We start from the raw sequence: 42,748 nt of genomic DNA, 5'->3' as shown, positions 1-42,748 counted from the left end.
CTAAAAATTTAAGAACTAACCGAGTTCAAACTATTTTTTTGCCTTCTAAACGGCTGAAAAAAATAGATTGAACGTGTCGAAAATCATCAAAAAAAGGTCAACCTATTTCAGTATAATACAAAATTCTTTTTTTCAATGGTTTTTTTTCAATTTATTAATGCAATCAACTTTTATTGCTATCTTTTAGTAATTACTTTTGAGTAACTACTTTTTATAATCGATTAGAAAAGGTATTTTAAAATTTGATAGAGAACTACACCTCCTCCTAAAACAAGTGTATAATTTATTAGTAAAATGTATTTTCTTAAGCACTTTACTATGTCAATCGTGACTTTATCAATTTGAAAATAATTCTGAATATACTAAAACGTATTCCTTATTAAACAAGGAGTATAAGATTGTTAGTATTTAAAATTTATTGGTGCAATGTTAAAAACAATTTCCACAAAACACCAAATTTAAATTTTAGTATTCGAATGATGCAACTCTTAAATTTATTCAAACAATAAATTAGGTTTTGTAAAATTAATAACTAATCAAAATCAAATAAAAATGAAAAAATTATTTATAATACTAATAGGCCTTTTATTATGGTCAAACACTTATGGTCAAGATCCATTATGGCGGTTTTCGATAACGTCTAACGATATTGATTTTATTAAAAGTGATGATCCTGACGACTTTCAAAGTGTATCTTATTTAGGAACTAGAGATAACGTGGAAATGCCGAGTAAAGAAAAACGAGGTCTATTTGAAGATGGGGTTCATATTTTTGAAGCCACATTTGCTACAGGAAAAGTACTACCAATATGGGTTAGCGGCGATCTGGGCAATGCAACACAAGCAAGAACTTGGGTAGACAAATTAACCCCTAGATTAGGTAAGTTGCCTGTACAAAACAGGCAAAACCTAGATCATATTAATATACACTGGGGAGGACCTAACACTACTGCGAATGCAGAGAACAAAGGAAGATTCTTTAATTTATATTCTCAAAATATGGATGTTCGTATCAGCAATAACGATTTAGAAGAAACCGTGTTTCATGAGTCAGTTCATGCCGGATATCAAGAAGATTATCAAGAAACAGCTGCATGGCAAAACGCAGTAAGTAGTGACAACGCATACATTACTGAATATGCAAGAGATTTTACTTTAGATGATGGTACAAAAATAGAAGATATGCCAGAACACGCCATTTTTTGTTACACATACCTAAAATACCCAGGAAGATTACCTGCTAATGTAGAAAATTTTGTAATCAATTATTTACAAAATAGAACCGCTTTTTTTAGAGATATAATTGGATACCCTGATAATACTGGTGGAAATAATACTGGAGGCAATAACAATGGTGGTAACAACAATGGCGGATCAAATAACGAAAATTTAATTGGTTTTGACAATTTAGGAGACCGAACAACCACTTCTGCTAATCGTAGAGCTATGCCTGTGGTAATGCCTGAAGATGGAACTATTACAAGTATTGCTATGTACCATGAAGCAGGGCAAGGTGATATGAGGTTAGCTATTTATAGTGGAAGTGGAACAAACCCCAATAATAGAATTGCTGTAACAGATGTTACTACTGTAAGCTCTCAAACAGGTTGGCAAACTATCCAACTACAGCAACCAGTTCAGGTCAATGCTAATGAAACTTTATTTTTAGCTTGGGTATATGAAAACAATCCAGGTATACGATATAGACAGGGAAGCCCAGGTAGAATAGATGCTGGTAGTGGTTGGTCTAGTGGTATGCCAAGTAGCTGGGGAAGCACTGCTAACCAATCTAATTGGATCTATTACATCTATGCAAACTACACCCCTTCATCTGGTTCTGACAATAATGGAGGATCATCAACTACTACAAGAGTTGGTTATAAAAACTTAGGAGACCTTGTTTCTGCAGCAGCATCTAACAGAAGAGCAATGCCGATTGACATGCCTAGTGATGGACAAATTACCAGTATTTCCATGTACCATGAAGGTGGTAGCAATGACATGACATTAGCCGTTTATGATGGTAGTGGTACCACACCTCAAAACAGGTTAGGCATTACACCTATTACACCAGTTAATAATTCTGCAGGCTGGCAAACTATTAACTTAGAACAACCTGTATCTGTTAGTGCTAACCAAAGGCTTTTTTTAGCATGGGTGTACGAAGATAGTGTAGAAGTAAGGTACTATTCAGGAACTCCTGGTAGAATAAATTCTAATCAAGGATGGTCTGATGGTATTATGCCTAGTTTTTGGCAGGGTAATACTGCTCAATCTAATTGGGTTTATAATATTTATGCAAATTATACGACCACTAGCTTTAAGTCTTCTACTAAAAAAGGTGTAAATGATAACGAAAGTATTATTGATACGAGTTTAAAAAATAATATTACTTTAAAATCCTCGCTTGTAAAAAACGATTTGACCTTTGTAAATAATAATAGCATAACAGTAAGTAAAATTAGTATTTATGATATTACTGGTAAAGTTGTAGGTTTGATAAACGCACCACAATCTAATAAATTGATAAATATTGATGTTAGTAATTTAGACAGTGGTATTTACTTCGTAAATCTTAGTTCGTCAAATAATAACTTAAACTTTAAATGGTTGAAAAATTAACCTAATAAAACCATCTATATATTTTTTAAAAGTCCAAGATTTTTTTCTTGGGCTTTTTTTAAGAATTTAAAAATAACTTCAAAACAGGTTAGTTATTTTAACTGAGTTCGATATAAGAAAATTTAAATTAAAGCAGAAAATTAAGGTTCTGGTATCCAATTAACTAAAAATATTCTGCTTATGATTTATGACATTGAAATTATTGATTTTTTTTGTAATCTAGACAATTTTATGAAAGAATTTGATACTGTTTTGGTAAATAACATCATGATTTAGTTACCTTTTTTACTAAAAATTTACTTGTTTTATTATTGTATAAATTTTATCCAATCTAATTGTAAAACACTATTCTCTGTAGACTTAAAAACTACATATACATCTTCTTTAGAAATACCATGATCTATCTTAAGTTCTCTTTTTTGAAAAACTTTAGATTGATTTTTAGCTGTTAATTCTAGTTTTCCAATACACTTTCCTTTTGGACTTTTAGTTCGTATTTCTAAAGTTCCTTTTTTACCTTTAAAAGAACTATTTACTATTAGTTTTTGATATGCTTTATCAAAAGTTAAATTCGCAAATCTTACCCAATCTTTATCTTTAATATTTGACAGTACAAATCCATCTTTTTCACTCCCTATTTTTTCTATTGTTGATGATTTTTCATAAAACCATTCTGCTTCAATTTTTTCCCAAGAGGCATTGTATTGCCCTACTCCGTTACTAAAATGTTGATCTAAAAAGTTCGTGTCTGTTACAATTTTTCCACTATCATCGATATGGCAATAGGTTATAATAGACTCTCTAAACTTATAGCCTTTATTGATATAATAACACCAAATATGATAAAACTGACCTTTCCATTTGAAAAAACTTCCATGAGCAAATTCATTTAAATTATAACCTTTACCAACCCCTCCAAAACATTGGTATGGACCATAAATATTTTTAGAAACAGCATAATCTCTTCCCCAACTTAAATAATACCAATCTTTATGTTTAAAGAGATAATTCTTATCCATCCAATGTGGTGCATTTTCCCAAGCTTCTCCATTAATTTGAATTGGTTTTGGGGTCTCTGCAATAGAAATCATATCATCATTTAATTTTGTAATATGAAATCCTCCTCCTTCTTTATCTCCGTATATTAAATAGGGTGTTTTTTCTACATCATCATCAATTAAAATTGTTGGGTCGTGCATTGGCGCCACCAAAGGTTTTCCTAAAGCATCTTTAAAATTCCCTGTAGGAGATGAAGCAGACATTACTCCAACACCCCTTTTTCTATCTGAAAAATAAAAATAGTACTTCCCATTTCTTGTTGCAGCGTCACTCGCCCAACAATCTGTACTATTATCATCCATGTAGTTGTCTTTGGGGCTTATAGTACCCTGTAAAGACCAATGGCGTAAATCTGTTGACGAAAACACACGCCAGTCTTTCATTACCCAAGTTTTATCTTTTGGATTAGCATCATGGCCAGAGTATAAGTAAATTGTATCCTGAAAAACCCTTACATGAGGATCTGAAACACCAAGACCTTTTAAAATTGGATTTTGAGCAAAAGCAATACTGCAAAAAAACATGTAAAAAATAGCAACACTTGTTTTAATGAAATTGGTTTTATAAATGACCATTTATCTATCTGCTCCAATTACTTCTAAAGGTTGTTTTTCTGCTCCATTAATACGTTTTTTTTGATTTACAAAATAAGGTTGAAACGTGTAATTTGACTTTTCATCCCATTTTGAATTTTCTTTTGGTAAAAACGCTTTTAAAGTTGCTAACTTACTTTTATATTTAGGATTACTAGCTTCATTATACCATTCATTCGGGTCTTTACTATGATCATAAAACTCTTCTGTACCATCTTCATAGCGTATGTACCTGTAACCATCTTTTTTTATAGCATGGTTATTCATCGCAAAAGTAGTTAAGGCATAAGCATCTTGTAACCCCTCATCTTTTTGCATCATCGTTACTAAACTTTTTCCTTCATTTCTTTTATATGCAGGTAATCCACTTAATTCTAACAAGGTTGGATAAACAGACAACATTTCTACAGGTGCAGTAATTTTCTTTCCTTTCGGTAAATTGGGACCAGCAAATAGTAATGGTGCTTTGGTAGCTGTTTCCCAAAGTGCGTGTTTTGCAAACGTACCTTTTTCCCCTAAACGATATCCATGATCGGACCACAAAACAATAATGGTATTGTCTGCATGCTTACTACTTTCTAAAGCATCTAAAACACGACCTAACTCATAATCAACATAACTGACACATGCCAAATAGGCTTGCACAATTTTTTTCCACTCTCCACTTTCCTTTGCCCATTCTGTGGATGGCATCATTGGTAAATCGTTAATTTGTAAACCAATATTTGGAATATCATTTAAGTCATCAGATTTGTATGGAGGTGTTTCAATTTTATCCAAAGGATACAAATCGAACCATTTTTGAGGCACATACAAAGGTACATGAACACGTAAAAATCCTAAGCCCATAAAAAAAGGCTTTTCATAACTTTTCTGTAAACGTTCTTTAACCCAATTTACAGATTGATGATCTGGCATTAACGTATCGTTTTCTGGAAAAGCTCCCCAGTCTGTACTTGTTCTTCCGTGTTTTCCCTTAATTCCTTTTCCAAAACCATTCCAAACAAAACGTTCTTTAGGGTAAGGTCCAAAACCTTTTACACGTCCTCCAGATTCTTGAAATACATTTTTAGGAGCGTGAATGTGAAACAGCTTTCCAATACCCATTGTATGATACCCATTTTGCTGAAAATACTCTGGTAAAAACGTAATATCTTTAGTTGCAGGATTTCCCTCTCTTCTAATTTCGTTATCAGGTGTCATTCCATAAATTCCCGTTGTAGAAGGCCGTAAACCTGTCATTATAGAGGCTCTCGAAGGACCACAAAGTGGTGCTTGTACATGGGCATTGGTAAAGGTTACTCCCATTTTTGCTAATCGATCAAAATTTGGTGTTTTGATATTTGAAAAATTATCAATAGGACCTATCATATTGTTTAAATCATCAACAGCGATAAACAATACGTTTGGTTTTTTAACCTTTACTTTTTTACTTTCAGACGAACAAGCACCTAAAAATAGCGCTCCTATTAACAGCAAGAAATACGTTTTTTTCATCACAATTTATTTAGACCTAAACTCTTTAATTCTATTTTTTAGTTGTTCTACCACTTCTGGATTTTGATCTGCAATATTATTTTTCTCTAATGGGTCTTCATTAATATTGAACAACTGTACTTTTTCTTTCTTTTTTCTTATTGGATCTGGAACGATAATTTTGTAAGGAGGAAAAATAGCCATATTGTAAAACATACTCTTTTCTATAGATTCGAAATCATGCGCGTATACTTCTCCAAAAATTCCTTCTCGTTTATCCAATGTTTCTTTATTTAAAACACTAATTCCAGGTAAGTTTTCAGGTTTTTCTATACCTAAAACAGCTAAAACTGTTGGTACCATATCTATACTACTTACAACAGTTTCTGTATCCATTTTGGGCTTTATTTTACCTGCCCATTTGTACATAATTGGAGTGCGTATTCCTAAATCGTATGGTGCACGTTTAGATACTTTCATATAACCGCTTTTATTAGGATCTTGTTTCCATCCATTGTCGCATACATACACAAATAACGTATTTTCGGTTAAGCCTTTATCTTCAATTAAATCGAATAATTGTCCACAAGTTTCATCAAACCACTCTATCATCGCCCAGTATTTTGCCAAGTGCTCTGAGTCTGTTTTCTTTTTATATTTTTCGAATAAACGTTGTGGAGGATTATGAGGTCTGTGCGGTAAAAATGGTGCATACCATAAAAAGAAAGGTTTCTTTTCTTTTATTGCCAAGTCTACATAATTATTAATCGTATCTAAACCTTTTCTACCAATTTCTAAACCATAATCCCCATGACGACCACCTCGTTTCGGGTCTCCATGTGTCATACCATAATCAAAACCTCCAATTTTGTGGTTACCATGCCACCATTTTCCTGTTTGAAAAGACAAATAACCTTTTTCTTTCAACATGTCTGGAAGTGTCGTTTGCTTTTCAAAAGCAGCAATGACAGGTTTATAAGCTTCTGCTCTATTTTTTTGAGTTGCTTTACGGTCTCCTTTTACACGTTTATAAACGTAATCATTCCCTAAAATTCCGTGATTTTTAGGATACAAACCTGTAATTATAGTTGCCAATGAAGGAGAACACAAAGGAGTAGGTACATAACCTTTAGTAAAAGTTAAACTTTCTTTTGCAAATTGATCTATCCTTGGAGTTTCTATATTTTCATCTCCCATGAAACTATAATCTGTCCACGACTGGTCATCTGATAATATAAATACAATGTTTGGTGGCGTTTGAGCTTCTGCTGTATTTTCACTTTTACTTGTATTCTCTTTTTTCTTATTTCCACAAGATAAAAGCGAGCTTATAATTAAGGTATTAAAGAGTAGTAGTTTTATTATTTTCATTTTTAGTTGATTTTAAGTATCTTATTTTTATTTAAAATTTGAGTTTCTTTTTCAAAACGTTTTATAGGGCCGTTATCACCCAAAAGATACATTTTTCTGTAATTTGTACCTTCTTCTTTTTCTCCTACAATAATTCTAGCATCTGGATGTGGATTATCAATAAGTGAAGATATAACAAATGATGCATTTTTTCTTTGTAAAAAAACAGCTTCTTTTTTAAAAGACTTTCCACTGTTATAACTATCCCATCTGCTTACTTCTCCAACATCGTCATTTGTTTCATTTTCCAAATAAATACTAACTTCTTTCGATGATGTTACTTCCAAATCTCCATTTCCTCTGGGAAGATCAGTATTCTTGCTTTTTAGCCACTCTTGTCCGTCCCACCTATAATGCTGTATGCGTTTGGGTCCGCTTCTTTTTGCACCAATATCTGGTCCAACCAGTACAATAACTTGCGGATTTCCATTAGAATCTACATCGGTTACACCTTGAAAAGTCCAATCATTAACTATTTCTCTTACCAAGGTTTTTTTATCTGCTATTTCTTTAGTTAAAGGCATTTCTAAAGGTTCATTTTTAACATTTTTCCATTTTCTGGTTTTCGTATTAAAAACCATATAATACAAATTATGTCTTTCTGGAATGTGTCCTCTTGCATCTTGACTATTTTTATTATCTCTACAAATATGGTAATCGAAAGCCACAATAATATCATCTCCATTACCTTTGCTTACCCAAGGATACCAAGAATCTTCGGCTTCAATATCAGTTCTCCTTTTATGCTTTAAAAAGGAAACTGGTTCTTCAAATGTTTTACCATTATCAGTTGATTTTTGATATACCCAGTTACTCCTATGAGCTCCATGACGATAAAACAAGTACATATCGCCATTATTCATTTTTACAAACTGACTGTAGGTTCCAAACAATGAAATATTATCTAATGTCTCCCATTCAGAGATATCTAAAGGTTTTTTAGAAACTGCATGTAAATTCTTTCCATAATGATGATTTCCTAATGGATTTTCACCGTCTTCAGGTGTTCCTCCATGACCTCCAAAAGCAATGTGAATATATCCTGCATCATCAATAAGAATTGCAGGCTTACCATGATTGTCTATTTTTTTCTTTCGATTAGGATCTTTCCCCATTTGACTAACACCTGCTTTAAAAGGACCTTTCCATTCTTTTGTAGTATGATTATAGGACGCTACATAAGGATCTTCTAATTCCCCTTGATAACAGACATAAGTAATTCCTTTATGATAGACTCCTGCAGGATGTTGCACCACAGCAACTGCATTTCCAAAACCATTGTCTGCAAAATAATCGACCGTTTTATGTGATTTTGTGGTTTTGGAAGTATCTTTCTGTGTTGATGCACATCCTAAAAAGCAAAAACAAATGCATAGTATTTTAAAAACATGTGAATTGAATATCATAGTTATAGCGTTGTTTTTTTATAAAATTGAAGTTTCACGGGCCCTAATAAACCAGACATTTTTAATTCATCATCTTTTTTCCAATGTTTCCAAGAGGAAAAGGTTTGTCTTTTGGAATCACGAGATTCTGGATGTGACAACCAACTAGGAAGTGCCTTGGTTTTATTACCTTGGCGCTGGTAATCTAAAGGTTCTTTTTCGTCGCCAATTAAGCGGTTTACCCATAAATTGGTAATTTTTATTTTTAAAGTATTGTTGCCTTTTTTCACATAATCATCAATAGTGACTCTAAAAGGTGCTTTCCATAAGGTACTTACCTTTTTATCGTTTATAAACACTTCGGCTACAATAGCTACACTTCCTAAATCCAATTCAAAAGCATTCTCTTTACATAACTGTTTTTTAGATAGGGTGAATTCTTTTTCATAAATGGCAGTACCTGAAAAATGCTGAATTTCTTCTTCAGTTGCTTCCGACCAAGATGATAATTTTTTAAAATGCTTCTTTAGTACTGGACCGTTTTTTAAAGGAAATGTAACGTCCCAATTTTTAGATAGGTCTATTGGTTGTGGAACCTTGACCTTTATTTCTTTAGATTTTCCTGATGCCTTTGTATACGACAAACTTCCAGAAAAAGGTGTTTTCCAAATGGTATTGCCTTTTATTTTATAAATTTCTGATGAAGGTATAGACCTACTTAAATTCAAAAATTCGCCTTCTGGAATTATAGTGGTTCTTGAATTCCCATCGGTTTCAAATGTAATTTTTAGAAAATTAGTAGCATTTTTTAATGCTTTTCCATTTACCAATTCATCTGAAACTTTGATATTCAATTTTCCAGAAGTTACTTGTTTTTCGATGTCTTTAGTGATATCAAAAGCTTCAAAGTTTTTAGGCACACCTTTGGTTTCTGCTTTAAATTTGCCAAATACCGCAGAAATTATTTTGAGGGGTTGATTGCCTGCATCAATTTTAACAAACTCTCGTTCTTCGGCATGAATGTGTTCTACTTTATCTCCAATTTGATATTCCATTCGAAACTCTTTGACATAGCCCATTGCTGGATCACAATCGCAAAAGGCTCTAGACATCTGAAAATTTAATGTTTCACCATTTACCTTTGCAGCTACTTTATCCGTAATATCTACTAAACCTTCTTGTAAAAAATTACCATATTCTGCTTTTATGATTTTTAAGTTAGATAGTGGTGTTGGTGTTGGTTTTTCTAATTTTACTTCAGCTTCAACAATGTAATTTTTATCTACTGAATTTTCTTTAAACACTATAAAAACAGCCTGTTCACTATCTAAAGCAATTGGAATGTTTACAGTACCATCGTTATTACTTTTCCAAACGGCTACTTTTTTCATGTCTCCAGTTTCTGCATTCCAAATTTCAGGTAATTTGTTTGCGACTTTAAAGCGTCCCGTAAATGCTACTTTTTCCTTTTTGGCATTGGCTATAAAATAGATATCAGCCTCCTTTGTTTTTCTGTGAATAAACCCAATGCCTTCCCTATTCGCCTCGGCAATAGAAAAATCTGGAACAATCTTCTTTTCATTTAAAAATTCAGCAATTGAAATAGTTTTTATCAAACCTTTATCCCAAAGTGCATTGGCTGTTGTTTTTACATAAACATCACTTTCTGGGTAATTGCTCAAACTTGGCGAACGCTTTGGTTTATTACCAATAATTTTTGCGCCGTTTTTAACTAGAGCATCTATTATCTTTAGTGTTTTAGGCGTTATCCAATCGCTTTCTGGTAAACTTAATACTTCGTATGCTACTCCATATTTCGTAACAATTTTTCCATTTTTCACAGATAATTCTGCCAATTTATTAGCTCCAATTAAATCATAATCATAACCAGATTTCTTTAGTTCAGGTAATAAAAATGCGGTGTTTGGAGACGAATCTCCAGTAAATATCAAAACATCTGCCACATTAGTACCTTGTTGTAATAAATATTGCGATTTGGCGATATAATCTAAATACGATTTGCTTTGTGTCCACCAAGTATTCAAACGGTTAAAATCGAAACCGTGGTAACTTAAAGCCATACCTGGTCCAACATCCCAAGGTTGATGCACATAGGTGTGAAATATAAAACGGGTAATGCCTTCTGCCCAAGCTTTATCTCCAATAGATTTAATAGTTGCAGGGTGTTTGTCCCAACCCCCAATACCGGTAAAAGATTCTGCTCCAACAATGCTGCTTCCGTTTAAATGAGCTATAGAAGATACAAATTTTGATGAATCAAAAAAGGGGTATCCGCCACTCCAAAACTCACACATCACAATATCTCCTTTGGCGCCAACTTGCATATTATCAAAAGGTCCCCAATAAGGTTCTATAGAAAATTTTAATTTGTTTTTATGGCATAGTTCTGCAAAATGGCCATAGTAATTTTCAGCAATTAAATCGCCTATAGTTCTTCTAAAATCCCATTGAAAACGCTCAGTAATTTCGCCACTTTCTACATAATAGCCAGCTAAAGTTGGTAAATACAGTGTTAAATCATAACCTCGTAATTTTTTAAATTGATGCTCAAAACCAGTAGTCCAATTTTGCGAACCTACCTCATAACTATCAATCAAACAATTATTTACAGTTTCTCCAACTAAATCTCCTAATTTATTTAAAATTGGCTGTACACCTTTGTTCCAATAATCATCTAAAGCAGCTGCAGACATTTTATCGACCTCTAAACCGTGGCCACCATCAACAGCAGGCCTATTTTTAGCTCCATTAGGCGAATGCCCAATTCGTAAAATAACCCATTCTCCTTTTGGAACGTTCCATTCTAAAATACCATTTTCAGAAAATTTAGATGTAATGTTAATGATACTTTCTTTTTTTACAATGGCTGCATTTGGAATTTCTTTGGTATCTGGCAACAAATGATTTCTGATTCTATCTGATAATATTTTATAATCTAATCCATCAATTTTCACAGACGTCTTAGGCTTTGGAAATGCTAATACAGCAATGTCTTTATAATAACTAAATTTGGTTTTTGGCTTAGGAATTTTACTTTTAAATACTTGTTCTCCATCAACAATAAACTCGCTAAAAACTACAGTTTGCATAGCATTTTCTTCGGTAACCCAGGGACCGCCAGAAGAAGACCAACCAGCACTATTATGAAATGCCAAGTCTAAATCTAATCGTTTTGCTTCTGAAGCTGCAAAGTGAAATAAATCTAGCCATTCTTCACTTAAATAAGTAATGCTACCCTTTGGAAAACCCAAGTGCACATTAAACAATTGTGCTTCTTGAATGCCCACTTGTTTCATGGCTTCTAAGTCTTTTGTGATTCCTGATTTAGAAACATTTCCGCTAATCCAATGCCACCAAGTTCTGGCTTTAGCTTGGTTTGGTGGGGTTATAAATCCAGATTCTAAATCTGAACCCACTTCTTGTGCAAAAAGTGTTATAAAACAAAATAAGACCGTGAATAATGTGCTTACTGTTTTCTTCATTTTTATTTTTTTGTAATTAATTTTGATGTTGTAATTGTAATTGGCCCTAACAAACCTGATGGCAATAATTTATCTGTTGCTTTTTGAAATGAATAAGCGCTAAAGGTTTTTCTAGGTCCTTCCGGAAGTGGTTCATTATTTCTAAACCACTCTGGCATTTTCATCATATCACCTCTAAAATTAGAAGGTCCAAAACCCAATTTATTTCTCCTTACGTCGTACCCAGTTTGGTTGGGTAGTTTTTCATCACCAATTAAACGGTTTGTCCATTGGTTGGTTACTTCAACAACCAACTCATTTTCACCTTCTTTTAAGGCTGAAGTTACGTCGAAACTGTATGGTGCTAACCAACTTACGCCAATCTCTTTTCCGTTAAGCATTACTTTTGCAATAACATGAACGTCTCCAAGGTTTAACGTAAACACCCTATCTTCTTGTAAAAATCCTTTTTGAATATTGAACGTTGTTTGATAAATAGCTGTACCTGAATAATGCTTAATACCTTCATCTTTATGGGTTGTCCAATCAAATAACGTATTGGTTTTTATTTGTGCTTTGTGATGATCTTGTTCACGGAAATCGATAGTCAATGCATTGGCAATTGCAACAGGATTAGGAATATCGGTAACGTTTATATTCCATTTTTCAGTATTGTTAATTAAGCTTGAATAGTTTCCGTTTTCGAAAACTTCCATCTTCAATTTTTGACCGTTTTGATTTACTGAAAACAAAGGTTTTTTTGAAGCATTTGTTTCAATAGCAGTAATTTTAGTCGCTTTTTTTGAAGACTTTTGAAACACGACAAACACCGATTCTTGTGGTTTTAAATCAATCGACACATTTGTTCTTCCATCTTTATGAGAATAAGCTGCCAATTCAACAATTTCTCCACTAGTACTTTTCCATAATTCTGGCACTTTTCCATCAATTAAAAAACTACACTCTAAAGTTTCAGATTCCGTTAAATTATGATTGTAGATAAAATAAATATCTTCGTTTTCGGTTCTTCTATGGTAATAGTTAAAATCGGGTTGACCTTTAACAATAAGATCTTTTTGGATGTTATTTGTTTTGAAAATGTTTTCCCATTCAAAAGCAGTATATGTTTTTTTGCTTGACCAAATCGCTTCGATTAATTCGTTAAACGTTTCTTGATTTTCCTGTGATTTTTGATAACCTCCTAAACGTTTCGGCTTTTTCCCGATAATAATTGCGCCTTGTTTACTTAATTCCCAGATACCTTTTACAGTTGCTAAAGTCATTACATCGGTATTAGGCAAAACCAAAGCATTGTACGTAATCCCATTAGGTAATTTCAATTTTCCGTTTTCTACCGTTAATCGTTTTACAATAACTTCAGCATTTACACAATCGTATTTATAAGCTTTAGGCAATTGTGGTTTAACTTGTTTACGATGTATCACATGATTTGGAGCTCTATCTCCAACAAAAAACAACAGATCTACCACTGGATTTCCTTGACGTAACATGTACGAACCTCTTGCCAAATAATTGAACCACTCTGGCCCTGCATTGTCCCACCACGTTTGTGTTCTATCTATATGCGAACCTACAAAACTCATAGACATGCCCGGTTCTACATGGGTATTGGATTGGTGTGCAAAACGATGAAACATATATTCGTTAATACCGTTTGTCCACTCGTAATCGCCTTTTTGTTTGGCTAACGCTGGATGAAAACTCCAGTTTAATTTGGTGCTTGTAAAAGCTTCCGCAGAAATGACATTTTTCCCATAAATATGTCCTGATGATACGGCTGCTCTTTTATGATTGTTTGGTTTCCCTAACCAAAATTCTCCCATAGGAATATCTGCGCTTCTACCTGCGTCTAAACTATTAAAAGGCCCTACAAAACCGTAAGGTTCTATATAAGACAACAATCCATCTTCGTGACATAATTCTGTGAAATAATCGAAATAATTGGTTACCATTAAATCGCTAACCAAACGTTTCATATCCCAAAACACATCTTCTACTGTTGCTACATCTTCTACATATTTACCTGCAAATAATGGTAAAAAGGGCACAAAATCATAGTTGTATTTCTCTTTAAATATGATTTCCATGTCGTCTGTCCAGTTTTGTGGCCCTACTTCATAACTATCAATTTCTACATATTGCAAAGCATTTGGAGCATCAATTTTGGCTTGTTTTACCAATTTACCCACAAAAGCATCATAATGAATCTTTAAGGCTTTTTTACTGAATTTATCAATCTCTAAACCTGTTCCTGCATCAGAAGCAGGCTCGTTTGTTGCTCCAGAAGCTGTAAAACCAAATCGCATAATGGTCCAGTTTCCTTCGGGTAAACTCGTTTTTAAAACACCATTATCGTCCATTTTATCAGTTAGTACGATAATGTCTTTTTTATGAATAAACGTTTCCTTATCGGGATTTCCAGTAGGACGTTTGCGTCTTCTGTAGGAAGTAAATTCTAGTTCGTTTCCTAAGCTATAATTCGCTGAAAGTTTCATTTCATAAATGCCAGTATCTAAGTCTGTAACCAATCTAAAATAGCGTGCAGTAACAGGTTTAAACTGTTCTTTAAAATAACATTCGTCTTTTCCAATACGTTCTTCATTGGGTTTACGAACTAAAGTGAAATGTATACCATCGTCTGATTTTAACAAACTAAATCTTCCTTTTCTTTTATTGATAAAAATAGACAACGAACGTATGGTATGTGGTTTACCATAATCGAACTGAACCCATTCTTTTTGCTTTAAATCTGCATGCGTATTAGTTTGTTTATCGGTTGCTAATTTTGCAATAAACGCCTTATCTGAAGAAGTAATTATAGGCTGTACTTCTGCGTCTATTAATTCCGTTTTTAATGAAGGATACGCAACCACAGCAATATCTTTATAGAAATTGTGTCTTGAAGGTGGTTGTTCAAGTTTGGTATTTATTTGACCTCCTTTTACAATCTGCTCACTATGTACCACAACTTTCATGGCGTTTTCTGGAGTAACCCAAGGGCCACCACTAGACGTCCATCCATCGCAGTTATGCACTCCAAAACTCAATCCTAATTTTTCGCACTCTTTGGCTGCGTGTGTTAAAATATCTCTATGTTCTTGCGAATTGTATTTTACATCGCCTTCTGGCAAACCCATAGAAACATTAAATACCAAAACACCTCCAATACCCGCTTCTTTTATGGCTTTTAAATCTTTAGTAAACCCTTCTTTAGACATGTTATCACTATTTACATGATACCAAGTTCTTGGTTTTGATTCGTCAGGCGGATTTTGAAATCCTTTTGCTAATTCTTTTGTTGTTTTTACTTCCTTTTTAATGTTTTGACATTTTACTGCAAAAGCAAATGTGAACAACATTAGTATATAAAATACAACTGTCTTTTTCATCCTTTTTTTAATTTCTTTTTAATTGCAATTGAACCGTTTTTCCTGCTTGTTCTCCTTGAGGTAAATGAATTATAAAATGAGTTTTACCATTGATGTATTTACTATTTTCAATACTATAGTTCCCTTTAATAGATACGCCAATTTTAGTGAGCTTTTGAGAAGGATCGCTAATTGCAAAATCTAAATAATCTGATTTTTCTTCTAATAATATCACACAAGGTTCATCTACAGAAATTTCTCCTTTAATTGTAGCTGTTCCTTTTTTATAAAATATAATACCAGCTTTTTTTTCATCTGACGAAACAACAGACTGCTGCACTTTGGTATTCACAATTTTAAAAGGATTGCTTTTGTACAAGCTCTTCATTTTTTCTTCAGAAGCATTTGGCACTAAAATGTAACTATAAGAGGCATTTTTAGGTTTTGCGCCATGAGACAACCACAATTTAAAAATATGCTCTGTTAAAAGTATTGGACGGTAACGTTTTGCCACATTATTCCAACTTCCAACTAGTATATTCGTTGCTAAATTGGCTTTCTGGTTTTTAGGAAAAAAATAGCCGATGCTATCGTGTAACACCCAATCTAAATCTGCATTTTTTTGTTTATGTACCGCTTTCTGAATATTACCTGATTTACTGATAACAACATTGCCTTTTAAAAAGGATTGATTAATTGCTGAAGTGATTTCAGCATTTTTATCCGATGAAATATCACTTCCCAAACACACGATAGTGTCATCAAACATAAACCAAGATTTTTTAGCCTTTACCCCATCTCTATCATAATCCATTACTGCAATGCCATTTTTTCCATTAGAAACGCCACCAACAAATTCGCCATTGGTTTTAAAATCTCTAAATTTAATAATAGGCAGTTTTTCTGTATCCTGCAAAATGGTTGTTCCAGGTAGTTTTTTCCAATCCCAAAACGGAAATACATTTTGATAAGCTTTATTATTAACCGCTAATAAAGCAACCCCATCTCCCATATAATAACCTTGGATATTTTCGCTATTTACAGATTCTGTGCCCACCACTCTTTGAGAACTCATTTTAACAGAAAAGTAAAAGTTTTTACGACGGTGTACATGAAAATCTGATTTCCAAAAGTGTTTGTTTCCTGATAACATTTTAGTATCTAAAGCTTTATCATATTCTTCTGAATAGGCTTTATCTAACTGTTTCATCTGCTCTAAACAGACTTTTAATCGTGCCGCTTTCTTTTGCTGTTCATCTTTATAGAGATGTCTTCCTAAGGCGTTAACATCATAAGAATTGTTCCAATGTATCCATTGTTGCCCTTCTAAAACGTAGTTTCTTAAAACAGCTATTTTATGTTTTTCAAATTGAAAAGGGCTATCATTTACAAACGCATAGCATTGTATCATATTTTCTAAATACCACAGGCCATAATTGCCAAATTGCAATTGTGCACCGTGTTCGTGATACGACCAATCGGATTTAATCCCAACATTTTTAGCTACTTTTAATTCTTCTTGAATGGCTTTACTTGCCTTGGCTACAGTTTCTGCATCTCGCAATAACAACGATTTTAAAAGTACGTTGGTGGCCAACCACACTCTATTTTGCCCAGACATTTTTATTTTGGCACGATTGGCGAGCACTATCCCTTTATCGAATTGCGTTTTGGTCAATTCACTTTCCATTAGCAACAGCGTTGGTAATAAAAATTTAGGTACACCAATGTGTTGATCGTGCCAATTGGCACTCAAAAAATCATGCTTTAACCAATAGTCTAAACTTTTGTGTATTTTTTTTGAAAGCGTTTTATCCTTATACAATTTAGAACTTTTAGTATTGTAACTAATAGCTAAAGTTTGCAGATATTTTAAATGATTTTTTACAGGCCACTCACTCTTTATTTTAGTGGTATAATCTATAGTTTTCCAAGAACCATCTTCCTGAAGGATTGACAATAGATGGTCTACTGTTTGCTGTTCTGGTTTGTCTTGCAAGTAATAGTTTAAAACATTTTCATGCAATTGTGTTAGTTCTTCTGGGTACTGTTGCTTTGACTTCTTATTTGATTCATTACAACCTAATATTAGAAGGATAAGAACGCTTATGCTATATGTTTTAAAAAACTTGAGCACCATGACTAATCAATAAACAGCTCATCAATATAAGGTCCGCTCTCTCCAGTTGTTTCTATCCTAATATTATTCGCTCCAGCTTTAAGCCTTAATATAGCAGGCACAAACTTCCATTCTTTTTCCCAACCGCCAGTTGGTTTGAATTCCAAAGTCCTTACAAATTCATCATTCAAATACAATTTCATAGTATGCAATTTCCCTTCATTATTATGCATGTATCTAAAACGCATACTGTAATCACCTTCTTCACCGTCGTTTTCTTGGTAAAATGTTATTGCACCTTCTTTTCCATCAAATCTCACAAAACCGCTACCTTTATAACGGCGCGCTTGGTTACTTACTTTTGTATCGCCTTCAAGAATACCCTCTTCGGCAGAAATATTTATACCTCTTCCAATCCACATGTCTTTAGAATGTTCATCTCCCCAAAACAAGCCTTCATTTTTACCAAAAATTTCTTCCATATGTAAAACCACTTTTCCGTTTTGTTTTACAATAGCTTTTACGGTTGTACCATCTGAAATTTCAAAAGCACCTTTATACTCTAGCCCATTTGTTTCTGGGTTTTCTCCATTTAAAGTGTATAGAATTTCTAAATTTGAAGACTTATTTTCGCCTAAAACTTGAACTGAAGCTGCATTAATACTTATTAGATTTGAAATGTACAGTGCTTTATCTCCTAAAATTGATGCAGTAACAATAGTCGCATTTTTTGCATTTGGTTGTTCTCTTAAAAACAATCTTGTTTTTCCAAAAAACAATGCTCTGTAATCTGATTTTGTTCTACTAGTTTGGTCTATAGGATTTCCATTTTCCATAGAAACCTTGTTTACATCACCTTGAATATTATAATATACCTTATTTTCTCCGTAAGGATACAAACTGTTGTTGCTATCTAAACTTTCTGATGTGATGATGTAACTTGCTTCAAAATTACCTTCTCCTGCTAATTTCTGCAAACTTGTCTTTAATTTTGAAGGCTGTTTGGCTGTAGAAAATGAGGTTCTTTTTACTTCCTTACCATCAATATACGCTACCGCTTCTAGTTTCCCTTCTTGGTAAGGCACCATCCATTCGCATTGCATTTCGTTCCAAACCATTCCTGGTTTATCTTTTCCTAAAGATTTTCCGTTTAAAAATAATTCTACCTCATCGGCATTAGAATATACCCAAACAGGAATAACCGTTCCCTTTTCCATTCTTGGATGCGACCAATGTGGCAACATGTGTATCATAGGTTCAGTTGTCCATTGACTTCTATAAAAATGGAATAAATCTTTTTTAAATCCAGCTACGTCTAAAGCGCCACCCATAAATAAATTAAAAGGTAAACCGCCATGTACCAAACCAGCTTCTCCATAATAATCAAAACCTGTCCATCTAAAATTTCCACTATGCCAAGGATTGTCACGAACAACTTCCCAATATTTTCTTGCAGAAACTCTTACTGTTGTATTATCATAAGACGAATTGAAACTTTGTTTTCTATTACGCCAGTTTTTAGGATTGATGCCTTCGTAAAAGAAAATTTCTTTTTCTGTTAAATTGGGTAATTCGTAAGTTCCTGGTAATTCGTTATCGCGCCACCAAGTTTGCGTTCTGTAGTACCCTCTAGTTTGCCAAGTATGAGGTGCTTCTGTAGAGATGAATGGTTTTTCTAATCCTTTTTGAATTTTATTATCTATAAAAGATTTGGTTTCTGAACCACCGTTTACCCCTTGAATGTCCATATCTTCTGGATTTCCTGCACCTGAAGTAAACAATCGTGTTGGATCTAAATTTCTTCCAAATTCCACCATTTCTGGGGCAACATCACTATGTGTTTCGTTACCTAAACTCCATACAAAAATACTGGCGTGATTTCTATCTCTTGTAATCCATTCTTTTACATCGCGTTTCCACCATTCATCAAAGGCTTGTTTTCCGTAATCTTGTGGTGCTTTTTTATGCCAACCATCAAAAATTTCATCCATAACCAACAACCCAATTTCATCACAGATATCGTAAAACATCGGTGGTGTTGGGTTATGAGAGGGACGAATGGCATTGATTCCCATGTCTTTTAAGGACTGTAATTTCCAACGTAACATTGGTTTTGTCCAAGCACCACCTACTGGTCCGCCTTCCCAATGTTCGCAAACACCTTTTAGTTTTACGTTTTCTCCATTTAGCCAAAAACCTGTTTTGGTTTCCCATTTTACGGTTTTGAATCCGAACCTTGTTTCTATTTCATCAATTACTTTTTTACCATCTAAAATTTGAGTCACTGCTTTGTATAGCGTTGGACTTTCTGGACTCCATAATTGTGGATTCTCTATTTCAAACTGATATGATGGATTTGTATTTTCTAGTTTTTCACAATTATTGGTCAACTCTTTTCCTTCTGGAGAGAATAGTTTTACTTCATATTTCAACTTTTTAATTTCTCCATTAATTGCAGCATCAACCACAACCTGTGCTTTATTTTTATTGATGGAAGGTGTTTTTATAAAAATGCTGTTGGGTTGAATGTGGGTTTTGTTTACCTCAATCAATTTTACAGGTGCGTATATTCCACACGGATGATACCACCTTGCAGAAGGTTCTAAAGCATTATCTACTCTCACTGCAATAGTATTTTTTCCTTCTTTTAAGTATTTTGAAATATCGTATCTAAAACTAATATATCCGTAAGGTCTTTTTGCAATGTAATTTCCATTAATCCAAACTTCGCTATTCATATACACGCCATCAAAATTGATGTAGGTGATTTTTGATAGGCTTTCTTTTTTAATATTGAAGTATTTTCTGTACCAACCAATTCCACCATCGTGATAACCTCCACCTTGACCTTGGTCACCTCCTTTTCTTACCCCTTTTTCAAATGACCAATCGTGTGGAACGTTTAGGTTTTTCCAATTGATATCATCAACATTTTCTTTTGAAAACGATGGATTGTCTTCTAAAATAAAATTCCAGTTGTTATTAAAGTTGGTTTCAATTCTTTGACTGTACATCAAAGAAACTCCTAAAGAAAAAAATAGGGCTACAAAAAATTTTTTCATGTTTGTTAATTGTTCTGGTGCTAATTAACAAACATAATTTTTTAAAATCTATTAATAATCCTGTAGTGTTATGTAGGTTGCACAAACACGTTTTATTATTAATCTTTATTTGTGAATTTTTTAGAAAATTCTGAAGGTGTAGTCCCGTACTTTTTCTTAAAGCATTGACTAAAATATTTAGGTCTTTTAAAACCAACTTTATAACCCACCTCTGAAACACTAAACTTATCTAGTTCTAGTAATTTAGCTGCGTGATTTAAACGTATTTCTTGAATAAACTCATTTGGTGTTGCATTTGCCCAAGCTTTGATTTTGGTAAATAACATAGAACGACTTACCCCTAAATCTTCTGAAAATTGAGCAATATTAAAATCTGGATTAGAAATATTTTCTTTGACTATTTTAAACGCTTTTTCTAATAGTTTTTGGTCTAAAGAAGTTAATGATATATCTAAAGATTTAAAATTGGTTTCTGAACTAAATTTGTTTTTTAAGTGTTGTTTTGAATTTAGTATATTTTTAATTTTAAGGTCAAATTCTTTTAAATTAAAAGGTTTTGTAATGTAATCATCTGCTCCACTTTCTAAGCCTTCAAACTTGTATATTAATGAGGTTCTTGAAGTTAATAAAATTACAGGAATATGACTTGTAGCTAGGGTTGTTTTAATTTTAGAACAAAGTTCTGTACCTACCATTTCTGGCATTACAACATCACTAATTATTAAATCAGGTAAATACTTTATGGCTTTTTTTAATGCTATTTTGCCATTCTCTGCTTGTAAGACGTTATATTTTGGCTTCAAAACTTCTTTAATAAAAGACCTTAGTACCGTATTATCTTCTACTATTAAAATAGTATATTCTTTTTCTTCTATTAACAAATCTTTTACTTCTTCTTTTTTCTCTTGCGTTGGCATATTCATTTGAATAGCGTATTGAGAAACATCATCACTCTTCTTATAATTCTTTAAAATTTCTTTATCTTTTAAATGATTGCGCCCTAACTTAAGCACTACAGAAAATTTAGCTCCTTTAGGTTTTAAATTTTCAACTGTTATTTCTCCATGATGTAATTTTACAATATTTTTAGCTATAGACAGCCCAATACCAGTTCCTTTAACATAATTACCCTCAGTTTCTTTATGAATGGCAACTTCAAAAAAACGATCAAAAATTTTATCTACAAATTCTTCTGCTATTCCAACTCCAGAATCTTCAACAGTTATCACTATTTTTTTCTCTATTTGTTTAATCTTAAGATAAATTTCGCCTCCTTTTTTAGTGTATCTAAAGGCATTTGAAATTAAATTAAAAAAAACACGCTCTAATTTATATCTATCATAATACACCAAAATTTCTTCTTCTGATGTGATAAATTCATATATATAATTACCATCTTTAGCGTGTTCTGAAAAAGATAGAAAAATTTCTTTTAAAAACTTAACGATGTTACCTTCTGCTGCTTCTAGCTGAAACTGATTACTTTCTAATTTTCTAAAATCCATCAATCTATTAATTAATCTTAAAAGATGATTGGTACTACTTTCTATTATTTTTAATTTCTTGTAGATTTCATTTGACCCAGTGTAATTACTTAATATATTTTGAAGAGGCCCTATGATGAGTGTTAGTGGAGTTCTAAATTCATGAGAGATATTGGTAAAAAATTCTAGTTTTGCTTTATTTAAATCTTCATTTTTTTTGTTAGCTATATACTCTAATTCTAACTTATTTTTTAGTCTTGATTTAGATTGTAAAATCCATGCAATACCATAAAACATTCCAAAGACTACTATAAAATAAATTGTGTAAGCCCACCAAGTTTTCCAAGGTGCTGGATGTATAATAATTATAAGCCTTGTTACTCTTTTGCTCCAAATCCCGTCATGATTTGCTCCTTTAACCTGAAATACATAAGTTCCAGCAGTTTGAAGCGTAAAAAAGGCTTCATTTTGCTTGGTGTATGTCCAACTATTATCTAATCCTCTTAACCTATAAGCATATTGATTGTCATTAGAATTGATATAATTTGGTAACGCATAACTAACTGAGAAATTAGAATTGTTATGACGTAGCTCTACTTTTTCTGTATAATTTAAACTTTTAGATAAAATTCTGTCTTCTCCATCTATCGTTACTGCTTCATTTTTTATCTTTAAATTAGACAATACTACTTTGGGTACTTCTTTAGTTTTAGTTATTTTCTCAGAATTGAATGTTGTGACTCCTTGTAAATCTCCAAAATAAAATTGAGTTCCTACTTTTATGGCTGAGTTTTGTCTAAAATCAATATTGGGGATATTGTTTCGTTGGTTGTAAATAGTACTTTTTTTTGTTTGCGAGTTGTATTTTACAATCCCCTTATCTGTGCTCATCCATAAAACTCCTTTTTCTCCTTCTAAAATTGAATTGACAGTAGAAATTTTATTTTTCTTTGAAATAGTAATTTTCTTAAAATCATTACCTATATATTTATACAATCCCCTTGTTGTGGTTCCGGCCCAAATATTATTATTTTTATCTTTATAAACACTACTAACATTAAAGGTTACAAAGGTTTTTTTAAAGTAATTTTTAAATGTTAACTCTTTATCTTTATCAAATTCTAATTTTGTTAAACCTCCAATACCCGCTACCAACAAATTACCTTTTTCATCTATATGTATAGATTTAATTATATTGGTTGCCAATTGAGGCCTAGTATAAACTTTTAAGTTTTTATTTTTCAAGTTATACTTAACAAGACCTTTGCCAAAAGTACCTATATATAGATTTCCTTCAGTATCTTCTTTTATATCAAAAACGATAACATTGTCTATATAATTACTTAGTTCTTGAGAAATTATATCGGTTCTTTTTTTCTTTAATTTTACATCATAAACTATAACTCCTTTATTAGATGTACCTATAAACAATAGATCAGAATTATGTATATACAGAGATTGTATAGGATACTGTATGGTTTTTTCTTGATTTTGTATTCTAAAAATTTCTGTGATTTCACCACTCTTATTTAATAGATTAACAACACCTCCTTCAGTAGCAAAGTATATATTGTTTTTATTATCTGATACAATACTATTTGTAATATTGTTGATAAGGTTCTTATTTTTAAAATGCAAGAAATTCTGATATGACTTATCCCAAGTCATTACTCCCCCGTTTTGGGTTCCTAACCAAATAAGTCCATTTCTATCTTTATAAATTGTTCTTACTTCGTTTTGAATGTTACCAAAACTTCTAATATTACCATCTTGTATTAAAGTGGTTTTTTTATTTAGTGTTACTATATAAAGCCCTGTAGTGGTTGTAATCCATAGATTGCCATCATTATCAACTTCTTGATCTCTTACATCTATATTAGTAGGCACTTCAATTTGTTTAGGCCTACTAAATTTTTCAGTTTCAGCATCAAAAATAAGAAATCCATCATATTTTGTTGCCACACCAATAATCCCTGGTTTTATTTCGAGTAAATCATTTACAATAAAATTATTTTTTGCATCGGTAAAAAGATATCTTTTTGTTTTAAACTTGTTATTTTTATTTTTTTCTACCTTAATGATTCCTTTATTTGTAGCCAACCAAACATTATCCTTTTTATCTAGGCTAATGTCATTTATATAGTTGAAACCAGTCTTAGCATTACCTTGTAAAAACCTAATAAATCTGTTTTTATTTTTTTCAAAGATCGATATCCCATTTGCAGTACCAAACCAAATGTTACCTCCACGCATTTCCGCACTACATATAACCAATCCGTTTGTTAAGGTATGTTTGTCTGAAGTTATTTTGTAATAGCGTTTAAATGTATTGGTTTTAGGGTCAAATCTGTTTAACCCATTAAATGTTCCTGCCCAAACAAACCCCTCTCTATCTACTAAAACACTTATTATCTCACTACTACTAATGCTATTTTTGTTATTCGGGATATTTCTATATACAGTAAATTCTTTTCCGTTAAATTTATTTAAACCATTACTTGTTGCAAACCACATTTGACCAAACTTGTCCTGTTGTATAGATGCAACTGTATTGTTAGACAACCCATTAGATATATTTATATTTCTGAAATTAAAATCACTTATTTGTGCCGATAAAATATTGACACAACAACTTAAGAATACTAAAATTAGTTTTTGTTTTATTAAAAACTTCATTTCCAATTTTAATTTTAAATATTGTTTCGAAGGTAAAAAATAGATTTGAATTTGAATACTATTCTTAAAAAAAAAGGAAGTCTTCTTAATTAAGACTTCCTTTTATTATTGTTTATGCAAAATTATTTTATAACGACTCTCTGTCTATAAAATTGAATGGGGTTTTTTGTTTTTCTTTTTTGTTTTTCAAAACCATTTTTGCTGCCTGGGATCCCATAGAAATGAAATCTGAAGTAATTACAGTGATACCTAGAAGTTGTTTTAATGGTGTATCGTTATAAGAGATTACTCCTACATCTTTTCCTAAAATATAATTATTAGCTCTAACTTTATTAACAATATTTACTAAATCATTTTCTTCTATTGTTATAAACAAGCTTTTACTATCTACTGGGGTTTCATTTGACACCTCCTCAATAATTTCAAATTTAAAATTATTTTGGGTACAATATTTTTTAAATCCCGTTAGTATTTTTCTCGGGTACGGGTAAAAAGTAGACTTAGGATATACTAAAGTTAATTTATTGTATTTAACAATCTTTTCTTTTGCTGCTTCTAAAGCTGATATGATGTCTTTTTCATAATCTTGAGAAACTTCAATAAAATCTCCTTTTATATTATGTTCTTTATTATCTAGTAGTACCAAGTTGTTTTTGGGTAAATCATTAATAATAGCACTTACTTTGTCTGTACTATTTTTATGCAATAAAGTTTTTGATCTGAAATGAGGAACAATTACATAGTAATCATAAGTTGATTTGTACTTTGTTAAAAGTTCTAAAAACAATGATTCATCACAGTGATAACTGTGTAAATCTACTTGATAATTGTCTCCAATTTCTTTTACAAATGAATCGTACACTTTCATTTTAAAGGTACTTAACTTATTTACCAAAAACAAAACATTCTGTTTTGAATTTATCTGATTTTGGGAAACATATGTTCCTTTACCATGAACAGAAACAACAACTTTTCGTTTTTTTAAAACGCTATACGCCCTTTCTACGGTATCTCTTGATAAATAAAACTCTTCACTTAACTTATTAATTGAAGGTATTTTATCTCCTATTTTAACGTTTCCTACTGTAATGTTGTAGATTATAGAATCTATAATCTGCATATACTTAGGCACCATAGAATTGGCATCTAGTTTGATAAACTCTATCATAATAATTTTAGTTAATGTTTAACACAAAACTAGACAGATATACCAATATAAAAGTCTGAAATAAGGTAACTAAAAGTTTTTTAACACTTTTTTATACTATATTGATATTTATACCGAATTATTTATCTTCTTGGTTGGTCATTTTGAAGGAAAGGCTGGTCATTTCTAGAAAATTGAGTTTCTAAAAGTTTTTTCATTCGTTGTTCTACCTCCTGATATTTTTTATTTCCAGAAAGATTTACAAAAGACAATAAGTTATCTTTATGTTCAAACAATTCTGCACCTAAAATAGCGTGCGTTTTAGCATCTCTCCATTCTGTGTAACGCCATTTTCCGTCGGTAGCTGTAACACCCATTATTTTTTTACCTCTTCCGTAAACACTTGTTGCTATAGGATCCCATTTTTGCTTTGGATTATCAATTACAGGAACTAAACTTTTACCATCAGAAGGTATGGCTTCAAAACCACAAATATCTACTAAGGTTGAAAATAAATCTACATTTTCTACCAAAGCATCTGATGTTTTACCTGCTTTTCTTTTTCTATAGTTGGTTTCTCTACTAATAATTAATGGCACTCTTGTGTCTATTTCCATATTAGAATGTTTACACCATGCACCGTATTCTCCAATTTTATACCCGTGGTCGCTCATAAAAACAATCATCGTGTTTTTACGTAAATCTAAATCTTCAAGCGTTTGCATTACCTTACCAATTTGTGCATCTATGTAACTAATTGAAGCATGATATCCGTGAATCAAATTGCGCGTTAAATTATCGTCTAAATCTCCTTCTTTTGGAATACCATGATACCCTTTTAACTCTCCCCATTTAGTTAATGATAGTCTGTAAATGCCTTCAGGTTTTTCTCTAGACGGAATTTTAAATTTACTTTTATCGTATAAATCCCAATATTTTTTTGGTGCGTTAAAAGGCAAATGTGGTTTGCTTAAGCCAACAAACATTAAAAATTTATCATCTTTTAATTTTTCTAAAGTTTCAATAGCATATTTAGCTGCTCGTCCATCCTTATAGGCTTCATCACTAACATCTGCAGCATCAAAAGCAGGTCCTTTTGGGTTTTTCCCTTCTTTTTTTAATTGCTCAATTATTGCTATATTTTTTGGATCGTTGTAAGTATTTGCTTCTTTCCCGTAATACACAGACCACTCTTTTTTATCGTCTGAACTATGATGATACACCTTACCAATACTTACTGTTTTGTAACCATTTTTATTAAACAATTGTGGCATAGATACTACATCTTTATGTACTTTTCGAAGTGGTGTAAAAATGCTATAAATCCCCAATGTTTCTGGACGTAAACCCGTTAGAGTGCTCATTCTTGAAGGCGCACAAATAGCTTGTTGTGTATATGCTTTATTAAATAAAACACCATCACTGGCTAATTGATCTATATTTGGTGTTATGGCTGTCTCACTTCCATAGCATCCTAATTCTGCCCTTAAATCATCCACATAAAAAACCAACACATTGGGTTGTGAGCTATCTTTACTTTCTGTCGTCTTTTGAGCTTTACAAGATGTAATCGCTAAAGTTAAAAGTAATACTACTATAATTTTTTTCATTTTAATTATTTTTATTGAACTGGTTTTGGTGATTGTACAAGACCTTTTCCATTATCAAATTCCCAATAAGGAATCGCAGGTTTTTTATCATCAAAAACGTAATTGTATTTTTTAAGATAATAGTCTCTTGATTCAAATTCATCGTCTATTTCAGCTAATTTTTCTTTTAATTTAGTATCTAAATCTTGCTGAATTTTTTCAAAATCTGGCTTACCTAACAAATTGTTCATTTGATAAGGATCTTTTACATTATCAAAAAACATACTCGGACCTTCTGTAGTTCTGGTGTAGGTATATTGCTTTGTTCTTATAGCTCGATATGGAAGCTGATTGTAATTACCAGCAAATGGTGCAACATTCATTACCAAAGCAGTACGATCTGCGTTTGGATTTGGATTTTTTATCAAGTCCGATAAATCATCGCCTTGAATCCCTTCTGGAATTGTAATATTTGACAAACCTAAAAGTGATGGTAAAATATCAGGTGTGTTGATAGGTGCATTTACAACAGCTCCCTTTTGAGAATCAATCCCCGGATATCTAATTAAAAAAGGAACTTTAATTGATTCGTCCCAAGCCATTTGTTTTGCCCAAGGCCTTACTCCATGAGCTCCCATCATTTCTCCATGGTCTGCAGAAAATACAATAATGGTATTCTCTAACAGTTGTAAAGCTTCTATTTGCTTTAATAATAAACCTATGGCTTCATCGGTAGCAGTAGCATGTGCATAATACCCTTGTAATTCCTCTCTGCTTCGTTTTTCGAATTTTTTAGCAACATTTGGGTTTAAGGTTAAAGCCGCTGGCGGATACATATCTTTGTATTTTTGTGGCGCAGAATGGTGTGGAAAATGGGGTGTTGCAATAGACAATACTGCTAAAAAAGGTTTATCATCTTTTGCTTGACTCGCTAAATATTGGTTCGCATCTTCTACAATAGCAAAGGGCGAATATTTGTCCCAATATTTTAATTCGGTATCATCATTATCATAATAAGGCATTTTATTATAATTATGAGAACACTCTAAAGCTTTCCAATAGTCAAAACCTTGGCGTCTTTCTTTTGGAATAAAACCCGAACGCCCATGACCATCTAAATGCCATTTGCCCCAATAAGCAGTGTTGTAACCTTCGGACTTGTATATTTCTGCCATGGTTACTTCTTCGTCAGGTAAGTACAAATCATTAACAAACATTCCTGTGGTTGTTGGAAATTTGCCTGTTAATAATGCTGCTCTATGAGGTGTACAAACAGGTAAAACCGAAACTGCATTGGTAAAGTTTACCGATGTTTTTGCCAATGCATCTAAATTTGGTGTTTTTACGTCTGGGTTACCTGCATAACCTAATGCAGAACCACGCCACTGGTCTGTTAATATATAGATGATATTTGGTTTTCTTTTATCTAAACCTTCTTTTACTGTAGCCTGTTTTTCTTTTCCTTTACAGCTTATAAAAGAGATCAAAAGAACTGCTATTAATTTAGAAAATACTTTAATTTTCATGTGATTTTTTAAATTTTTTGGGCTTTAGTATACGCTCCTGTTCTATTTAATTCGTCGTAAATTCTCATTTTCCAGTAATAGGTTTTACCCTTTTCTAACTTGAGTGCTTTTGGTTTTACAACTTCTTTGGTATTGCCTTTTATTTTAGTGCTGTTCCAAACATCTGCAATATTTTTGTTGATGTTTTCTTGAGAAGAAGCCACTAAAATTTGATAAGCCGATTGTTTTTTTGAATCTTTAGATACATTCCAACGGAATGCTTTACCATCAAACGTGTTATTTTCAATAACTAAAGCATAAGGATCTTTATACTTTTCTATTAAATCTTCACATTTTGCTCTTAAGTTGTTTAATACATCTTGATATTGCTCATCATGAATAAGATTGTTTGTTTCTCTAGGATCATCCTTTAAATTGTACAATTCTTCAATAGACTTGTCATCTACATATCTAAAATACTTCCACTCTTGGGTTCTAACCCCTTCACTTGGCGCTATATTTTTAAAGTCCCATAAATGCTCTATTAAAATCGTATCACGTTCTAAATTCACATTTTCTTCGTTAATAAATGGTTTTAAACTTTTTCCGTGCCAACTTTTAGGTGCTTCTACACCTGCAAAATCTAAAATAGTTGAAGGTACATCTATATTCAAAGCCATTTGTTCTACATCTTTATGTTCTTTATTTCTAGGATCGTAAATAATTAAAGGTACTTTTAAAGAATTATCGTACATCAACCATTTTCCAGAAATTTGCCTTTCGCCTAAGAAAAATCCATTATCTCCCATTAAAACAATAATGGTATTATCTGCTATACCTTTGGCTTCTAGTTTTGTTCTAATTTTAGCGATTTCATTATCAATTCCAGCAAGCATTCTAAAATACCCTTTAACACTATGTTGGTACTTTTCTGGAGTATCATAACGCCAATACCAACGCAAACGATTAAAGCCATCTTTTACCAATTTTGGCAATTTATTATAATCTTCATCTGAAGAAATATTAGCATCTGGCACGGTTACATTTTCTAAAACATGATTGTTTTCTTCTTGCCAAAAATATTGCTCAACTGTATTATCGCTTGCATGAGGTGCACTAAAACTCAACTGCAAACAAAACGGTTTGTCTGTTGGTGCTTTGTCTAAAAATTGCAATGCTTTTTCTCCTGTATAGCGCGTTAAATGTACCGTATCTTTACCTAAAGTTTTATAGTAATAGCTGGTAATATCTTTACGATCGTATCTTAAATCGTAATTTTCATGAACATCATAAAGAGAGTCTAGTTTTTTATATTTTACTCCAAATTTACCATACAACCCCGTATAATATCCTGATTGTTTTAAAACTCGTGGAAAAGCCTGCTCCATATACTCATCTTTCATAGCTTTACTAGTAAAACTGTAATTGTGTGTACGTTCTTGCAAACCACTAAATATACTTGCTCTACTTGCTGCACAAATAGGTGTTGTTGCTATGGTATTTTTAAAAAATACGCCACTTTTAGCTAATTTATCCATTTCTGGAGTGTGCGCTAATGCGTTACCAGCATAACCTAAAGCATCCCATCTTTGGTCATCGGTAAGAATAAAAATAATATTAGGTTTTTCTTCTTTTGTTTTAGAAGATGTTTTTTTATTACAAGCTAAAAATGATAATCCTATTATTGATAGTGCTAGTAATTTATTCATTTTATAATATTGATTAGTGTTTATATAGAAACCTTAGTTTACTGGTCTTGGAGATTGTACTACAGGTTTTATATCTCCAATATTTTTATATTTTCCTTTTCCTTCATTAAAACCCCAAAACGGAATAGCATGCTTCTTTTTATCAAAAACATAATTGTATTTTTTAAGATAATAGTCTCTCGATTTAAATTCGTCGCCTATTTCTGCTAACCTCGCATTTAGCTTTTCGTCTAAATCTTTTTGAATGGCTTCTAATTCAGGTTTACCCAATAAATTATTCATTTGATAAGGATCTTTTACATTATCAAAAAACATACTTGGCCCTTCAGGTGTTCTAGCATAGGTATATTGTTTGGTCTTTATAGCACGATAAGGTGGATCATTAAAATTTGCTCCAAAAGGTGCAACATTCATTACCAAAGCAGCACGATCTGCATTTGGATCAGGCTTTTTCATTAAACCAGCTAAATTCTCTCCCTCAATCGTTTCTGGTATTTTAATATTTGATAAACTTAGTAAAGAAGGTAAAATATCTGGTGTGGTTAAAGGTGCATTTACAACTGCTCCCTTTTGAGTATTTATTCCTGGATATTTAATTAAAAAAGGCACTCTAATAGATTCATCCCAAGCCAATTGTTTTACAAAAGGCTTAATGTTATGTGCCCCCATCATTTCGCCATGGTCTGCGGAAAATACAATAATCGTATTTTCTGAAAGATTTAAAGCTTCTATTTGTTGTAATAAGCTTCCTATAGCTTCATCCGTAGCTGTAGCGTGTGCATAATATCCTTGCAATTCTTTCCTGCTTCGTTCTTCATATTTTTTGGAAACATTCGGATTCAATTTTAGAGATTCTGGAGGATACATGTCCTTATATTTTTTTGGTGCAGAGCTATGTGGATAATGTGGTGTAGCTATAGAAACTACCGCTAAAAAAGGTGCTTCATCTTTGGCATGCTGCGCTAAATATTGGTTTGCATCTTCTACAATTGCAAAAGGCGAATATTTATCCCAGTGTTTCAACTCTTGATTATCGTTATCATAATAAGGCATTTTTGTATAATTATGAGAACATTCTAAAGCTCTCCAAAAATCGAATCCTTGACGTCTTTCTTTTGGAATATAAGTAGAACGACCATGACCATCTAAATGCCATTTACCCCAATAAGCTGTATTATAACCTGCTTCTTTATATATTTCTGCCATACACAATTCTTCCGAAGGCAAATACACGTCGTTTACAATCATTCCTGTTGTTGTTGGGAATCTTCCTGTGAATAATGCTGCCCTATGCGGAGTACAAACTGGTGTTACAGATACCGTATTTGTAAAATTGACAGCTTCTTTTGCAAACGCATCTAAATTAGGTGTTTTTACATCAACGTTTCCTGCATATCCTAACGCAGAGCCTCTCCATTGATCGGTTAAAATGTATACAATATTTGGCTTTTTAGATACTTCTTTAGAATTCTCTGATACTGACTCAGATTTTGTTTCTTTTTTACAACTTAATAAAGAAACTACGGTTAATAATAGAGTTATCGAAAATAATTTAATTTTCATTTTTTGAATAATTGTTGGGTTGGTTTTATTTAATTTTTTGAACTCCTTCTTTGGTTGCGTTAATTTCTTGTATTGTTCCGTCTTCGTTATAATATAAATATTCGATACACGTGTTTCTTCTAAATTTTGAACCTCCATTCCAACCTTGCCAGTGGTAAAAGAAATAATGTTGCCCTTTATATTCAACTATAGAATGATGATCTTGTCTTTGCTTTGGATTGATGGCTCCTTTATATTCAAATGGTCCGTAAGGACTATCTCCCATAGCATAAAAACCACCTAAACCTGCGTTATAAGAATAGTAATACTTTCCGTTGTATTTATGCATATAACTGGCTTCAAAGAAATTTTTAGCTCCATACACTATACTTCTAGGAGTTTCAGCCAATTCCAAAAGATTGTCTTTTAACAAAGCCATTTTTGGTTCTCTAACACCCCAGTACAAATACGTTTTCCCATCATCATCTGTAAAAACACAAGGATCTAACCATTGTCCTTCAACACCTTTTATCCAACCGATGTCTTTAAATGGTCCTTGAGGTACATCACTAACTGCTACACCACAACGCATATCGTCTTTAGAACCTTTTACAGAATGCGGATACAATAAATAGTACTTGTTATTTTTATAAATGGCTGTTGGCGCCCACATCCATCCTTTTGCTCCCCAAGGGATATTCTTAGAATGTAATACCTCACCATGGTCTGTCCAATTTACCATATCTGTTGATGAAAAAGCGCGATATCCATCCATAGAATTATAATTAACCGCATCTTCTGCATCACGAGAAGTGTACATCCATACTTTCCCGTCTTTCCAAATATGAGCAGATGGATCAGCTGTTCTTATATGACGAACTACAGGATTGTTATTTACTTTTTCATTTGAAACTTCTTGCTGTTTTGTTTCTGTTACTTTTGTGTTATAAGATTTACAACTTATTACTATAGAAAGAACTAACAATAAAGTCTTTATTTTTCTGATACTTACTTTCATTTATCCTTTTTACACTCTAAAACAAAATTCTAATTATTACCGCTTATATAATCCAATAATATCACTTTTACATCTTCTACAGTACCTTGTTTAAGTCCCCCATGAATATTAGCCCCTGTGATCCAATATAATATCATACCAGCATCAGAACAATCCCATTTTCCTTTTTGAAATTTTACAACATCATCTACTTCTGCTATTTTACCTTGTATCCAAACCTGTTGTATTCTAGGATCTTTATGGTTTTTAGCCCAATCCCATTCTGGAAGATTTACCTTCAGTTTTATATTTTGATCTGGTATTCTTACTTCTTCTACACCGAAATCTAAGATTTGTTGCCAGGTATAAAAATCACCAGCATCATCATTTGCAGGATGATGTGTTACGACTTTTACAAATTTATGTTTTTGCTTTTTTGAAGCCTCTAGAGCAAATCCTATAATATCTGGTTCTCCTGCTTCAATAATCCACAAAGGATTATTTTCCGTTGACGCATTAATTGCTTTTGCTAAATCTTTTATAGTTGCATCTAATTGCCACTTTGCATCTAAGAAAGTAAGTTTATCAAAACCTCCCCAACGTCTTGCAGTAACATCGCAAGCACTTTGCATTAAAGCATGCCTTTCTACTTCTGCTTTTTCAGAAATTCTATTTACCCTAACCAAATCACAACTATGAGAATAATGTACAAGTCTATTTTCTAACCCTGAAGCTCTAAGCAATGCTAAAGAAACCGCTGTTCCGCCTAAATCATCAGGATCTGGAGAATTACCATCAGCTACAACAGCTATTCTTCCATTAGGAGCGTTTATTTTTTGAGCATTTATAAAAGAAGTAATTGCGATAACGATGCATATTGTTAAATGTATTTTTCTCATTTTTAGGTTGATTAATCGTATTTATTTAATATTAGATTGAAATTGATACGTTCCTGCTTTAACTTCTACTTGAAACGTTGTCTTTTCAGAATTGATTTGCTTTACGTTTTTATGGTTATCAATTGTTGTTCCATTTATTAAAAAAGGTGCTTTTGTGGTACTAGGTAATGTAACAATTGCTGTTGTGTTTGGAGGCACAACTACTTGTAGTAGAAACTTACTTCCTTTTATTTCCCAAGAAGAAGCTACTTTTCCGTAAGGTGTATTTAGACTAGCTGCCGCAGATGTTAATGGTTCTTTTGGTACAGGCGCTATTCTAATGGTTTTATAACCCGCTTCTAAAGGCGCTATTCCTGCAATACGCTCGTACATCCATTCGCCAATGGCACCATAAGCGTAATGGTTTAAGCTATTCATGTTTTGCGGATTGAAACCATCTTTTTTGCTATAACTGTTCCAACGTTCCCAAATAGTGGTTGCACCTTGATTTATAGAATAGAACCAAGACGGATACGTTTCATTAAACAAGATCTTATACATCAAATCTATTTCTCCTGTTGTATCTAAAACTTCAGATAATAATGGCGTTCCTAAAAACCCAGTTCGTAAATGATTATCAGCTTCTGCTATTTTTTCTAATAGATGTTGTTTAGCATTTGCTTTATGCTCTTCAGAAAGTAAACCAAAGGCTAAAGCCAATAAATAAGAAGTTTGGGTTTCTACAGTTCCTTTTACTTTTCCGTTTTCAAAAAACTTGTTCTCAAAAGCTTTGGCTACAGATTTATACAAAGCATTGTATTTTTCAAATTCTTCTATTTTACCCAGTGCTTTAGCTGTTTTTGCTGTTAAGGTTGCAGAATGTGCAAAAAATGCAGTTCCTATTAAGCTTTTAGAGGTATCTCCTCTATTATCGCCATTTTCAGGAAGCGGTTGTAACCAATCTGCAAAAAAGCCCATCTTAGAAATGTAATTTTTAGTAACACTTTCATGGTATTTTACCCAACCTTTCATGGTTTCAAAATTCTCTTCTAGGATTTTTTTATCTCCAGTTCTTAGGTAAATCTTCCAAGGAATAATGGTACATGCATCTCCCCAACCTGCACTTACTTTGTTGTTAAATAACACATCTGGCACTACCCATGGTACAGCTCCATTATCATATTGCGACTCACCAACACTTTGCATCCAACTTGCCCAAAATTTATATACATCGGCATTAAACATAGATGCTGGTGCAAATACTTGTGCATCTGCTGTCCATCCCATACGTTCATCACGTTGTGGACAATCGGTTGGAATATCAAAAAAGTTTCCTCTTAATCCCCAAACAATATTACTTTGTAGTTGATTTAACTTCTCGTGAGACGATGTAAATGTTCCGTTTTCTTCAAAATCTGAATATTGCACTAATCCTGTTACCCAATCTTTTGATGGAGTTTTTGAAGTATCATATCCACTTAATTCTACATACTGAAATCCATGAAATGTAAATTTTGGCATCCATTCTATAACACCATCTTTTGAAGCTGTATAGTAATTTGTTGACTGTGCACTTCTATAATTTTCGGTATAAAACGTACCATCTGGAGATAACTTTTCTGCAAATCGAATTTTTAGCGTTTGCCCTTTTTTCATAGGTACTTTAAGTAACGGCACACCTACCATATTTTGTTGAAAATCAAAAACAGCTACGTCACCTTTTTCTACAACTTCTTGTGTTGCTAATTCAATTTTAGTTTTAACAGTGGTATGTCTTTTTGGCTCTAAACGGATGTCATTCGTTACAGGAAACGTATTTACAGACTCCCATGTTTTATCATTAAAATTATTTGTAGTCCAATTTGGCATTTCTAAATTGGCATCATAGGTTTCTCCATCGTAAATCTCTGATATTCTAGTTGGTCCGTTTGTTGTTCCTTTCCATGTATCATCAGATAAAATCATTTCTGTAGAACCGTCTTTCATCGTTAATTCTAATTGAGCCAAAACCTTCGGAGATTCTGTATCACTCCAATATGTTTTCATCCAACCTAAACGTCCTGAGTGCCATCCTGCAGCAACTTCAATTCCAATCGTGTTTTGCCCAGATTCTATTAAATCCGTAACATCATAAGTAATGGTTTCTATACGCACTTTGTAAGGTGTATATCCAGGAGGCATTACATCATCACTTACATCTTCTCCATTTATAGACACATCAAATACTCCTTTTGCTGTAATGTATAATCTTGCTGATGCTACATCATTAGATAATTCGAAACCTTTTCTTAAATATTGTGGTCTGTGAATGATATTTTCTTGACTTCCTAAAAGCTTTTCCTTTTTGGTATCTAAGCCAATCCATTTTGCTTTCCAATCGTTATTCGTTAATAAACCTAACTCAAAATGACTGATTTCACTCCATTTTGAAGCTTCGTTATCTTGGTTCCAGTATTTCACTTGCCAATATACTTTTTGACGTGATTGTAAAGTTCTTCCAGCATATTTTACCCAAGTAGATTGAGCTGTTTGTTGCTTTTCTGAGTTCCATAAATCTGCATTGTCAGGTAATAAATCTGGGCTACTAGCCACTACTATTTGATATGCTGATTGACTTAAAACGCCTTCTAAAACTGGCAATTTCCATGAAAAACTAGGTGTTTTATCATAAAACCCTAACGGATTTTCAAACCCTTCTGAAATGGTTAATTTTTGAGCTTCTGCTATAGTTGCTTGTTCTTTACATGCCGTAAAGCTCAAAAACACACAAGCAAACAAAGCACATCCAAAATATTTTAAGTTCATTTTTTTTAACATGATTTAAAGTTTAGTTTGAAAGTTATAAGTTCCTGGTTCTGCTAAAATTATTACTGAATTATCATCAGAACTCATTAATTTTAAATTTGAATTCTCTGTAAAAATACTTCCATTTTCTAATAAATTATCTTTATTTCCATAAGGAATATGCACTTCTGCAGATGTGCCAGGTGGAATAACAATATCAAGTTTAAAAGAATCATTCTCAATTTTCCAAGATGATGATGCTTTTCCATAAGGTGTTTTTACACTTGCTAAAGCTGACGTTAAAAACTCGGTATTTGGTAAAGGTGCAATTCTAATTTTCTGATATCCTGGTGCTAACGATGCTAAACCAGCGATACGCTCGTACATCCATTGCCCAATAGCTCCGTATGCATAATGATTTAGACTATTCATACTTTGTGAATTGTAACCACCTTCTTTACTAAAGCTATTCCAACGTTCCCACATAGTGGTTGCCCCTTGGTTTATAGAGTAAAACCAAGATGGATAGGTTTCTTTAAACAAAATTTTATACATCAAATCTATTTCTCCTATATCATCTAAAACCTTTGGTAAAATTGGTGTTCCTAAAAATCCTGTTCCTAAATGATAATTGGCATTTTTGATTTCTTCTAACAAATATTGCTGTGCTTTTAGTTTAGTTTCTGGTTTAAATAAATTAAAATAGATACCTAGTAAATAACTTGTTTGTGTTTGTTTTTCACCTGTAAATTTTCCTTCTTCAAAAAAAGCATTTTCAAAAGCATTGGCAATATTTTTATATAAAGCTGCATATTTTTTAGCATCCTCTGTTTTGCCTAAAACATTAGCAATTTTAGAGACTAAATGTGCAGAGTGCGCAAAAAAAGCTGCGTGAATTAAATCTTTTGGAGTGTCTCCTCTATTTGCTTTTTTAAGCGTTTTAGAAGGATAAGGCTGTAGCCAATCTCCAAATGAATGCATTTTTGGTAAATAAGGTTGCTTTTTTACTTTAGATTGATAGTACCCAACCCATTTTTTTGCTGACTCGTAACTTTCTTCAAGCACAGTAATATCACCTGTTGTATTGTATATGTCCCAAGGAATAATTACAGCTGCATCACCCCAACCAGAACTTCCATTTTTATTTTGAAGAACATCTGGTACAATGTAAGGTACTAAACCGTTTTTATGTTCAGACTGATTTTCTCTTAGACTTTGCAACCAAGCTGTCCAAAAAGCGTGAGTATTATAATTAAACAATGCTGTTGGCGCAATTACTTGTGCATCTCCTGTCCAACCCAAACGCTCATCACGTTGTGGGCAGTCTGTAGGGATATCGAAAAAATTATCTCTTAACCCCCAAGTAATATTACTTTGTAATTGATTTAACTTATCGTGAGATGATGTAAACGTTCCGTTTTTCTCAAAATCTGAATGTTGTGCTATACCTTGCACCCAAGAAGCGTCTGGTTTCGCATTTTTATCGTAACCACTTAATTCTAAAAATTGAAATCCGTGAAACGTAAATTTTGGAACGTATTCTATAACACCATCTTTAGCTGCTATATAATAATCAGTTGACTTTGCAGAACGATAATTTTTAGTATAAAAGGTATTGTCTTTCAACAACATTTCAGAAAAACGTATTTTTAAAGTATCTCCTTTTTTCATAGGTACTTTTACTTTTGGCACACCTACCATATTTTGCTTCATATTAAAAACTGATGTATTTTCTTTAACCGAAACGATTTCTGCATCGTTAAAAACAACTTGATTTTTTACGGTGTGATGTCTTTTTGGAGCTAATTTAACATCCTTAGCAATCGCCTCAACTTCAACCGATTTCCAGTTAGAGTCGTCAAAAGCAACAGTGTTCCAATTTGGTATTTCATAATTTGCATCATATACTTCGCCATCATAAACACTTGCTAAACGTATTGGTCCGTTGGTTGTTCCTCTCCAAGATTCATCAGAAACAATGGTTTGTTTTGAACCATCTTTCAGCACAACTTCTAACTGACATAGAATTTTTGGTGATGCAAAATTTTCATATAATGCTCTACCTCTACTAATTCTTCCTGAATGCCACCCAGAAGCTAACTCAACCGCTAAAGCGTTTTTACCAGTTTGCAAAAGCTTAGTAACATCATAAGTCAATGTTTCTATACGATGATTGTATGGTGTCCAACCAGGAGTCATAACATCATCACTAACATCTTTTCCGTTTAAACGCACATCAAAAACACCTTTTGCTGTAATGTATAGTCTCGCAGAAGCTACATCCGAAGTTAACTCAAAACCTTTTCTTAAATATTGTGGTCTGTGCATTAAAAATTTACGAACGCCTTTAATACTATCTTTTGCAGTGTCTAATCCTGTCCATTTTGCTGTCCAATCAGAATTATTGAGTAATCCCAATTCAAAAAAATTGGTTTCGCTCCAATCTGAAGCATTTTCATCTTGATTCCAATACCTTACCTGCCAATATACTTTTTGTCTAGATTTTAGTTCTTTTCCTTGATATTTTACAAAAGTAGATTGCGTACTTTTTTGCTTTTTAGAATCCCATAAATCAGCATTATCTGGTAATAGTCCTTTTGATGATGCTACAACTATTTGGTAAGCAGATTGCGATTTAATTTGTTCTGAAACAGGTAGTTTCCATGAAAACGTTGGGTTTGCATTATAAAATCCTGTTGGATTTTTAAAACCTTCGGATAGTGTAAGTTCCTTTGGTTTTTCTATTATTTCTTGAGCGCAAGATGTAATTGTAACTAGAAAAACAGCGAGATAAAAATTAAAAAGAAAAAATCTATACATTGTTAATTTTGAATATATTTTTAAAAATAGCCTATCTTTTACAATATTGCAATTTCTTTAATTTCGGATAAAAAACTATCCTGTTGTATCTCTATTTTATTTGATAGATAAGGTATTTTTTAAATTTAAAATAAACAACAAAAGAACAAGTTTGACATCTTAAAAAAAAAGAAGTTGTATCATTTAAAAACGATACAACTTCTTTTATATTATGATTTCGTATTTCTATTTTATTCAATAATAATTTTTTTGAAATACTCTTTTTGAACACTGTCAGTTATCTTAACTAGGTAAACACCTCTATTAAATCTACCATCATTTTGTATACCTACAGCATTATCAATATCATGATTTTCATAAATTACTTCATCAGTAATTTTTATTTTTGTTTCTAATTTTACTTGAGCTAAAGCCGACAAACTTATTACTAACATAATGCACAATAAAAATGAATTTTTGAGAACTTTTTCTGTAGTTACATTCAATTTCTGGTACATAATGTTTATTATATTAACTTATTTCTATTTTAAATTAATTCAAATATCTAATTTTATCTTTATTTAACTATCCTGATATATCCTTAATTCTAGTCATAAAACAAAAAAAGGAAGTAATAAAATTACCTCCTTTTTTGTAAAAAATTTATTTTTATTATTCTATAACAACTTTTGTTCTATGTATTTCTTGATTATCTCCTTTTACCTCAATTAAATAGATCCCTGCATTAAATCTTTTAAGTTTATCTACTTTTAAAGATTCTTGATCTGTGTTCGAAGAAAAGACTTCTTTACCCAATACATCATACATTGTTACTTTAGCATTTCTAATACCATTTAAAGATATTGTAAAGCTACTACTTGCTGGGTTTGGATAAATGTTTATTAAAGACGAATTTAATAGTTGATCATTTACACTTAAAACTTCACTTGTAGATTCTACTGTCCATTTACTATTGTTATTGATTACTGTGGAATGAGTTACAGCACTATTTCCTGAAACATGAGCTAAATATCTATTTCCATTTCTCCCTTTAAATGTATATGTTTTGTCTGATTCATTGTAAATCACAGTCCACATTTTGTCTGAATCTGCTCTTGGAGAAGCAAAAGGAGTACTTATGATTGATGAAGTGCCTGTGTATCTTAAAATACCTCTTACCCCATTATCTATATTATAAAAACTACTTGTAGCTACAAACTCCCATTCAGACTCTCTTCCTTCTGCAGTATCGGTTGCTATGGTTTCAGAATCTTTAGAAGAAGCATATTTTCCTGTTGCTACGTTTTTAAGTCTGTAAAAATCACCTGTTAAATCTGTAAAATCTTTTGGATTTACAGTTATATTAACAGTTTTACTTACTTTTTCTTCTGAACTACTGTAAGCTACAGCTTCTATTGTATGTGCTCCCTCTACAGTTGGTTTCCAATCTGTTTGAAAAGGAGCAGTACCATCCGTTTCATATAAAACCCCATCTATAACAAACTCTACTTTAGTTACAAAACCATTATCAGTATAAGCATCAACTTTTATTTCTACGTTTTGATCTACATTTAAATTTTGATTGTCCGCTAACGTTGAAAAAGATACATTTAACGGTATAGGATCTGCATTAACATCTAAATCTATGATCTGTAAGTACACTGGTTGTGCATTTCCAGATTTTTTTTCCATCAAATAATAATAAAGTATTCCATTAGCAATATGCACTCTTCCATGATCAAAAGTTTTACCTCCTGTAGCCTCATAAACTTTTCTAAAATTATTTGTACCACCTTTGGCTTTTTCTATAAAGACTTTTCCACTATTGTTTAAACCTATAATATAAATATCATCACCAGAAGTATAAATAGCACTTGCCCCAGTAAACTCTGTAGTAGTTGTAAATTCTGACTCCCCTGCTCTCTGATAGGTATGCACGTGCTTGGTTACCCCATTCTCTCTATCTTCTACTCTACTTATAAAGTGAACATCTCCTCTGTCTGTAACCGTCCAATCAAAACCTCCAACAATATACACTTGATCTTTTGCAGTAGTTTCAACTAAATCTCCAGGTTCTGTTACAAAAATCTTATCAGAATCTATTAACGGTAAATTAAAGCCTTCTCCTCTGTAATTTTTCCAATCACTTAAACCATCTTGATCGTCTGAATAGGCGTAATATATTCCGTTTTGAAATTGATATTTATCGTTATTATTTTGTGATCTGCGCTGAAAACCGATTCTTATTTTACCATTCTCATATCTAATATCTCCATAAAGACCCCAATTGTATTGTTGCCCTCTATTTCTTGCTCCTAAAATATTAAAGTCTTTAAATGAAGACCATCTTGATGTAGTTGCATTGTATTTAGAAAACTTATATGCTCCATTATTATTACCACCTTCTCTCATGTACATGAATAAATCTCCTGCATCGTTTAAAAAGAATTGCGGGTAAGTTAACGCATTGAAATTAGCATAATCTTCACCTCCGTTAAGACTTAAATGCTTGTAACCACCTTCTGCATTTTTTACAAACTTATCTAATGTAAATTCTTCATCAGATAATGATGCTGCATTTTTTGTAGAGTAAGAATATCTGAAATAATCTTTGCTTAAACTTCCGTTTGAAGGTCTAGTTCTACTATACGCATGCATATCATATAACAAATGAATTGTTCCATCTAAAGGACTAACAGCTACGGCTATGGTATTATGAGATTCTCCTATCCAATATCTGTTTTGATAACCAGTATGTCTGTGAGGAAATTCTATATCTACAGATGTTCCAGTTTTTGTATTGTAACGAGTTAACATTACATGTCTATCTCCTTTACCACCTCTATACCATGTCATAAAAACATAATCATTATAGGTTTTTATACAGTCTCCATGAGCAGAAATATTTCTTCCAAAAAAGTAATCATATGGTCTATCATCACCTGTATTTGCAGCTGTACTTCCTACTTTACTTCCGTTAAAATGTAAAGCTATATCAGATATATTGATTTCATTTTGTAAAACAACTTGCGAATTTACAG

21 protein-coding genes (1 of these 21 running past the window's edge) are annotated in these 42,748 nt (G+C 32.4%); 1 reads left to right on the top strand and 20 read right to left on the bottom strand.

What is annotated here, in order from left to right; all coding sequences use genetic code 11:
- The first annotated feature begins 552 nt into the window (after positions 1 to 552).
- On the top strand, positions 553 to 2,622 hold the full coding sequence (locus DUT90_RS13265; protein WP_114427650.1) for a DUF4082 domain-containing protein: 2,070 nt from the start codon (positions 553 to 555) through the stop codon (positions 2,620 to 2,622).
- Between the two features lie 308 nt (positions 2,623 to 2,930).
- On the opposite strand, the gene DUT90_RS13260 is transcribed toward DUT90_RS13265, so the two are convergent.
- The 20 genes from DUT90_RS13260 to DUT90_RS13425 form a co-directional block, all read right to left on the bottom strand.
- The gene (locus DUT90_RS13260) at positions 2,931 to 4,256 is read right to left on the bottom strand and encodes a family 43 glycosylhydrolase (protein ID WP_220222568.1); all 1,326 of its coding nucleotides are present in this window, start codon (positions 4,254 to 4,256) and stop codon (positions 2,931 to 2,933) included.
- Positions 4,257 to 5,771: a sulfatase gene (locus tag DUT90_RS13255; RefSeq protein WP_114427649.1), complete on the bottom strand. Its 1,515-nt coding sequence runs from the start codon at positions 5,769 to 5,771 to the stop codon at positions 4,257 to 4,259.
- Between the two features lie 6 nt (positions 5,772 to 5,777).
- Positions 5,778 to 7,121 (bottom strand): sulfatase, encoded by a 1,344-nt coding sequence (locus DUT90_RS13250; protein WP_114427648.1) that lies wholly within the window; start codon positions 7,119 to 7,121, stop codon positions 5,778 to 5,780.
- A gap of 2 nt (positions 7,122 to 7,123) precedes the next feature.
- Entirely contained in the window at positions 7,124 to 8,566 is a 1,443-nt protein-coding gene (locus DUT90_RS13245) for a BNR-4 repeat-containing protein (RefSeq protein ID WP_114427647.1), read from the bottom strand.
- A 2-nt stretch (positions 8,567 to 8,568) separates the two neighbouring features.
- A complete protein-coding gene (locus tag DUT90_RS13240; RefSeq protein WP_114427646.1) occupies positions 8,569 to 12,048 on the bottom strand; it encodes a glycosyl hydrolase in 3,480 nt (1,159 codons plus the stop codon).
- A 2-nt stretch (positions 12,049 to 12,050) separates the two neighbouring features.
- Positions 12,051 to 15,437 (bottom strand): glycosyl hydrolase, encoded by a 3,387-nt coding sequence (locus tag DUT90_RS13235; RefSeq protein ID WP_114427645.1) that lies wholly within the window; start codon positions 15,435 to 15,437, stop codon positions 12,051 to 12,053.
- A 7-nt stretch (positions 15,438 to 15,444) separates the two neighbouring features.
- Entirely contained in the window at positions 15,445 to 17,415 is a 1,971-nt protein-coding gene (locus DUT90_RS13230) for a polysaccharide lyase family 8 super-sandwich domain-containing protein (RefSeq protein ID WP_181858209.1), read from the bottom strand.
- Between the two features lie 143 nt (positions 17,416 to 17,558).
- A complete protein-coding gene (locus DUT90_RS13225) occupies positions 17,559 to 20,597 on the bottom strand; it encodes a sugar-binding domain-containing protein (RefSeq protein WP_114427643.1) in 3,039 nt (1,012 codons plus the stop codon).
- A 98-nt stretch (positions 20,598 to 20,695) separates the two neighbouring features.
- Complete coding sequence (locus tag DUT90_RS13220; protein ID WP_114427642.1) at positions 20,696 to 24,757, bottom strand: hybrid sensor histidine kinase/response regulator transcription factor; 4,062 nt, start codon at positions 24,755 to 24,757, stop codon at positions 20,696 to 20,698.
- Positions 24,758 to 24,884: 127 nt separating this feature from the next.
- A complete protein-coding gene (locus DUT90_RS13215) occupies positions 24,885 to 25,925 on the bottom strand; it encodes a GntR family transcriptional regulator (protein WP_114427641.1) in 1,041 nt (346 codons plus the stop codon).
- Positions 25,926 to 26,047: 122 nt separating this feature from the next.
- On the bottom strand, positions 26,048 to 27,514 hold the full coding sequence (locus DUT90_RS13210; RefSeq protein WP_114427640.1) for a sulfatase: 1,467 nt from the start codon (positions 27,512 to 27,514) through the stop codon (positions 26,048 to 26,050).
- An 11-nt stretch (positions 27,515 to 27,525) separates the two neighbouring features.
- Positions 27,526 to 29,019 carry a sulfatase gene (locus DUT90_RS13205; RefSeq protein ID WP_114427639.1) on the bottom strand — a complete coding sequence of 498 codons (1,494 nt, stop codon included), beginning with the start codon at positions 29,017 to 29,019 and terminating at the stop codon, positions 27,526 to 27,528.
- An 8-nt stretch (positions 29,020 to 29,027) separates the two neighbouring features.
- Entirely contained in the window at positions 29,028 to 30,707 is a 1,680-nt protein-coding gene (locus DUT90_RS13200) for a sulfatase (protein WP_114427638.1), read from the bottom strand.
- Positions 30,708 to 30,740: 33 nt separating this feature from the next.
- Positions 30,741 to 32,270, bottom strand: coding sequence for a sulfatase (locus DUT90_RS13195; protein WP_181858208.1), 1,530 nt, complete (start codon positions 32,268 to 32,270; stop codon positions 30,741 to 30,743).
- Between the two features lie 25 nt (positions 32,271 to 32,295).
- Positions 32,296 to 33,267 carry a family 43 glycosylhydrolase gene (locus tag DUT90_RS13190; RefSeq protein WP_114427636.1) on the bottom strand — a complete coding sequence of 324 codons (972 nt, stop codon included), beginning with the start codon at positions 33,265 to 33,267 and terminating at the stop codon, positions 32,296 to 32,298.
- Positions 33,268 to 33,296: 29 nt separating this feature from the next.
- Entirely contained in the window at positions 33,297 to 34,145 is an 849-nt protein-coding gene (locus tag DUT90_RS13185) for a hypothetical protein (protein ID WP_114427635.1), read from the bottom strand.
- Positions 34,146 to 34,166: 21 nt separating this feature from the next.
- Positions 34,167 to 36,929 carry a family 78 glycoside hydrolase catalytic domain gene (locus DUT90_RS13180; protein ID WP_114427693.1) on the bottom strand — a complete coding sequence of 921 codons (2,763 nt, stop codon included), beginning with the start codon at positions 36,927 to 36,929 and terminating at the stop codon, positions 34,167 to 34,169.
- Between the two features lie 15 nt (positions 36,930 to 36,944).
- Complete coding sequence (locus DUT90_RS13175; RefSeq protein WP_114427634.1) at positions 36,945 to 39,728, bottom strand: glycoside hydrolase family 78 protein; 2,784 nt, start codon at positions 39,726 to 39,728, stop codon at positions 36,945 to 36,947.
- Positions 39,729 to 39,958: 230 nt separating this feature from the next.
- Positions 39,959 to 40,225 carry a hypothetical protein gene (locus DUT90_RS13170; RefSeq protein ID WP_147266220.1) on the bottom strand — a complete coding sequence of 89 codons (267 nt, stop codon included), beginning with the start codon at positions 40,223 to 40,225 and terminating at the stop codon, positions 39,959 to 39,961.
- Between the two features lie 154 nt (positions 40,226 to 40,379).
- Positions 40,380 to 42,748, bottom strand: partial view of a BNR-4 repeat-containing protein gene (locus DUT90_RS13425; protein WP_181858207.1) — the 3' portion only. The gene runs 70 nt beyond the window's last position; the window shows 2,369 of its 2,439 coding nt (coding positions 71–2,439); its start codon lies beyond the right edge, outside the window — the gene reads right to left on this strand; the stop codon is at positions 40,380 to 40,382.

The organism is Polaribacter sp. WD7 (assembly GCF_003335085.1).
Taxonomy (GTDB): Bacteria; Bacteroidota; Bacteroidia; order Flavobacteriales; family Flavobacteriaceae; genus Polaribacter.
This window is presented reverse-complemented; position numbering and strand designations above follow the sequence as displayed.

Coding starts and splice junctions, on each gene's coding strand:
- DUT90_RS13265 (WP_114427650.1), top strand. CDS start 553: ATGAAAAAATTATTTATAATACTAATAGGCCTTTTATTATGGTCAAAC.
- DUT90_RS13260 (WP_220222568.1), bottom strand. CDS start 4,256: ATGGTCATTTATAAAACCAATTTCATTAAAACAAGTGTTGCTATTTTT.
- DUT90_RS13255 (WP_114427649.1), bottom strand. CDS start 5,771: ATGAAAAAAACGTATTTCTTGCTGTTAATAGGAGCGCTATTTTTAGGT.
- DUT90_RS13250 (WP_114427648.1), bottom strand. CDS start 7,121: ATGAAAATAATAAAACTACTACTCTTTAATACCTTAATTATAAGCTCG.
- DUT90_RS13245 (WP_114427647.1), bottom strand. CDS start 8,566: ATGATATTCAATTCACATGTTTTTAAAATACTATGCATTTGTTTTTGC.
- DUT90_RS13240 (WP_114427646.1), bottom strand. CDS start 12,048: ATGAAGAAAACAGTAAGCACATTATTCACGGTCTTATTTTGTTTTATA.
- DUT90_RS13235 (WP_114427645.1), bottom strand. CDS start 15,437: ATGAAAAAGACAGTTGTATTTTATATACTAATGTTGTTCACATTTGCT.
- DUT90_RS13225 (WP_114427643.1), bottom strand. CDS start 20,597: ATGAAAAAATTTTTTGTAGCCCTATTTTTTTCTTTAGGAGTTTCTTTG.
- DUT90_RS13220 (WP_114427642.1), bottom strand. CDS start 24,757: ATGAAGTTTTTAATAAAACAAAAACTAATTTTAGTATTCTTAAGTTGT.
- DUT90_RS13215 (WP_114427641.1), bottom strand. CDS start 25,925: ATGATAGAGTTTATCAAACTAGATGCCAATTCTATGGTGCCTAAGTAT.
- DUT90_RS13210 (WP_114427640.1), bottom strand. CDS start 27,514: ATGAAAAAAATTATAGTAGTATTACTTTTAACTTTAGCGATTACATCT.
- DUT90_RS13205 (WP_114427639.1), bottom strand. CDS start 29,019: ATGAAAATTAAAGTATTTTCTAAATTAATAGCAGTTCTTTTGATCTCT.
- DUT90_RS13200 (WP_114427638.1), bottom strand. CDS start 30,707: ATGAATAAATTACTAGCACTATCAATAATAGGATTATCATTTTTAGCT.
- DUT90_RS13195 (WP_181858208.1), bottom strand. CDS start 32,270: ATGAAAATTAAATTATTTTCGATAACTCTATTATTAACCGTAGTTTCT.
- DUT90_RS13190 (WP_114427636.1), bottom strand. CDS start 33,267: ATGAAAGTAAGTATCAGAAAAATAAAGACTTTATTGTTAGTTCTTTCT.
- DUT90_RS13185 (WP_114427635.1), bottom strand. CDS start 34,145: ATGAGAAAAATACATTTAACAATATGCATCGTTATCGCAATTACTTCT.
- DUT90_RS13180 (WP_114427693.1), bottom strand. CDS start 36,929: ATGAACTTAAAATATTTTGGATGTGCTTTGTTTGCTTGTGTGTTTTTG.
- DUT90_RS13175 (WP_114427634.1), bottom strand. CDS start 39,728: ATGTATAGATTTTTTCTTTTTAATTTTTATCTCGCTGTTTTTCTAGTT.
- DUT90_RS13170 (WP_147266220.1), bottom strand. CDS start 40,225: ATGTACCAGAAATTGAATGTAACTACAGAAAAAGTTCTCAAAAATTCA.